The 57,671-nt window shown below is 53.3% G+C and carries 48 protein-coding genes (1 of these 48 running past the window's edge); 16 read left to right on the top strand and 32 right to left on the bottom strand.

Going from position 1 to position 57,671, the window contains the following annotated elements; genetic code table 11:
- From AN477_RS05615 to AN477_RS05580, 8 genes are all read right to left on the bottom strand, one after another.
- A protein-coding gene (locus AN477_RS05615; RefSeq protein WP_157061833.1) for a ubiquinol oxidase subunit II crosses the window boundary here: on the bottom strand, positions 1-122 show its 5' portion. The gene continues 790 nt to the left of window position 1, outside the view; only the first 122 of its 912 coding nucleotides appear in the window; its start codon is at positions 120-122; the stop codon falls past the left edge of the window.
- Positions 123-513: 391 nt separating this feature from the next.
- Positions 514-1,287 (bottom strand): ABC transporter permease, encoded by a 774-nt coding sequence (locus tag AN477_RS05610; protein ID WP_083485994.1) that lies wholly within the window; start codon positions 1,285-1,287, stop codon positions 514-516.
- A 46-nt stretch (positions 1,288-1,333) separates the two neighbouring features.
- Positions 1,334-2,398 (bottom strand): extracellular solute-binding protein, encoded by a 1,065-nt coding sequence (locus AN477_RS05605; protein WP_245631729.1) that lies wholly within the window; start codon positions 2,396-2,398, stop codon positions 1,334-1,336.
- Positions 2,399-2,510: 112 nt separating this feature from the next.
- Positions 2,511-3,629 carry a substrate-binding domain-containing protein gene (locus AN477_RS05600; protein ID WP_054968194.1) on the bottom strand — a complete coding sequence of 373 codons (1,119 nt, stop codon included), beginning with the start codon at positions 3,627-3,629 and terminating at the stop codon, positions 2,511-2,513.
- 149 nt (positions 3,630-3,778) lie between these two features.
- Positions 3,779-4,342, bottom strand: a complete 564-nt coding sequence (locus AN477_RS05595) for a thioredoxin family protein (RefSeq protein ID WP_054968193.1) — start codon at positions 4,340-4,342, stop codon at positions 3,779-3,781.
- 163 nt (positions 4,343-4,505) lie between these two features.
- Positions 4,506-6,488, bottom strand: a complete 1,983-nt coding sequence (gene abc-f / locus AN477_RS05590; RefSeq protein WP_054968192.1) for a ribosomal protection-like ABC-F family protein — start codon at positions 6,486-6,488, stop codon at positions 4,506-4,508.
- Positions 6,489-6,966: 478 nt separating this feature from the next.
- Positions 6,967-7,644, bottom strand: a complete 678-nt coding sequence (locus AN477_RS05585; RefSeq protein WP_054968191.1) for a LysE/ArgO family amino acid transporter — start codon at positions 7,642-7,644, stop codon at positions 6,967-6,969.
- A 136-nt stretch (positions 7,645-7,780) separates the two neighbouring features.
- Positions 7,781-8,839: a GDSL-type esterase/lipase family protein gene (locus AN477_RS05580; protein WP_054968190.1), complete on the bottom strand. Its 1,059-nt coding sequence runs from the start codon at positions 8,837-8,839 to the stop codon at positions 7,781-7,783.
- Between the two features lie 71 nt (positions 8,840-8,910).
- Here AN477_RS05580 and AN477_RS05575 point away from each other — a divergent pair, with 71 nt between their 5' ends.
- From AN477_RS05575 to AN477_RS24305, 4 genes are all read left to right on the top strand, one after another.
- Positions 8,911-9,840, top strand: a complete 930-nt coding sequence (locus AN477_RS05575; RefSeq protein ID WP_054968189.1) for an ABC transporter ATP-binding protein — start codon at positions 8,911-8,913, stop codon at positions 9,838-9,840.
- Positions 9,841-9,958: 118 nt separating this feature from the next.
- Positions 9,959-10,948, top strand: coding sequence for an ABC transporter permease (locus tag AN477_RS05570; protein WP_054968188.1), 990 nt, complete (start codon positions 9,959-9,961; stop codon positions 10,946-10,948).
- Positions 10,949-11,148: 200 nt separating this feature from the next.
- Positions 11,149-12,348 carry an enoyl-ACP reductase FabV gene (gene fabV, locus AN477_RS05565; RefSeq protein WP_054968218.1) on the top strand — a complete coding sequence of 400 codons (1,200 nt, stop codon included), beginning with the start codon at positions 11,149-11,151 and terminating at the stop codon, positions 12,346-12,348.
- Between the two features lie 434 nt (positions 12,349-12,782).
- Entirely contained in the window at positions 12,783-13,214 is a 432-nt protein-coding gene (locus AN477_RS24305) for a hypothetical protein (protein ID WP_157061832.1), read from the top strand.
- 145 nt (positions 13,215-13,359) lie between these two features.
- Here AN477_RS24305 and AN477_RS05555 read toward each other — a convergent pair whose 3' ends face one another.
- Positions 13,360-15,669 (bottom strand): Tex family protein, encoded by a 2,310-nt coding sequence (locus AN477_RS05555; RefSeq protein ID WP_054968186.1) that lies wholly within the window; start codon positions 15,667-15,669, stop codon positions 13,360-13,362.
- 278 nt (positions 15,670-15,947) lie between these two features.
- On the opposite strand from AN477_RS05555, the gene AN477_RS05550 reads away from it, so the two are divergent.
- From AN477_RS05550 to AN477_RS05540, 3 genes are all read left to right on the top strand, one after another.
- Positions 15,948-16,820, top strand: a complete 873-nt coding sequence (locus tag AN477_RS05550) for a proline iminopeptidase-family hydrolase (protein WP_054968185.1) — start codon at positions 15,948-15,950, stop codon at positions 16,818-16,820.
- Between the two features lie 123 nt (positions 16,821-16,943).
- Positions 16,944-17,900, top strand: coding sequence for a D-2-hydroxyacid dehydrogenase (locus AN477_RS05545; protein ID WP_054968184.1), 957 nt, complete (start codon positions 16,944-16,946; stop codon positions 17,898-17,900).
- 72 nt (positions 17,901-17,972) lie between these two features.
- Positions 17,973-18,635 carry a haloacid dehalogenase type II gene (locus AN477_RS05540; protein ID WP_054968183.1) on the top strand — a complete coding sequence of 221 codons (663 nt, stop codon included), beginning with the start codon at positions 17,973-17,975 and terminating at the stop codon, positions 18,633-18,635.
- 170 nt (positions 18,636-18,805) lie between these two features.
- Here AN477_RS05540 and aspD read toward each other — a convergent pair whose 3' ends face one another.
- Together aspD and AN477_RS05530 are read right to left on the bottom strand one after the other, a co-directional pair.
- Complete coding sequence (aspD, locus tag AN477_RS05535) at positions 18,806-20,452, bottom strand: aspartate 4-decarboxylase (protein ID WP_245631728.1); 1,647 nt, start codon at positions 20,450-20,452, stop codon at positions 18,806-18,808.
- A 145-nt stretch (positions 20,453-20,597) separates the two neighbouring features.
- Positions 20,598-21,134 carry a GNAT family N-acetyltransferase gene (locus AN477_RS05530; RefSeq protein ID WP_054968181.1) on the bottom strand — a complete coding sequence of 179 codons (537 nt, stop codon included), beginning with the start codon at positions 21,132-21,134 and terminating at the stop codon, positions 20,598-20,600.
- Positions 21,135-21,466: 332 nt separating this feature from the next.
- On the opposite strand from AN477_RS05530, the gene AN477_RS05525 reads away from it, so the two are divergent.
- The gene (locus tag AN477_RS05525) at positions 21,467-21,697 is read left to right on the top strand and encodes a hypothetical protein (RefSeq protein WP_157061831.1); all 231 of its coding nucleotides are present in this window, start codon (positions 21,467-21,469) and stop codon (positions 21,695-21,697) included.
- A 284-nt stretch (positions 21,698-21,981) separates the two neighbouring features.
- Here the strand turns inward: AN477_RS05525 and AN477_RS05520 are convergent, their stop codons facing one another.
- The 4 genes from AN477_RS05520 to AN477_RS05505 form a co-directional block, all read right to left on the bottom strand.
- Positions 21,982-22,722: a fumarate reductase iron-sulfur subunit gene (locus AN477_RS05520; RefSeq protein WP_054968179.1), complete on the bottom strand. Its 741-nt coding sequence runs from the start codon at positions 22,720-22,722 to the stop codon at positions 21,982-21,984.
- A gap of 23 nt (positions 22,723-22,745) precedes the next feature.
- On the bottom strand, positions 22,746-24,569 hold the full coding sequence (locus tag AN477_RS05515) for a fumarate reductase flavoprotein subunit (RefSeq protein WP_054968178.1): 1,824 nt from the start codon (positions 24,567-24,569) through the stop codon (positions 22,746-22,748).
- Between the two features lie 6 nt (positions 24,570-24,575).
- Positions 24,576-25,208, bottom strand: a complete 633-nt coding sequence (locus tag AN477_RS05510) for a succinate dehydrogenase/fumarate reductase transmembrane subunit (RefSeq protein WP_054968217.1) — start codon at positions 25,206-25,208, stop codon at positions 24,576-24,578.
- A 699-nt stretch (positions 25,209-25,907) separates the two neighbouring features.
- Positions 25,908-26,471 (bottom strand): FAD-dependent oxidoreductase, encoded by a 564-nt coding sequence (locus tag AN477_RS05505; protein ID WP_054968177.1) that lies wholly within the window; start codon positions 26,469-26,471, stop codon positions 25,908-25,910.
- Between the two features lie 230 nt (positions 26,472-26,701).
- Between AN477_RS05505 and uvsE the strand changes: the two genes are divergently transcribed.
- Positions 26,702-27,670: a UV DNA damage repair endonuclease UvsE gene (gene uvsE / locus AN477_RS05500; RefSeq protein WP_054968176.1), complete on the top strand. Its 969-nt coding sequence runs from the start codon at positions 26,702-26,704 to the stop codon at positions 27,668-27,670.
- A 338-nt stretch (positions 27,671-28,008) separates the two neighbouring features.
- Here the strand turns inward: uvsE and AN477_RS05495 are convergent, their stop codons facing one another.
- From AN477_RS05495 to AN477_RS05475, 5 genes are all read right to left on the bottom strand, one after another.
- Complete coding sequence (locus AN477_RS05495; RefSeq protein ID WP_054968175.1) at positions 28,009-28,887, bottom strand: ABC transporter permease; 879 nt, start codon at positions 28,885-28,887, stop codon at positions 28,009-28,011.
- The gene (locus tag AN477_RS05490; protein WP_054968174.1) at positions 28,868-29,644 is read right to left on the bottom strand and encodes an ABC transporter ATP-binding protein; all 777 of its coding nucleotides are present in this window, start codon (positions 29,642-29,644) and stop codon (positions 28,868-28,870) included. Before AN477_RS05490 ends, AN477_RS05495 begins: the two co-directional genes overlap by 20 nt.
- 133 nt (positions 29,645-29,777) lie before the next feature.
- Complete coding sequence (locus tag AN477_RS05485; RefSeq protein WP_054968173.1) at positions 29,778-30,875, bottom strand: ABC transporter substrate-binding protein; 1,098 nt, start codon at positions 30,873-30,875, stop codon at positions 29,778-29,780.
- A 322-nt stretch (positions 30,876-31,197) separates the two neighbouring features.
- Positions 31,198-32,469 (bottom strand): M20/M25/M40 family metallo-hydrolase, encoded by a 1,272-nt coding sequence (locus AN477_RS05480; protein ID WP_054968172.1) that lies wholly within the window; start codon positions 32,467-32,469, stop codon positions 31,198-31,200.
- 110 nt (positions 32,470-32,579) lie between these two features.
- Complete coding sequence (locus tag AN477_RS05475) at positions 32,580-33,683, bottom strand: M24 family metallopeptidase (RefSeq protein WP_054968171.1); 1,104 nt, start codon at positions 33,681-33,683, stop codon at positions 32,580-32,582.
- 1,110 nt (positions 33,684-34,793) lie between these two features.
- Between AN477_RS05475 and AN477_RS05470 the strand changes: the two genes are divergently transcribed.
- Entirely contained in the window at positions 34,794-35,558 is a 765-nt protein-coding gene (locus AN477_RS05470; protein ID WP_054968170.1) for a DUF2087 domain-containing protein, read from the top strand.
- A gap of 253 nt (positions 35,559-35,811) precedes the next feature.
- Positions 35,812-36,150, top strand: a complete 339-nt coding sequence (locus AN477_RS05465) for a hypothetical protein (protein WP_054968169.1) — start codon at positions 35,812-35,814, stop codon at positions 36,148-36,150.
- 163 nt (positions 36,151-36,313) lie between these two features.
- Here the strand turns inward: AN477_RS05465 and AN477_RS05460 are convergent, their stop codons facing one another.
- From AN477_RS05460 to AN477_RS05440, 5 genes are all read right to left on the bottom strand, one after another.
- Positions 36,314-37,003, bottom strand: coding sequence for an alpha/beta hydrolase family protein (locus tag AN477_RS05460; RefSeq protein WP_054968168.1), 690 nt, complete (start codon positions 37,001-37,003; stop codon positions 36,314-36,316).
- Between the two features lie 438 nt (positions 37,004-37,441).
- Positions 37,442-38,347 (bottom strand): slipin family protein, encoded by a 906-nt coding sequence (locus AN477_RS05455; protein WP_054968167.1) that lies wholly within the window; start codon positions 38,345-38,347, stop codon positions 37,442-37,444.
- A 107-nt stretch (positions 38,348-38,454) separates the two neighbouring features.
- Complete coding sequence (locus AN477_RS05450; RefSeq protein WP_054968166.1) at positions 38,455-38,844, bottom strand: GntR family transcriptional regulator; 390 nt, start codon at positions 38,842-38,844, stop codon at positions 38,455-38,457.
- 387 nt (positions 38,845-39,231) lie between these two features.
- Positions 39,232-39,900, bottom strand: a complete 669-nt coding sequence (bshB2, locus tag AN477_RS05445) for a bacillithiol biosynthesis deacetylase BshB2 (RefSeq protein ID WP_054968165.1) — start codon at positions 39,898-39,900, stop codon at positions 39,232-39,234.
- Positions 39,901-40,280: 380 nt separating this feature from the next.
- Positions 40,281-41,921, bottom strand: coding sequence for a M20/M25/M40 family metallo-hydrolase (locus tag AN477_RS05440; RefSeq protein ID WP_054968164.1), 1,641 nt, complete (start codon positions 41,919-41,921; stop codon positions 40,281-40,283).
- A gap of 238 nt (positions 41,922-42,159) precedes the next feature.
- Between AN477_RS05440 and AN477_RS05435 the strand changes: the two genes are divergently transcribed.
- Together AN477_RS05435 and AN477_RS05430 are read left to right on the top strand one after the other, a co-directional pair.
- Positions 42,160-43,326, top strand: coding sequence for a hypothetical protein (locus AN477_RS05435; protein ID WP_054968163.1), 1,167 nt, complete (start codon positions 42,160-42,162; stop codon positions 43,324-43,326).
- A gap of 113 nt (positions 43,327-43,439) precedes the next feature.
- A complete protein-coding gene (locus tag AN477_RS05430) occupies positions 43,440-44,774 on the top strand; it encodes a DUF2515 family protein (protein WP_054968162.1) in 1,335 nt (444 codons plus the stop codon).
- Here the strand turns inward: AN477_RS05430 and AN477_RS05425 are convergent.
- The 7 genes from AN477_RS05425 to AN477_RS05395 form a co-directional block, all read right to left on the bottom strand.
- Entirely contained in the window at positions 44,725-45,504 is a 780-nt protein-coding gene (locus tag AN477_RS05425; RefSeq protein ID WP_054968161.1) for an enoyl-CoA hydratase/isomerase family protein, read from the bottom strand. The genes AN477_RS05430 and AN477_RS05425 overlap by 50 nt on opposite strands.
- A 49-nt stretch (positions 45,505-45,553) precedes the next feature.
- Complete coding sequence (locus AN477_RS05420) at positions 45,554-46,315, bottom strand: 3-hydroxyacyl-CoA dehydrogenase (RefSeq protein ID WP_054968160.1); 762 nt, start codon at positions 46,313-46,315, stop codon at positions 45,554-45,556.
- Positions 46,316-46,434: 119 nt separating this feature from the next.
- Complete coding sequence (locus AN477_RS05415; protein ID WP_054968159.1) at positions 46,435-47,607, bottom strand: thiolase family protein; 1,173 nt, start codon at positions 47,605-47,607, stop codon at positions 46,435-46,437.
- A gap of 115 nt (positions 47,608-47,722) precedes the next feature.
- Positions 47,723-48,844 carry a CaiB/BaiF CoA transferase family protein gene (locus AN477_RS05410; RefSeq protein ID WP_054968158.1) on the bottom strand — a complete coding sequence of 374 codons (1,122 nt, stop codon included), beginning with the start codon at positions 48,842-48,844 and terminating at the stop codon, positions 47,723-47,725.
- A 122-nt stretch (positions 48,845-48,966) separates the two neighbouring features.
- Positions 48,967-50,703 (bottom strand): class I adenylate-forming enzyme family protein, encoded by a 1,737-nt coding sequence (locus AN477_RS05405; protein WP_211265960.1) that lies wholly within the window; start codon positions 50,701-50,703, stop codon positions 48,967-48,969.
- A 3-nt stretch (positions 50,704-50,706) separates the two neighbouring features.
- Complete coding sequence (locus AN477_RS05400; RefSeq protein ID WP_054968157.1) at positions 50,707-51,927, bottom strand: acyl-CoA dehydrogenase family protein; 1,221 nt, start codon at positions 51,925-51,927, stop codon at positions 50,707-50,709.
- 18 nt (positions 51,928-51,945) lie between these two features.
- Entirely contained in the window at positions 51,946-53,136 is a 1,191-nt protein-coding gene (locus AN477_RS05395; RefSeq protein ID WP_054968156.1) for an acyl-CoA dehydrogenase family protein, read from the bottom strand.
- 542 nt (positions 53,137-53,678) lie between these two features.
- Here AN477_RS05395 and AN477_RS05390 point away from each other — a divergent pair.
- From AN477_RS05390 to AN477_RS05380, 3 genes are all read left to right on the top strand, one after another.
- Positions 53,679-54,011 (top strand): hypothetical protein, encoded by a 333-nt coding sequence (locus tag AN477_RS05390; protein ID WP_157061828.1) that lies wholly within the window; start codon positions 53,679-53,681, stop codon positions 54,009-54,011.
- Between the two features lie 141 nt (positions 54,012-54,152).
- Positions 54,153-55,616, top strand: coding sequence for a DHA2 family efflux MFS transporter permease subunit (locus tag AN477_RS05385; RefSeq protein ID WP_054968215.1), 1,464 nt, complete (start codon positions 54,153-54,155; stop codon positions 55,614-55,616).
- A 287-nt stretch (positions 55,617-55,903) separates the two neighbouring features.
- Positions 55,904-56,167 (top strand): hypothetical protein, encoded by a 264-nt coding sequence (locus AN477_RS05380; protein WP_054968154.1) that lies wholly within the window; start codon positions 55,904-55,906, stop codon positions 56,165-56,167.
- Positions 56,168-57,671 lie beyond the last annotated feature (1,504 nt).

Raw genomic sequence — 57,671 nt, 5'->3', positions numbered from 1 at the left:
TGACCTACCGGCCCTGCTGGGTGGAATACAAGCAGTTGGCCACAACCAGAGGTCAGCAACAGTGTCGACACCCCCATCGCGAGGGTCGCCACCAGCTTTCCTTTCGGCGTGATCCGTTTCATGCGTCCAACTCTCCTTTACAGTGGTCTGCACTTTGTACTTACATTTGAAAAGTCAAGACTTGATATCTCCCGACGTATAGTCGGAGATCTGTACGGCTCAATGTTGCAATAACACTCCGCGCACAAGGTAGGCACATGCTTACCATTTATATCTAGTCTGCCCGGACTACACCTCTAGCACCATGGACTAGTAGCAATGGTAAGCATGAATTTTCCATGACAAAAAGAGTGACATTCATGGCTCATCTGCTTGACGAGCCATGAATGTCACTCTCTTTCCGTTTCAGGGATCTTCCTAACTTCGGTTGCTCGACCGGCCTTTCCCCACTTGCCTGCGGTCGTCTGAAGTTCACCGGCATCTTCTTGGTTTGTCCGTCATTTTGGCGAGCGGCTAGTGTTTTCGCTGGCCCAACGACGCAATGATCGCTACACAGACCGCAAAAATCACCACAACCAGAGCAATCGGCACAATCTCCTGCATACCGCCGGCCGTAAATTGAACCCAAATATCAACCGGCAGCGTGTATGGGTGATACGCCATAATCATCGTGGCACCGAACTCGCCAATTGCACGAGCGAACGTCAATAAGGTTCCAGAAATGATGGCAGCTTTCGTCAACGGCAAGCTGACATCCCAAAACCGGTTCCACAAACCGCCGCCCAGCACTTTTGTCGCTTCATGCAATTCTTTCGGGACTTCCTCAAACCCTGCCTGTGCAGCAAGGATCATGAAGGGGCTCGTGATATACGTTTGTGCCAAGATTACACCGATGATCGAGTTGGTGAGGGCAATGCCGTGATTACCAAACCATGATCCGATGGTGGTGTACGGGCCGTACAAATCAAGCTGCCCAATACCGCCGACAACTGGCGGCAGTAACATTGGCAGGAGCAGCAATGCTTCAATCAACCGTTTTCCCGGAAAGTTCCGCAGTGACAACAAAAACGCTGTCGGCAAACCGAATACGAGTGCAGCCATTGTGGTAAAGGACGCCGCGATTACGGACGTCCCCAACGAATGCAGGATTTCCTGATTTGAAAAGCTCTGACTCAAGGTTACCTTGCTCACACCGTTGAACAGATGAAGTAACGGCGCCAAAATGTAGAGAAACGGGAGCACCGCAAAGATCACCAAAAGCGTAGGCAACGCGCGTCTAGACAACATTTGACTCGTTCATCATCCCTTGCTCGTTCGTCATCCCTTAGATGAATTAGTTCATCGTGCCTTGTATGAGGTTTTGAAGTCCACTCGGAACATCGGCTTTATTCCCGCCCAACTTGGTTGGGACAGAGGTAAATCCATCCTTCATGAGGATATCATGACCTTGCCCAGACACAAGGTATTGCACAAATGCCGCTGCATCCTTGGGGTCCTTTGATGTCGTCGGGATGGTTATCGTGAACAGAATCGGTGCCCCGTGTTTCACCTTGCCATTCTCTGTCATGGTCGCTTTGGCGTAGGCTGCTTTGTCGTTGACATTACCCAGATTGATGGCGTCTGGGAGTGTAATGTAGGGCACGCCCCATTCAACGGCTTCATGTTTGTAGGCAACGATGGCATCCACTTGCCCTGTCGTAAGTTGCGAGAGAAGCGATTCCTCCGGGAACACCTGCTTTGGGTTTTCGTTGGAACCAAGAATCTGTTTAAACAGGTTTGGCTGATGATAATACGACTGTGCCAGCTCAAACATGTAAATGGTGCTTTCTCCCTTCGGATCAAGCAAGGGATCCGTTCGACCAAATCGGAAACCGGGTTCCTCCATCACTTGATACCAAGGGACAGTCCCCTTCGCTGCAGCTTCGAGTTGTTTTGCAAACGGACTCTTCGGGTTGTATGCGATGACCAGCTGATCCTGAGCGAGTGCCAAGTACCAATTCACCAGGTTGTGATTGCTGGCACCCATCAACATCTTGTCTGCACTTGGCGATGCACTAATGAATACATCCGGGGTGCGCAGACCGGATTTAATCATCTGTGCCAGTGCCGTCGAGCCTGCTCCCTCTCCTTGATATTTGATGTGTAATCGGCTGTCCGCTTGCGGCCCAATCTTTTGCTCCATGACCTTGGTCATTGAGCCCGCATACAATACGGACAAAGGATGAGCATTTGTCGATGCCGAGGAAGTTTGTGTGCTCTGATTTGCCGTGGTCGCTGAGTTTCCTGAAGCCCCCTGTGTCGTGGTTGGATTGGTGCCTGTGTTCGAGCCTGTCCCGCAGCCAGCCAGTCCCCCAACGGTCGCAAGCATTGCGAGACCAACCCATGCTGTCTTTTTCATCGATATCTCCCTCTCCTGGCATCTCAGTTTACGTAACAGTTCTTTATTTACTGACCAACTCGACTGACCAACTCGACTGACCAGCCCGCTGACGGCTGCTTACGATTATTCTTCAGGCCAAGGTGTTTCCCGTCTGGTTCACATCGTAAGGACCGAGGCACTCCAGTTCTCTTCGAAACGAATCTGTCTGGAGCGTTTCGAGCAAAGCCTGAACACCCGTGTGTTTCAGGTAGCCCTTCGGAATCACCAAGGTGCATCGTTCGCGTTGCACCGGTATAAAGTCAAGGCCAAACAGGGCTGCTGCTCCGGCGTGCCCAAGCCCCACGTCTGCCAGGCCCTGAGCCACCGCCTCAGCAACCGCGACGTGGCCTTTCAGTTCAATGTCATAACCTGTCACCTGCGAAGGACTGACCTGTACTGACCCCAGCAGCTCGTCGAACAGTCTCCGCACCCCTGCACCCTGCGGACGATTCACAACACGAAGGCGGCCACTCTGAAGACTCTCTGGCCCAGCAAACCGCAATCGGTCTCCTTTGCGTACCATCCATCCCACTTCGGCCTCTGCAAACGTGATCTGAAGGTACCGTGACGTGTCTGCGGCATCTATCTCGGAGGTACCGTTTGACCTCGTCATCGGATCGATCCGGTGAATCGCTGCCACGTGGGTGTACCCGAGTTCAAGTTCGCGAAGCGCCGCCGCATTTGGCACCTCAAACCAAACTCCCTCGTGACCCCTAGCTTGCTTCGCCACATGCTCCGCCATCAGTCCGAGTCCGGCATCACATCCCGAAATAAACACAACCCCTTCACTCGAAGAACGGCCCGACAGCCACTCCAGCCGCCCTTTAGACGCCCGCGATGAGATGGGATGCACCACTGCGTGGGCCGGATGCAATGCACTGGAAAGTGATGTGGAATCCACAGGTCTGGCAAGCATACGTCCATCAACCATACCGACAAAACTTCGCAAAGCGTCAGAATCCGCGACTGTTGCGGAACCACTAGGGGGAACCGTGTCTACCAAGGAGTCCTCCGCCGGATCAGCAAATAATTCCTCTACGCTTGTCAGCAAAGCCTTCGCAATCCTCATCGCGACGATAGCACTTGGAGACACCTTGCCCGCTTCAATCAGTCCAATCGCTTGACGTGTGACGCCTGCACTTTGGGCCAAAGCTTCTCTCGAAAGGCCAATCTCTTGACGCACCTTCGCGATCCGATTCGGAAACTTCACCCTTCTCCCCCCAGTCCACACACCTATGTAAACTATTATTTATCAACGTAAATTATATTTACAATTTAACATAACAAATGGGCTGGTCAAGGGAAATGTCTGACCAGCCCTGAAATATCCAATTCATCAGTGTCAATAATTCGGATGTCTTAAAGCGACTCGAATATACCCCTCAACTCTTGGACGATAAGCTCTTGATAGCCGGTTCCCTCACCATAACGTCGCCGGATCTCCGCATACGTCTCTTTTTGCTGCTCTTCATACTCTGGTGCACTCTTGTCCACGTAATGGGTTTTGAAGTAAGCCATCGGTTCCTGCACATAGGCAGGTCTTGGTCCCCACTTGGACAGAACGTTACCTGCTTCATCGAGGATCAACACAACAGGAATAGAGCGCCCGTTGAAGGTTAGAAACTGGTCTATCAGGTCGAGGTTTTGCTCCATGATGAAAAACTCTGTCGGTACTGAAGCCTTCTCCATCACACGCAGTACTACCGGGACGTTGCGGACAACATCTCCGCACCAATCGGCAGCAATGATGGCACACCGAAATCCCTTTCCTGCAAGGGATGAGAAAAATTCCTCGTCCTCTTTTGCTGTCCAAGCAAAGTTGTTATACCAGCCCGAGAATGTGTCCTGATTCCGGGTCATACCATCGATGAATGCAGCAGGAGAAATCCCCTGTCCGAGTTTCGCTGCTAAGTTAATTGGCATACTGTATCCCTCCCTTCCCAAGAATACCCTTCCTTATCTTGCAAGTCCACGATCTTGCAAGTCCACGGAATCTGACCGCCCAATCAATCTGGCAAGCCCACCGAATCGGACAGACCTGCCAAATCTGCAGACCTGCGGAGTTGGACAATCTCCCCGAAATCGGTCACTCAGCTGGTGTATCTTGTGACGCGAGTAGTTGGTCCAGCGCACGTTTTGTATTTCGGATCTCCTCCAAGAGTGTCGCTCGCTGCGACTCCGATTCCGGTTCTTCCTGCCCTACGAGTTGTGCAAGTGTCAATTCCAACTGCCGAATTTGGTTCTCTGTTTCTCGGTTTGTGTACCTCCGGGCTCTTTGTGCTTGCTCGTACTCCTCGTACGTCCCTTCGAACCACCGGGCACATCCGTCTTCAAGAAACAAGAGACGGTTCGCAACCTTTTTAAGCAAATATACATCGTGTGTCACGAGCACCAACGCACCCGGGTAATCGAGCAAAGCCTCTTCGACCCGTTCGCGCGTATCGATATCAAGGTAGTTGGTTGGCTCGTCAAGGACCAGCAAGTTTGCCCCTGACAGGTAAAGATGTACAAATGCCACGCGACATCGTTCACCCATACTGAGTGTGGACAAAGGTTTAAATACATCTTCCCGTCGAAACAAGAATCCTGCGAGAATTGTTCGGGCCCACGACTGAGTCATCCCTGGCAGGTCAAGGAGCGTGTCTAACACGGAGTCGTCAAGATTTTGTCGGCGCAGTTCTTGCACAAAGTAGCCAATTTTCAGTTCCGGATGATGGTAGACTTCGCCCTTGTCAGGCTGCAGTTCACGCGTCAAAGCCCTTAACAAGGTGGTTTTTCCTACCCCGTTCGGTCCAATAATGGCGATCCGATGGTTCCGCTCCACCGCCATCGTGACATTCCTCAACACTTCATGTGGGCCATAACCGATGGTGACTTCTTGCAGTGCAGCAAGGCTGCGTGCCTCAAATTGAGCCGTCTCAAACTCAACTTGAGCCTTCGCTGACTCGCGTGGTCTGTCAACACTGCGATCTTCAAGCCGCGCCAATGCCCGCTCCTTCGCCTTGAAGCGAGTGGCGTTCTTCATAGCACGTTTTTTCAAATAAGGGTTGCGTTCGCCCGCTGCCGCATGTGCCTTTTCATACCACTGCTGGTAACGGTGAATGGCCTCAAGCAAGTCCTGACGCTCGCGCTCTTGTTTTTCATAAAGTGCCGTTTGCGTTTTGATTTCGTGATCGCGGCTCTCCTTGAAGGATTGATATCCACCTTTGTATCGGCGGCATCCTTCCGGCGTGAGTTCAATCACCGCATCAGCAACGTGATCCATCAATGTCCGGTCATGTGTCACAAACAGCACTGTTCCTGCATACTGGCCGAGCCACTCTTCGAGCCATCGAAGCGTGTGTCTGTCTAAATGATTGGTCGGTTCATCCAGGATAAGAGCTCTAGGCTTACGGACCATCAGTCTGGCAAGCTGTGCACGGGTCTTTTGGCCGCCGCTCAGCGCCTGATAGGGGGTGTCCCAAACGCTTTTCGGCAATTGCAGGCGTGTCAATGACACCTCCACTTCCATCTCCCACTCGTAGCCCCCGCCCATCTGATATTGCTCTTGTATCTCTGCATATTGTTCCATCAACCTGTCGATCCGGTGATCCGACACCCCCGCATCCGCTGCCCCTGACATTGGCGCAGTCTCGGTTCCTGAAGCAGTCCCGGTTCCTTGCGTAGTCTCAGAAGAGATCGTCTTGCTCGCCCCTGTCCGTGTATCCTGTGCCACATCTTCAAGCTCTCGTTGGAGTCTGGACAGTTCACTCGCCATTCTTGAGAGTTCGAAGTTGCCGGACCTTACAAAGGAGATGAGGGATACACCCGCATCGACGTGGAGGTCCTGTTCTAACCACCCCCAGTCGTGCAGTGGAATTCCCCGGTGAATCAGACCCCCGTCTAATTCAACCTGGCCCATGATTGCCTTCAGCAGGCTCGTCTTGCCAACGCCATTCTTCCCATATAAAGCTGCCTTTTCTCCATGAAACAATTCGAACGTCACGCCCCTAAAGAGCGGTCTTCCATTCCATTCTTTACAGGCGTCTTCAACGCGCAGCGTCTGAGTCATCGACTTTTGTGCCAACATATTCGTCCATCACATCCCATCCGTACTGAAATCCCAAAGGCTTGTGGGACAACAAAAAATCGCAGGTGGCTGCCTGCGATCACGGACGTGACTGGGTTTGTTACCGGGATATTAAACTCCCCGCTCGAGGCTTCTCAGTATTGCCGGGTCCTCCCCGAAGACGCACACATGGCCGCAACGCCCGTGTCGTACACGCAGCCCTCAAACGCTGACAGCCGCGTCGCAATACCATATGAGCCACTAAGCATCCCAACTCCACTTTGGTTTCCTGTCCGCTCGCCACAGCAGCCCACACCGAACCATCTGTCTGCCCGAAAGGGCAAAGCAACACAGGTGGTCGAGCCTGCAGTGGATTCAATTCATTCGGCGGCGTAACAGGAATTGTACATGGTGTAGAGTTAGATACCTCCGTTCAATTTCATGTAACCCCAGTATATGTGAGATTGAAACCGATACGCAATCCCCTTTTGAAGGTCCTTCAGCCAAGATGCCAAAGAACAACAGCGAGATAAATGGCCGATCCCCACATCATCACAGCCGATCCACGATTCAACCAGACCTTCGCCTGTCCTCGCAATAGCCGCGTCCCTGCCAGATGCCCTGTCAGTGCCAGGGCGAAAAACCAGAGCCAGCTCACTAGAACGCACGCTACTCCGAACGAAAAACGGAGCCGCCAGTTCGTGTACAAAACAGCGCTGCCCCCGATAATCGCCAAGGTGTCCATCCAAGCGTGCGGGTTCAAAAGTGAGGTCGACGCGGCCGTCCAAATTTGCCTCTTTCGGCTCCAAGCCCTGCCACTGGGGTCCAAAGTGCCTTCATCCTCACCATTTACGCGACTGTCACTCGTTTGACCGGGGTTGTCGTCTGAACCTGCATCGGATCGAAAAGTGGACCATCCCATAAACAATAAGAAACCGCATCCGACCACCCCCATCACCAGACGGACAATTGGTGACGTAAAGGACAGTGTCGTGACGCCAAAAATGCTGACCGCTATCAACAGAGTGTCACATAGAGAAGCGGTGATGATTGTCGGCAGCACATTGGAGAACCGCTGATGAACACTGCCTTGAGTAATGACAAAACCGTTTTGAACGCCAATCGGCAGAATTAACCCTAAGGCAAGTAAAAACCCGTGAACAAAAGCGTTACCCAACCTAGTTCCTCCCCAAGTGACCCCTTGCATCTCGAACATGCACTGGGTCCAAGCAACCCCGACGAAAGATTTCCTACAGGCCTTTCATGCGATGGATATCCCCAAGCCGGCGCACCACCGCTTATCAAATGATGGCTTATCCCCCAATTACGGACTGGACGTCCTGCCATACCCGTGTGGCAATCCGCTGATACCCGGCCTGGTTCGGATGAAAGTGATCGATGTAGAGGTATCTCGTCGGGTTGAGCTGAAATAGATCGTAGGTCTGAACCATGAGCACTCCATTGTACTTTGAGACTAAGGCCTGCTCATCTGCGTTCCAAGTCTCAACTATACTGTCTGTCTGTAGCCTTGCACCGGCAATATTCCCATACGGGTTATACAGCCCAATTACCAGCACTGTGGCATTCTTATTGACCGATCGGATGGTGGATAAGACCGCGTTCAGGTTGCTCAGGAACTGGGTTCTGGCCTTGGCAATCCGAGCAGTATGAATGGCGGGAAGCCCTGCTGCATCGTTCAGATCATTTCCCCCGATCGAAATCAACACAAGGTTAGCCGACTGGAGCAGCTGTGTGACCTCTGGCTTGACAACTTCGGTGCGCAACCCTTGCGACGTCAACCCATCGATCCCTAAATTTGCTTGGATCACCGAGTACCCTGCCTGCTTGAGATTTGCCGCAACATCTCCCACGTAGCCCTCTCCCGAGGCGTCACCAAGACCATGTGTCAGGGAATCGCCGAGTGCCACGAGATGGATGGTTTTCGAATTTAACTGAGGCTGTCCAGTCTGCTGAGGTGTACTCCCCTGACTCGCGTTCCCGCCGGTGGATCCTCCGACGGTCCCCCCATTGACGCCCCCGCTTGCGCCTCCCGTGCCGCTGCCGGTGGTCCCACTGCCGCCCCCGGTGCCGCTGCCGGTGGTCCCACTGGTACCTCCGCCTCCGCCGCTGGCCACACTGGTGCCGTTGGTGCCACTCGTTCCGCCTGTCGCACCGAGGATATGCCCTACTGTGCCTCCGAATGCCGCGTAACTGGCGAAGAGAAACCCGCCGATGAGCACGACGGCTGCTGTGATGGCAAGTCCCGAAGCAGACTGAATCACCCTGTCGGACGACTTACGTCGGGGTGGTTTGGGCTGGTTGATGGGTGAATCATGCTTACCTTGAGGGCTGCCTGGCTTGTCCTGTTCCATACCGATTTCCTCCCTGTTCAATGACAGTGTACTATACAGGTAGAACTTTCCGGAATCTGAGGTGGAACACGATGGCCCAACCGGTATTATCGGTTCGCTCCCTCGAAAAGCGGGTGCGCAATCGCACGCTCGTTAAGGATGTCTCATTCGACGTCTATCCTGGACAGGTCTTCGGTTTTCTCGGTCCGAACGGGGCTGGAAAGACCACCACCATCCGGATGATCGTTGGCCTGATTCGACCGACCGCAGGTGAGATTACCATTGGCGGATACAAGGTCCGCACTGACCCTCTGCGCGCCATGCAGGAGGTCGGCTGCATCGTTGAAAATCCAGACATGTACCCGTATCTGAGTGGACGTGAGAATCTCCTCCAACTTGCCAGGATGCAGGGGGTGGAGGCGGTGCATCGGATCGACGAGGTGGCAAAACTAGTCCATCTCGAGGACCGACTTGACGACAAGGTTCGGACCTATTCGCTCGGGATGAGACAGCGGCTCGGCATTGCACAGGCACTCTTGAACAATCCCAAGCTTCTCATTCTCGACGAACCCACGAATGGCCTCGATCCGGCGGGTATCCGCGAACTTCGCACCTTCCTGCAGGCACTCGCGAAGGATGGCTTGGCAGTATTCATCAGCAGCCATCTGCTGTCAGAGATAGAACTCCTGTGCGATCACGTTGCCATCATCCGCGACGGCTCGGTCATCAAGACGGGAGCCATTGACACCCTCCTCGCCGGAACGGCTGATGATGTGTCTTGGCGTGTGGACAAGCCGGATGCAGCACGGCGGGTGCTGGAAGATGTGCTGCGTTCCCATGGCATTGTCGCGGAAGTCACCGAATCAACCAAGGGCAGTCTGATTTGCAGAATGACAGACGACTTGGTAGCCGAAGCGGTTTCCAATCTGGAAGCCCACGGCTGTAAGGTATTTGAAGCAGCACGGCGACGCATCTCGCTCGAGGACTTCTTCCTTCAAACAACCAGCGGGGCTGCAGTTTGAGACACGTCCGCAGGCAGCGATAGTTCCAATGCTGCTTCCGGGGACGGTTCCAGTAGTGCGTCCAGTAGTGCTTCCAGCGATAGTTCGATGACGGATTTTCGAGCAAGGCGGTGAGTGGATGTTTTGGCAACTGGTGTCCAACGAGATCGTCAAAATGCTGCGCAAACGCCGCTTCCAGGTGGTCATGGCCATCCTTTTGGTGCTCATGGCTGTGTTCTCCTACGCAGAGCACGAGGCTATCCTTGTCATGGTTCGCCAACTGGGAACCACAGACTGGCACGTTCGCTTGCAGCAAGAAATCACGCATGATCTGAATCGCTTGCACAACCCGTTTGCATCGGCGGCTGAAAAAGCGGGCATCCAGGCTACGCTTGCCGAGGCACAGTACGAGTTGTCACACAACATCAATCCCTACGCACCGGGCGCACCGAGCTTCATGCACACGTTTATGGATGAAGGCATCACACTGCTGATCCCCCTCTTTGTCATCGTCATTGCATCCGATATGGTGTCATCTGAAATGAGCGGCGGCACGATTAAGATGCTGCTCACCCGTGGTGTCTCCCGCACAAGAATCCTGGCGAGCAAATTGGTGGCGCTGTTTCTGCTCGTGGCGATGCTCTTTGCGGCGATCGCGATCACCTCCTACGTGGTATCTGGTGCGTTTTTTGGTTACGGCGGGTTTGGACTGCCGGTCATCATGGGCTTCCAGACCAGTGCGAATGGCACCGTAGACATCAGTCATGTTTACACCCTGCCGCAGTGGGAATACCTGTTGATGACGTTTGGGCTCGGATTCTTCGCTTGCCTGGCTGTCGCTTCGCTCGCGTTTATGGTGTCGACGCTGGTCAGATCGACAGCCTCGAGTATGGGTATCATGATGGCGGGCCTCATCGCAGGAACGCTTTTGACGGCTCTCGCAAGCAACTGGACCTTGGCGAAGTACCTGCCAGTCGTGAACCTGCAGCTAATGAACTATCTCAACGGCACTCCGCCGCCGGTGGCAGGGATGACATTCGCATTCTCGCTCGGAGTCCTCGTGATCTGGTCGGCAGCAGCACTTGTCATCAGCTTTCAGGTTTTCGCTCGCAAGGACATCATGGGTTAATTCCAGTCAAGCAGGAATCATGCGTTTTCATGTATAATTTGCGGTAACACGCCAAAAAAACAATTGACTGCGAGTCGAGTCTGAAATCTCGGGACCCGCTTCGGCCGTACATGGGGTTTGGCTTCAGAGATGAGGTTTCTGTGTTGGGACCAAAGCGTACGTACGGCATCGGATCGACTCAACCAGAAAGGATAATGGAAATGGTTATCAAGCCAAAAATTCGAGGGTTTATCTGCACAACGGCACACCCAGTGGGATGCGCCAAACACGTAGAAGAACAAGTGGAATATGTAAAAAGTCAGCCCAAGTTTGAGGGACCGAAGAAGGTACTGGTCATCGGCAGCTCAACAGGATACGGTTTGGCATCCCGAATTGCCGCAGCCTTTGGGGGCGGTGCGGATACGATTGGCGTGTGCTTTGAGAAGCCAGCCAGCGACAACCGCACAGCAACCGCAGGTTGGTACAACACCGTTGCCTTTGAGGAGATGGCACGTGACGCAGGCCTGTTTGCTGCGACTGTAAATGGCGACGCGTTTTCGGATGCGATTAAGGCGGAGGTCATCGACCTGATTAAAGAACACTTTGGACAAGTCGATCTCGTTGTCTACAGCCTCGCTTCCCCTCGCCGTACACATCCCAAAACGGGTGAGAGCTTCTCTTCCGTGATTAAGCCGGTGGGACAGGCTTTCACAAGCAAAACTGTCGACGTTCACTCAGGCAAGGTTTCGGAAGTAACCATCGAACCTGCGACAGAAGACGAAGTGAAGAATACCATTGCTGTCATGGGCGGAGAAGATTGGGAAATGTGGATCAACGCGCTCGACGAAGCGGGTCTCCTGGCGGACAACGCGACGACGGTTGCGTACTCATACATAGGTCCTGAGCTCACCTACGCGATTTATCGTGAAGGAACGATTGGCCGTGCCAAGGACGATCTGGAAGCCACCGCCAAGCGGATGAACGCCAAGCTCAGCGGCCGCGGCGGAAGGGCGCTGGTGTCGGTCAACAAGGCTGTCGTGACACAGTCGAGTTCTGCGATTCCAGTTGTACCGCTCTATATCTCCATCCTGTTTAAGCTGATGAAAGAACAAGGTCTGCACGAGGGATGCATCGAGCAGATGTATCGTATGTACAAGGACCGCCTGTACGTGGGTGCACCTGCCCCGACGGATGATGCGGGACGCGTACGTTTGGACGATTGGGAGATGCGTCCCGAGATCCAGGCTGCAGTAATGAAAGCGTGGAGCGAGATCGACGCGGAGAATCTGATGCAGTTGTCCGACCTCGAAGGCTACCGCGCGGACTTCTTGCGCCTGTTTGGGTTTGGCATCGAAGGCGTGGACTATGAGGCGGACGTGAACCCTGACCTGCAGTTGCAGGCGCCAGGCAGCGCGAAGTAAGAAGGCGAAATAGGCGGCCGAAGTCAGAAGGCGCTGTAAGATGAGGCTGTAAGTAGAGGCTGTAACTAAGAGGCTGTAAGTAGAGGCTGTAAGTAGAGGCTGTAACTAAGAGGCGGAGTAAGAAACCATACTATGAAGGCACAGTAAGAGGGCGTAGTAAGGGGCGAAGTAGCCGTCGCCTCAGACGGGACGACCGAACTTACGCTAGACGACAAACTGCTTTGGGCCGCGCAGGTTTCCTGCGGGGCCCTTTCAGTACAAGGGATGTAGAGAAATTATAGAGATTATAGAGATTGTAGGGATATGCGGTATGAGCCCCTAGGGGGCTCATGAAACGTGTTTTGAAGGCCTAGTCTTTGGAACTTCATTCAACAACGGACAAAATGTCCGTTGTTACCACATTTTCCTGCTTCGCCGAGTAAACAGCGAACCTCTTGTTCGCTCCGGGCTCATTTGGGCCGGATCTCGCCTCAGCAGAGGAACTCAGTTCCGCTAAATCCGACGGTCACGCTCATCTCGCCTCAGCAGAGGAACTCAGTTCCGCTAAATCCGACGGTCACGCTCACCTCGCCTCAGCAGAGGAACTCAGTTCCGCTAAATCTGCACGCCACGCTCATCTCGCCTCCACAGAGGAACTCAGTTCCGCTAAATCCGACGGTCACGCTCACCTCGCCTCCACAGAGGAACTCAGTTCCGCTAAATCCGGCGGTCACGCTCATCTCGCCTCCACAGAGGAACTCAGTTCCGCTAAATCTGCACGCCACGCTCACCTCGCCTCCACAGAGGAACTCAGTTCCGCTAAATCCGGCGGTCACGCTCACCTCGCCTCAGCAGAGGAACTCGGTTCCCTTCCGCTGCCACCCTGACCACGGGGGCCTCCTGCTAGCGGAAGAAAGTTCCCTTATGCGGCCTGAGTGCTTGCCGCCGTGCACGCCTGCCCACGCCTGCCCACGCATGCCCACGCTGCCCACGCTGCCCACGCTGCCCACGCTGCCCACGCATGCCTCTGCCCTACCCGTTGATCCCCTTCATAGACAGCGACAGCCGCTGCTTTTGGACGTCCACCTGGATGACGCGCACCTGCACGATGTCACCGACAGCAACCACATCCATCGGGCGCCGGACGAACCTGTCTGCCAATTGTGAGATGTGCACCAGGCCGTCGTTTTTCAGCCCGACGTCCACAAACGCGCCAAAGTCAACCACATTCCGGACGGTGCCTGTCAACACCGTGCCTACCTCAAGGTCCTCCAACTTCAGCACATCCGTGCGCAGGATCGGAGGCGGAACGTCCTCACGCGGATCACGCCCTGGCCGCTCCAACGCCTCAAGAATATCCCGCAGCGTAGGCAAGCCCACCTCGAGTTCCTGACTTAACGCCTCGAGCGAGTCTGTCCGAACCCTGTTCAGCCACTCCGCCCGTTGCTCAGCCACCAGCAGGTCTGAGGCTGGCGTCCCCGTGCGATCCAACAGGCGATGCACCACCGCGTAGGACTCCGGATGAATCGGCGTGCTGTCGAGCACCTCGTCCCCATCGAGGATACGGAGGAAGCCAACGCACTGCTCCAACGTCTTTGGTCCAAGCCGCGGAACCTTCGCCAGCTGTTTGCGCGTCTTAAACCGCCCATTCTCATCCCGGAATGCCACGATATTTTTGGCAACCGTCTTGTTCAGTCCAGCCACGTACGACAGAAGGCTTGGTGATGCCGTGTTCACATCCGCGCCGACTTGGTTGACGGCCGTCTCGACCACACCCGTCAAGGCCTCATCGAGCAACTTTTGAGAGACATCATGCTGATATTGTCCGACGCCAACCGACTTCGGATCGATTTTGACCAGTTCCGCAAGCGGGTCCTGCACACGCCTCGCAATCGAGATGGCGCTGCGTTCTGAGACATCGAGATCGGGAAACTCTTCCTTCGCCAAGACAGAAGCCGAGTACACGCTAGCCCCCGCTTCTGACACAATCAAATAGGGCACGGTCGATCCGGTGCGCTCCATGTACTCTCTCGAGCACTCGGCGATGAAGTCCTCCGTCTCCCGCGACGCCGTCCCATTTCCGATAGCCATCAAGCTGATGCCGTACTTCTCGATGAGCCCGTGAACTACGCGCTTCGCTTCCTCCACTTTGCTTAGCGGCGGTGTTGGATAGATGACCTTCACCTCGAGCAATTTGCCGGTGTCATCGACCACGGCCAGTTTGCAGCCGGTGCGGTACGCCGGATCGACACCCAGCACCACTCGCCCATGCATCGGCCGCTGCATCAGCAGGTTTCTCAGGTTCTCACCGAAGACAGCCACGGCTTGGGCCTCCGCGCGCTCCGTGAATTCAGCGCGGATCTCCCGCTCGATGGCAGGCGCAATCAGGCGCTTGTAGGCATCGACCACCGCCTCGTACTGCAGCTGCTGTGCGTACGACAATTCGGCTGCATCGGGTAGGTTACGGCCCACGCGCGATCCGATCCGGTTCCCGACAGCGGATCCTGCATTAGCCCGGTCCAACACGTGTTGTTGGAGCAGGTGACCGTGAATCTGGTCTTCCGGTGCCTTGATGGTGACTTTGAGAAAGCCGTCGCGTTCACCTCGGTTCATGGCGAGCACCCGGTGCGGAGGCAGTTTGCCCAATGCCTCCTCGTAGTCGTAGTACATCTCGTACACGCTCTCTTGCGATGCATCTGTCGCCACACTGCGGGCCGTACCGCTTTGAATCGTGGTCCGGCGAATCCACTTACGCGTATCTGCATCGTCGGCGACGATTTCTGCGAAAATGTCCATCGCACCTTGCAGTGCTGCATCCGGCGTTTCAACCCCCGCCTCTGCATTCACATACGCCTTAGCCTCCGCCAGGACCTGGTCCTGGCCGAACCGGGCATTTGAAGGCGCGAGCAACCAATTGGTCAGCCCCTCGAGTCCCCGTTCCTTGGCGATCATCGCCCGCGTTCTGCGCTTCGGCCGGTATGGCCGGTAAATATCGTCCACCTCAGCGAGCGTCGCGGCACTGAGCACAGCACTGACCAATTCCTTCGCCTGCTTCTCGTCCGTAAACGCACCGTGCTCCTCAAGCAGTCTGACAACATCCGCTTTGCGCTGGTAGAGGTTTTGCTCCTGCTCATAGAGGCTGCTAATCTGGCGCAGTTGGTCTTCGTCGAGTTCCCCCGTCATCTCTTTTCTGTAACGAGCAATGAATGGAATGGTGTTGCCTTCGGAGAGCAGTTTGATGGCGGCCTTGACCTGCGTGGTCTTCAACTTCAGCGTCGTAGCGATACTCCGGTCATAGTCAGGGGTCTGCAGTTCTGGTACTTTCCAATCGGTCAACTGTATGTACTCCTTTGCAAAAGGGATGAATCAAACGTGATGACATGAACGACTTCAAAAGCGGGTAACACCAATCTGGTGCGTGCCTGTGTATTCGTTTGGTCCGTCGCCCATTATACAACATCCGTATCGGTGCACTCGTGCAACGACGTGCAAACCCCAGCCCACCCCAGCCACCCCAGCCAACCCCCGCTCAAACCCGCCCCAGCCCAGGCAGGGATTCACCATCCAATCAGCGAAAATTACAGCGATGCAAGCGACGCATTTGAAAGGGGCTAAACTCAATGGGATTGGAAGGATATATCACTGTTGAAGGCGGTCGTGTCTGGTATGACCGAGTCAGCAGTGAGAACCATAATAAAACACCGTTGCTCGTCCTGCACGGCGGGCCAGGCAGCGCTCATCTTGGCATGCGCCCACTGGAAACCCTCGCTGATGAACGAGAGGTCATTTTCTACGATCAACTCGGCTGCGGACACTCTGATCGCCCAACAGATAAATCACTCTGGACCACCGAACGATACGTCGAAGAACTCGCCACGTTGCGAAAAGAATTAAATCTCTCCGATGTACACATCCTTGGTCACTCCTGGGGTACGATGTTGCTGTGCGATTACCTGCTCACCAAACCAACAGGTGTGCGAAGTGCGATTTTCTCGAGCCCATGTCTATCCGCCCCCCGCTGGGTCGAGGACGCGAACCGCTACCGTGAAGACCTCCCCGCAGAGATTCAAACCGTCTTGACCCGATGCGAGGAAAACGGCACCACAGACTCGGAAGAATACGAGAAAGCTGCAGAGGTCTACATGAAGCGGCACGTCTGCCGCGTTGAAGTACCAAAAGAGGCTCGAGAGGCTCGAAAATGGGCTTTTGGGGAAGAAGTTTACCAGACCATGTGGGGACCCTCGGAATTTCATGCAACCGGTGTATTAAAGACCTATGACCGCACAAATCGGCTGCACGAAATCAAGGAACGTTCACTGTTTGTTTGCGGCGAGTATGATGAGGCAAGTCCTGATTCGACAAACTACTACCACTCGCTCGTCGCGGGCTCAGAGTTCCGGGTGATGACCGGATGCTCCCACTCGCCGTTGCGGGAAGACCCTGACGCGTATCTGGCACTGATCCGTGCCTTCTTAAACCGCATGGACGCTTAACGACAGACGCACCGCACGCTAACAGCATCACAGGCCAACAGCAGCACGCAGCTTGAGATTGATTTTAAGCTCGCACGTGAGCATAGCCAACCAAACTCACTGTAAAGCAAAGGAGGTCACCTGATGAAGAAGATCGTGTTTACACTCCAACTGACTCAACCACAACTCAAACGCGTGCAGGACATCGCCCAAGGATGGGAGATTGTCAGTGGAAAAGATAAGACTGAGTGGCAGCATCACCTGAAAGATGCGCTCGTGATTGCCGGATGGAACGGCACCGTGCAGGAAGCTTTTCTTGCCGATCCCGATTTTGCCGTCAACTGGGTGCACAACTGGGGGGCTGGAGTGGACAGACTCCCCTTAGAGGCCTTTCAAGAACGCGGGGTGACACTGACCAACTCGAGCGGTGTGCACGCCTATCCTATTTCCGAAACCATCCTCGCTTTCATGTTGGGGATGACCCGGAAAATTCACGCATACGTTCGCAACCAACAACAACATATCTGGCACCACGCAAATCTGTCTGCCGAAATGCACGGAAAGACAGTCGGCATTTTGGGTGTCGGTGCAATCGGTCTCGAAACCGCTCGTGTTTGCAAGGCGTTTGGCATGGACGTACTTGGCGTTCGGCGATCCGGTGCACCGTCCGAGTTTGTCGACAAGATGTACACAATGGATGACCTATCCACGGTGCTTGCTCTGTCCGACTATGTCGTGAACACGCTGCCGCATACCAAAGAGACCAATCACATGATGGGTCAGTCCGAGTTTACAGCCATGAAGCCGTCTGCCTTCTACATCAACATTGGCCGGGGTGGTACCACTGACGAGACCGCACTCATTAACGCCCTCCAAAGCGGACAAATTGCAGGTGCGGGACTCGATGTGTTTGAGACGGAGCCGCTTCCCGTTGAGAGCCCCTTATGGGACATGGAGAATGCGATTCTGACGCCGCATACATCGGGATCGACGGAACACTATAATGATCGCGCGCTGGATATCTTCACAGAAAATCTGGCGCAGTTCGTTGTCGACCGAACCGTCTCGAGAAATGTTGTGAATCTCGAACTCGAGTATTAAGCTGTCAATCCGCCTCGTAGGTATAATCGGAGTGATATTTCATCTTCCAAGCAGTAAAGGAGGAGTGCGAAGGTGGTGCAAGCTGTTGTTTTTGACGCGTACGGTACCCTGTTTAACGTGCAAAGCGTAGCCATCGCGTGTGACAAAGAGTACCCCGGCAACGGAGAAATCATCAGCCGCATTTGGCGCCAAAAACAGCTGGAGTACACATGGCTGCGCCCCTTGATGAATCGCTATGTCGGCTTTGACAGAGTCAATCGGGACGGCTTGCGGTTCGCCCTCCGACAGCTCCGCCTCAGTTTTGATGAAGCCCTGGTTGAAGAACTCGCGAACACCTATCTGACACTCCCGCCGCACCACGAGGTTCCGAAAGGACTTCGGCGCATGACCCAGCTCCGCCGCTTTATCCTTTCCAACGGTACAGAAGAAATGTTGACGAAATTGGTCCAGAACAATCATCTTGAGGGAGACTTTGAAGGGATCCTGAGTGCGGATGGCGTGTTGACGTATAAGCCCGATCCGGCGGTGTACACGCTCGCCGTTTCAGCCGCCAAGCTGCCCAAAGAAGACATTCTCTTCGTCTCCTCGAACGGCTGGGATGTGGCTGGGGCAAAGTCGTATGGATTCACCGTTGCCTGGGTCAACCGCAAAGGCAGTGCCCCTGAGGAACTTGACGTAGTGCCGGATTACGAGGTTCGCGATCTCGTTGAGTTGACGAACATCATCAACAGTTGACGTGAAGCAGACACCAGAAGCCTGTTAGGCCGGCCAGACGTTGCTCTGGCCGACCTTTTCTTCGCGGCTGTGCTGCCCCTCATAAGCTGCCCCTCATAAGCTGCCTTATAAGCTGCCCCAGACTGCATGAGGATTGCTGCATGATTACTTTACTGAGTGCACCCGTGAGGTTAATGGCTCGCTGATTTCCATTCCTCCACATACTCTTCCAACACGCTGTGCAGTTCTTTACCGATTCGGCTGTAGGCCTCGTCAGCCAGGTTTGCCAAAGATACGCGGATAGACCAGGTCGGTCCGCGAAATCCGCCGCCGTTTAAAAGCACGATGGAACAGTTCTCTGCCAGTCGAAACAGAATGTCGACAGGCTCATAGTTGTCTTGCAGATAATCGACAAACGCTTGACTGTAGTGTTCCGCCGCCCACCAAGCGAGATCAAACTCAGTGTAATAGTATGCGCCGTATTCTGGCTCCGGCATCTTCAGGTCAAGACCGTCATACAGCAGTTTCATTCGGCGCCGACAGATATCCTTCGTCAGTTTTTGATAGCGATTCTCAGTATCAAGGACATCGAATGCTGCAAACAAAGCCATCTGTACCTGTTGCGGCGTGGACAGGCCTGCAGTGTGGTTCAGCGCCACCTGCCTGCTGTCTGCAACCAGTCTATCCACGAAGGACAGTTTTTCCGGGTGCTGTGTCAGTGAAGCGTATCGGCGATTCAGTTCCTCTTTTTGTTCCTCTGGCAGTCGGCTGAGCAACGTATCGAACACGTTCTCCTTGCTGACCGCGATGACACCGAGTCGCCAACCCGTCACGCCAAAATACTTGCTCAGTGAATACACACCGATTGTGTTCTCAGGCAGCCCTACCATGAGTGAGCGATATCCATCCACAAAAGTTCCGTACACGTCATCAGAGATGATCATCAAATCTGGATTGTCGCGCTTCACGATGTCCTGCAGGTACTCAATGGATGTTGGATCCATGGCGACAGACGGGGGATTGCTCGGATTGACCATAAATAAAGCGCGGACCGAACGGTCTTTCAGTTTATCGAGCTCAGATGATGGATACTGCCACGAATGCATCCCGCTGTCCGTTCTTCCCGTTGCCCGGATGTCTACTACGTCGAAGTTGTACCGATCCAGCTGCGGAATCTCAAGATAGGGCGGAAAAATGGGTACCATGACCGCAATTCTGTCGCCGGGAGACAACAGATGGTTAGCCAAAAATGAATCGAACAGATAACACATTGCGGCTGTTGCACCTTCCACAGCGAATAAGTCAAATGTCTTCATTTTGGTGTCGGCGCCGTGTTCCTCCATCGGATACAGCCGCTTGACCAGAAACTGGTGCACCACCTTTTCCATATGAACGAGCATCCTGTCCGGCTCTGGGTAGTTGTCTCCAATCAGCCCATCGGCCAGTTCATGCACCCAGTTATCGGGATCGAACCCAAGCTCGAAAATGCCCCAATCAACAATCTGAACGAGCAAAGACATTCCAGGCCTGTCACTGTGCTCATTGGCATAAGTCGTAAACCTTTTTGCGATCCCGATCGGATCCGGCATGCCCGCCAGGTTGCCCTCATCCCACACACGTCGGCTCTCTGAAAGTGCAAACTCCCCAAGAGCAAAAAAAGCTTCGCGAGGTGCAGCTGCAATCCAGTTGGGGTTTCCACGGCCAGCGTTCAGCATGGTACGCATGGGTTTTTTCTCGTGCTCTTTGGCAAGCCGGATTAGCTCGTCTTTGAATTCGAAGGGACTGATGGTCTCATAAGAACGCTCCATTTCACGGCGCTTGCGGGTATCTACATTCAAAAAAACCTCTCCTTTATGTCGGTCGTTCATGATGTCCGTCGTTCATGATGTCGGTCGTTCATGATGTCGGTCGTTCAATTTATGCCGGTCCTGTGGTCGTTTCAATGATGCGGGTGCTGTGGGTCATTTCGCTGACGTATATCGTTCAATGGAGCCAACTGAGCACCTCGTCTGGCTCGGCAATCAGACGGCCGTAGTACTTCAGCGCACGAAAGTTGTGGATCTCACGACAAACCGTCGCCATTTGTTTCAGGATAGACTTTTCGCCGTCTTCGTTTGGTGTCCAGTAATAGATGTCCATCGTGTACGGCGTTCCGTCGTCATCGGAGCGAGTGTACTCAATGTGCTCAGCTTTTTGGAACCCGTTTTTCTCATAAAAGCGGATCCGGCCGACAGTATCCGAATCATCCCCGTCCGGAGGCTCCACCTCGAGAATGATGTTCTTGTGTCGGCGTTTGAAGGTGTCGAGTACTTTCGTACCAGTGCCCTTTCCGCGCGTTTTGGGACTCACGAGCAGATAATCAATAAAGATGAAATCTGGAAACTCTGCGTACGTCACGACGAAATCCTCTTCTTCGTGAACTTTGTAAGCCTCGTGATGATCAATCAGGTCATTTAACTGACCCTCGTGTTTCATTTCATGCTCAGGAAAGTAATTGGACAGCCGATCGTAAAAACTCATCAGAATCCCCACCTCGTTTATCTGCCCCTTAATATGATGAGTTCACCTCAGAACCATACTTAGAACAGTCCTTGGCTCCGGCTCGTGTCGTGCTTGAACTTTGAATTTGCAAAAACACAAAAGATCGACGGCTGCATCACACGCTCTCAACAATTCCGGCTTACAATGAACTTGACCAATTCTTCAATGTAACCTCCCGAGCAGAAGCTGTCCGACTGTGAGGGAGGGACTTTTTCTTTCGTTCTAAGGATTTGAGGAAGCAGGAATACCCTTTTGGGATAAGCCATACTTTTAGGATGAACATCAAGGGCAAGCAAGGAGAGCGAATGAACATGACCAAGGAGCAGTGGACTGTTTCGAGTGTCTTGAAAGCCGTCTTTCTAAGTATGAGCGGCCTAGGGAGCAGTACGAGTGTCATGTCTAGAGCGGATTTTGACAACGCCCAATTGTCGGATCGTCATAAGACCCTGACGAGAAGGTCAACTTCAGTCCCTGGCGGTCTACTGAAGCAATCAGGGAAAGTGGGAGAAGAGACTAACGAACAGCGTATTTTGCCTCACTAAACGGATCGCGAAAAACCATTCATTGTAAAATCGGTATAAGTGTGGTATCCTTTTTATGTTGAGCAGGTTTACGTGTATTGCCGAGACAAATTTGGGTGTCTACATTCCCCGTGCACTACCAGTGGTTTAGATTCATCAGGCGCGGTCTTCGGAGCCGCATGGTCGCTCGAGAGGTTGGGCTTGCGACGTTTCTCAACTGTAATGAAAACCTGACAAAAACCCAAAGGCGGACACCACAAGGTGCCCGCCTTTTCTATATCATGAATGATTCCCTGCACTTGCACTTACCGACCGACCTTCATCTTCCAACCTGCACTGGCCATCTTGCGCCGGACGTAAGCGATCTGCCCACGCAGCGGTACCCCAACGGGGCAGTTGTCGTCACAGGCCATCAGGCCGATGCATCCAAACACACCGTCCTCACTGCCCACGACTTCAAAATACTCCTGCTCAGTCCGCTTGTCCCGCGGGTCAACCATGAATCGAGCGACGCGGTTAATACCAGCAGCTCCGATAAACCCCGGACGGATGTTGGCCGTAGCGCAGCCTCCAATGCAGCAGCCACACTCGATGCAACGCTCTGCCTCGTAAATCTTTAGAGCCTCTTCGTTATCCATGCGTTCCTCTTGCTTGGTCGGATCAAACTCGGAATCATCATGAACCCAGGATTCGGTTCGGATAGACATTTCACGGAACCAGGTTCCGGTGTCTACAGACAAATCACCGAGCAGCTTAAACACTGGCAGAGGGAGCAGCGTCGTTACATCAGGCAGGTCCTTCGTCAGCGTTCGGCATGCCAGAGTCGGTCTACCGTTGACGAGCATGCCGCACGATCCACAAATCGATGCCCGACACACAAAGTCAAAACGCAGACTTGAATCCTGTTCTTCACGAATTTTGTTCAATACCACAAACAGGGTCATGCCGGGCTCTTCAAAAAGCTTAAAGTCCTGTAAGTGTGGTTTGACTTCGGGCGTTTCGGGGTTGTATCTCATAATCCGAAACGTCAGTTCACGTCCAGCCATTCTTGTGTCCTCCCATCCACCTCTTATTGCTTGACCAGAGGTTTCGCTCCTGCTGTGGCTTCGCCATATCCGCGGTCTCCCGGGGGTGACTCGGTGATCTTCACCGGTTCATACTCCAGTTCCGGCCCTTTCGCACCTTCTCGCCAGTAAGCCAGCGTGCGTTTCAACCAGTTCTCGTCATCACGCTTCGGATAGTCTTCGCGGAAGTGGCTGCCTCGGCTCTCAGTCCTCGCGAGTGCACCCGTAGCAATGGTAAGGGCCAGGCGAATCATGCCAGGCAGTCGCAGCGCGAATGCAAGTTCAGGGTCTGCACCCTTACCCTCACCGCGGAGTTTGATGTACTTCGCCCGTTCATTGAGTTCCTGGAGTTCATGAACGGCTTCTAACAGGTGCTCTTCGGTGCGGAACACGTGAACGTTGGTGTTGAGCGTGTGTTCCATCCGATTACGTAGGTCGTAGACGTTCTCTGTCCCTTTTCGCTCGCGCAGCTGTTCGATCCGCTTCTGCTGAATCAAGAGATGGTCTTCCACAAGCGAAGTAGAAACTTTAAGCGACACATCTTTGGTGTATTCTGCGATTTTCTCGCCGATAATCTTGCCCGCGACGACGGTCTCTGCAAGCGAGTTTCCGCCAAGCCGGTTGAATCCGTGCAAGTCCCAGCATGCGGCTTCGCCAAGCGCCCAAAGATTTTTCAAGCCGTAGGCCTGTCCGTCGATATTGGTCCGGATGCCGCCCATGCTGTAATGCTGTGTCGGGCGCACCGGGATGAGTTCGTGCACCGGATCGATCCCGTTAAACTGACGGCAGATGGTCGCAATCTCACGCAAGTTTGTATTGATGTGTTTTGCCCCAAGGTGCCTGATGTCGAGCCACAGGTGTTGACCATAAGGGCTGTCTACACCGTACCCGGCCCGAATGTGTTGAATCATGCGCCTTGACACAACGTCACGAGATGCAAGTTCTTTCTTGTTTGGCTCGTAATCTGGCATGAAGCGGTAACCGTTTTTGTCAAGTAAGTATCCGCCATCGCCGCGAGCGCCTTCGGTAATCAGGATCCAGGACGGAACAATTCCGGTTGGATGGAACTGAACAGCTTCCATATTGCCAAGCGGAACAACGCCTGTATCATAGGCAATCGACATACCGGTTCCTTCGTTAATTACAGCATTCGTAGAGGCGCCGTATAACCTGCCATAGCCGCCTGTCGCAATGACCGTCGACTTGGCGGTGTAGACGCGCAGCTGACCAGTCCGGAGGTCTCTGACAATCGCGCCGTAACAGGTCTCCCCATCATGGATCAAGCTAAGGGCCTCTACCCTGTCGTGAACGGTAATCCCGTATTTCTGAACAATACTGTCCATGGTATAAAGAACCGTATGTCCAGTGCCATCCGATGTATAACAGGTGCGCCACTTAGCTGTACCGCCAAAGTTACGGGCTGAAATCAAGCCAACCTTCTCGGGGTCTTCATGGATCTCTTTGCCGTCATAAACGCGCTTTTCAAGTGTGACGCGGTTCCATGGCACACCCCAGTGAGCCATCTCACGCATGACAATCGGAGCGGTATCCGCAAAAATGCGGGCTACATCCTGTTCGCACCCCCAGTCCGAACCCTTGACCGTATCCATAAAGTGGACATCCGGACTGTCCCCTTTTCCCATGGCTGTGTTTCCAAGTGACGCCTGCATACCGCCTTGAGCGGCCGAACTGTGTGAACGTCTTGGCGGTACCAGACTCAGCAGCGTTACATTTAACCCGTTGCGCGCGGATTCAATGGCGGCACGTTCTCCAGCCAATCCGGCTCCGATGACCAGCACATCAGTAACAAACATCTCGTATTGCCCCATCTATCCTTACGCCCCCAAACTGTACAGGATCCACAGAGACACACCGCCAACGACGATAAACAGGACGCTGACGACGTTGAGTACTCGCTTCATGCTGTAGCGATTGACAAATCCCCACTTTACAAGGATGCGGTACAATCCCACGCTGGCGTGGTACTCAGAGAGCAGCAACAGAACAATGTAGAATACAAGAAATCCAGGGTTCGCTACGCGCAGGGAGCTGAGGTGCACGTTGATACCTGCGAACGATACAATTGCAATATGAACGACGGCGAGTACGATAATGGCGGATCCGGTGATGGACTGAAACACCCATGACCATGTGTCCCCGTGGTGAATCAATTTCGCATGTTTCCAAACGACCCTCTGTTCCGCGTACTGCCGCGGCATGCGTCGAAGGACGGCTCCGACGTGAGTACCAAAGACCAGTACCAGAAAGACAATGGTAAGTGGTAACAGTCCATAACGATCCATAAAGCCCGCTAACGCATTAAAAGAGCCTTGCCCAAGCCAGATTGAAGCCACAAACAACATGTGCGCCCACAAAAAGAGAACCAAAAGCAGTCCGCTCACCATCTGGGCTGTCTCAACCAGGAAGTCTCCCCGCGGGTTGTACGACATTGCCTTTTGCAGTTGCATCAGACGCATTCCCTCCTTGGTATCTGTCTTCGATGATGACGGCTCCGCAGACTGAACAGATTCTGAATGGAACTCTGAGTTCGTAATCATCATCGGTGAAATTCGGCAAATCCGGTCTGACTTCGACAACAATGGGAGCGCCACAACAACGGGACTGTTCCATCTACCTCTCCCCCATGAAGGCAAGTCTTTGAACAAGAACGTGCTGCAAGCAGAGCCGAGGTTTTGACTGTCCGAATCCCCACCCTCTTTTGCCTCGAAGTCCCCGGCGAATGATCCTGTGGAACAAAGCTGAAAGCGATTGCAATTGCAGTTCGCGCGCCTGCTTCGGCTTTGACAGGGGAACGCGCACCCCTCATGCCATCTCCAGCAGAATCAACATCCATTCCCAGTTGTGTGACCGCCGCCGCGGCGGAGTCAGACCTGACTGCTCAGAGCCAGGAAATTGTTGGGCGTTCAAACAACCGCAGACTCTGGATTCAATCAAATCTTAGAGCAATCCGAAAAGGGCAAGGAGGGCAATGTGAACTATTTTGAATAGTCCAGCAGACTTGGATAAAATCATCGGAAAAACTCTCGAAATAAAAAATAAAGCCGTATAGACTTGTAACATTAGGTAAGAAACAAAAAAGTGGCGTGCGCATTGCCGAAGCAACCCACACACCACTTTTTTCGTACCGTTTAAGAGGTCTGACCTCTTTACTTTTTCAACACGTCGTGGTCAACATAGCGCTCGCCGTTCATTTCGCTGATGATATTGATGGCGACCTTGGCACCGTCACCTGACGTGATAATCGTATGCATGCTGACGCCCGCAATTGTTCCGGCAGCCCAGATACCATTGATGCTGGTCTTCCCCTCGGGATCGACATCGACAATTGTCTTCACCCGTGGCTCAGTCCCAGGCTTCGTGGCTACCCCAATCTTCTCAGCGAGGCCTGTGTACATACCCGTGGCAATAATCACATGCTTGGCCTCATACGACCCCTTGTCTGTCACAACCTGCAATCCGTCGCCCTGTTTGACGACGTCCGTCACTTCAGCAATCACAATTTCCGCACCGTGTTGCTCGGCCTGTTTTTTGCCTGCATCAACCAGGTCCGGTCCGGAAATGTTTGGTGCTCCATAGTGATTCTCAATCCAAGCTCGTCTCGTGACACTCTGCTCATTATCAAAAACAACGGTCTTCTTTCCTGCCTTCGCAGTAAAGATGGCTGCACTTGCGCCCGCGGGCCCGGCACCAATAATCGCTACATCGTACATACTCGTCGTCCTCCTCCTTACCAGTTCTCTGTTGTTTATGCGCAGGCGTATCTATGAACGGACAGTAGATCCGCGATGGGGACTTCGAGTCACCCTATTACGAAGATACCACTCTTAAATTACAAACCCAAATCTGCCGTCACATACGTAATCTCTGGCATACCACCGTCTTTGTCGGACACGCTATGGCTGTTATAAGCGTTTATCTTTCCAGAGAAGGGTGCCCGTTCATGAGAGTCCGGTTTGGTTTTGTCGCAATGGCCTTGTCACTGACGAATGCATCTCCGTCGAAAACCATGACGTACAAAACGTTTCAAAGCATCGCCGATCGCGAAGCGGCACTCCAAAAGGCCACCAACATCGCGCAGCAGAATCTTGTCAATACGCTCCGCATTCTTCGGCACGCCAGGGCATCCGGGGTCTATCTGTATCGGTTTTCATCCAAGCTCATTCCGCTCTTTGGCCACCCAGAGACGCGGGACTTCGATTTTATCGGCCGATTGCAAAGCCACTTTCTCGACATTGGGAGGTTTGTTGCAGATCACAGGATGCGTGTCAGTTTCCACCCGGACCACTTCACCCTCCTGAACACACCGAAAGAAGACGTCCTCGCGCAGTCCATTCACGATCTCTCGAACCATGTCAGAATGCTCGAGGCCATGGGCCTTCCTGAATCACCAAGCCTCGTCTTGCATGTTGGCGGAGCGTACAATGACAAAGCGAGTGCGATGCAGAGGTTTGTAGATAATTGGGCTCGCGTACCTGTGGCGGTACAAGAACGGATCATGCTCGAAAATGACGATAAAACCTACACGGCCCACGAAACACAAGAGCTCTGCGGGAAGGTCGGTGTACCGCACGTACTCGACATCCATCACCACGCCTGCAACCATGAAGACGGAGTTTCGCTGTCCGATGTCATCCCGACGTTTCTGCAGTCTTGGGCAGATACAGGGCTGCCACCGAAATCCCACGTCTCTTCCCCTAAAAGCGAGAAGGATTTCCGGGCGCATGCAGACTTTCTCAACCCTCACGATTTACTTCCATTTCTCGATCTCGTTCGGGAATTCAATGTCGATCTCGATGTGATGCTCGAAGCGAAGATGAAAGATGAGGCCTTATTTGCACTCAGCAAAGCGTTGGAAAAGGAGGACTATATCCACGTTTTGGAGGCAGGAGTGATTGAGTACCGACCATAGACACTGGAATCCAGAAACAGCTGTTGTCCGCGGTCCGCGGCGCCGATTGCGATGTAACAGACGCATCTACCGGCGGTACCGGACCGGGCACAACAGCTGGGTTGTTCGTCGTTCCTGACTTGTTCGTCGTTCCTGGGTTGTTCGTCGTTCCTGACTTGTTCGTCGTTCCTGATCTGTTTGTGATTTAATCAGGATCCTGGATGTTTCAAACTCAAATCATGAACCCAAACACATGCAGCGCAAGCAGCCAATTTCAACTGTGTACTCGATCCCATTCTTGGACCGACCAAGTCGAGTCATCGAGTTGAAACTAGCGCGAGCCACGCGGATTCGGAAGCTTAGTCGAAATGGTACTTCTTCGTTAACCATCGGCCAAAATAACTGACCAACCCGTACATGATGAGCGAGAGGACAACGAGCATCATAATACTCGTCATAACGAGTCCCATCTGGAAAACCTGCCCGCCGTAAGTGATCTCGAATCCAAGTCCCGCTTTTGCAGACAAAAACTCGCCCATAATGACACCGACCAGGGTGAGGCCGACGTTCACCTTCATGGTGGATACAAAGTTCGGGACGCTTGCAGGAAGTACCACCTTCGTCAGCACCTGCCACTTCGAAGCGCCGAACGACTCCATCAGCTTTAACTTGCCCTTGTCAATTTCGTGAAAGCCCGATGCCAGCATCATGATGGTGACAACCACCGAAATGGCGATAGCCATACCGTAGATGGATTTCTGGTCCCCAAGCCAGATATAGAAAATAGGACCGAGAGCCACTTTTGGCAATGCATTCAGTACCACAAGGTACGGATCGAGCACATTCGACACGTACGAAGACCACCACAGAACAATCGCGATCGCGATGCCAATCACCATCGATGCGACAAAACCAATAACAGTCTCCTTGGCCGTAATGAGGGTGTCTGTAAATATCTTTCCTTGGTGAAGCAGTTGACCAAACAGGGACACGATAGCCGAAGGACTGCTCGTCAGCATGGGGTTGACCCATTGTAAGCTGGCTGCCAGTTGCCAAATGGCCAAAATCACAATCAACACCACGACTTGTGACAGTCGAATGGATACAACTCTTCGGCGCCTGGCACGGAGAAACCTGTTATATTCTGAGCTCTGAGTCGGTGTAGTCCCTCCACCATTCGAAGCAGAGCGTTCCGACTCAAAGTTGCGTTTAAGATTGCTACTCTGAGATTCGTACATGCTCTTCCAACTCTCCCCAGATCGCCTGGAAATACTCATTGTACTCCGGCCGTTGTCTTGCCAATAAAGGTGAGGGTCTACCGTCCGAGAATTCGATCCGATGCTCAGTCTTCACCGAACTTGGGCGATTAGACATCACGATAACCCTGTCGGCCATCGTAATCGCTTCAGAGATATCATGAGTCACGAGGATTACCGTTCGATGTTGTTCCCTTAGAATCGTCCCAATCTCATCAGACAGTGCGAGCCGAGTTTGAAAATCAAGCGCAGAAAATGGCTCGTCGAGCAGCAACACGTCTGGCTCTACAACTAAGGTTCGAATGAGGGCAACACGTTGTCGCATGCCCCCGGACAGTTGTTTCGGATTGTGCGTTGCGAATCCTCCAAGTCCATACCGCTCTAACAGACTCAGTGCACGTTCCTTTGCAAGCCGCATGTTCATGCTCCTGACCTCTGCCCCAATCAGAATGTTGTTGAGTACATCCCGCCATTCGAACAGATAATCATGTTGCAGCATATATCCAACACGTTTAGAAGGTTCCGTCACACGGTTCCCGTAGAGAGTGACCTGACCGGAGGTGGGTTGCAGCATTCCGGAAATCAATGAGAGCAGCGTGCTCTTCCCACACCCGCTCGGACCTACAATCGCCACGAACTCACCTTCTTCAATGGCAAGATTGACGCCGCGAAGGGCCTCGGTCTCCTCTTTGAGCGTGAAGTAGCGGAGTGATACATCTTTGAGCTCAATTTGTGACATGCGACAGACCTCCTTTCCTGATGTACGCTTGGTGATGAACGTAACCTGATGTACGCGTGGTGATCTACGTTTCGTGATGTACGCAGCCTGATGTACGCTTGGTGATGCACATAACCTGATGTACGCGTGGTGATTACTTTGTGATGTTCTGAGCGAAGCTCGGGTCGATGACCGCAGAGTAGTTGACCTTTTGACTGGCTTTCTCAGTTCCATTCATGATCAATACCTTTTGCAACGTGGCAAACGCTGACGGACTCAAAATCGGTGTCTTCCATGCGTTAAGTGCTTGATATCTCTGGATGGAACTCGCTAACAGGCTGTTTGAGGTACCACTGAAGTAGGGTGCGATGGCTGCAGCGACTTGGTTCGCACTATGGCTGTCAATCCACTGCGTAGCCTTGTAAATGGCATTGGTCCAATCCTGGATGACCTGCGGGTGGCCCTGAATGTACGAACTGGTCGCCTCGAATGCAGTTTCCGGATAGCTTCCAATCGCCTTCCCTACTGATGCAGCGTAGTAGGCTTGCCCTGACTGAATCAGTTGAGATGCAACCGGCTCATAAACCTGGATGAAGTTTGCTTTCCCGCTCTCAAACGCACCTACCATAGCAGCCGGACCGATGTTTGTAATGACGTTGGCGTTAACGCCCTTCTGCTTGAGATCGTAGTTCAGGACCATTTGCGGAGAACTCCCTGGACGCCAACTGATGATGGACTGTCCTTGCAGGTCCTGCCATGTGAAATTGTTGATCTTCTTCTTCGACAAAATGAACGAGCCATCGGTGTTCGTCAGTTGGTCAAATACCTTTAAGGTCTGACTTCCATGCTGGTTATAGATGTACACCGATGTCTCTGGGCCGACCAATGCCACGTCTGCACTGCCAGACAAGAGTGCTGCTGCCCCCGTATTGGAACCTTCAGACGTCACCATCTGAACGTTGAGGCCTTCTTGTTTAAAGAAGCCCTCCTGCATGGCGACATAGGCTGGTGCGTAGAAAACAGAGCGGATAACCTCTGAGTACCGCACCGTAATGGGGGCACTGCTCGTGCCGGAGCCAGACGTACTGTTGCCGCTTGCGGAGTTGCTGCTGGTACTTGTGCCAGTCGCGCCTGTGTTGGTGCCTGTTGTATTCGATCCCGAATTGGAGGTAGCCGCTCCACACCCAGCCAACGCCAGCATCATCAACGCAGAGACGGCGATAGTACCTCTTTTCGCCATTTTGTTTTGCATAACATGCATCCCCCTATTACCCCCAGTGGGCGTTTGCCTTGGGTCATTTCAAACACAACCTATGCGTGGATGGATAAATTGGTTCAAAGCGAGCCCAATTTTGTGAGGGAACCGGGAGTGGCAGATAACCATGGACGCAAAAGGGCCAGAGCGACGTCTCGCTCTGGCCCTTCTATACTTCAGCTGGCTCGTGCATCAGGGACAACTGCGGATAAAGGATACTGCAACAGCACTCTGCTGCGCGATGATCAACCTGTACTCAGAAGCGATAATCAACTTTTACGCAGGAGTGATAGTCAATCTTTGCGCTGTCGTGCGATGGTCAATCGTGACTCAGGAGCGGCTCCGTCAGTCCTGAAACACCGACTAAACCAAGCAGAGCCAAGAAGGTCCGTTGGACGCCAAGATGTGCGTCCACCGGATCGAACGACTCTTGCAAGGTATGCATTCCTGCGGGAATACCGCCGCCACCTAGGGTTACGGCCGGTATGCCAAGGCTAATGGGCACGTTTGAGTCTGTGCTCATGGCACCATCCAGTTCAGGAGACATGCCCATGGACCGAGTGGCAGCCATGGCGGCCTGCACGATCCGCGCATCGGAGGCCTGTGCCCCAGCGGGCCGATCGCCCACCAACTTCATCTCCACTGAGATGGCGTTGCTGCCCCAGCGGACGTTCTCAGCATCGACAGCTTCCTGAATGCGGGACAAGATTTCTGCCTCCAGATTGGCCAATTCGTCCATCGAGTTCGAACGCATGTCAAGCATCAGTGAGGCCTCGGCTGCTATGGTGTTCACCGAAGTACCGCCACGGATCTCGCCAACGGTAAACGTAGTCTTTGGCTCACTCGGCACTTGCACATCGGCTATCAATGAAACGGCGCGACCGAGTGCGTGAATGGCGCTCGGTGTCCCAAAAGCGCCAAAGCTGTGGCCGCCAGGACCCGCAAAGGTGACCTTGTACCGTCTGCTTCCGGTGGCAAGGTAGGTGGTTCGCGTCGGATCGCCTGGTTCAATGGAGATAAAGCCGTCGACATCATCGTGATCGCGAAAGAAGGCCTTTACACCGCGCAGGTCTCCAAGCCCTTCCTCGCCCACTGTAGCCCCGAAAATCACGTCACCGACGGTTGAAATGCCACTCTCCTGGAGTGCTCGGAGAACTCCGAGCACCGTCGCGAGTCCGCGTCCATCGTCCGAAATCCCAGGTGCATAGTACACACCTTCCTTTTCGCGGACTTTGGTGTCTGTCCCCGCAGGAAAAACCGTGTCCAAGTGTGCACAGATAAACACGGTCGGCCGACTGCCACTGCCACTGCCACGCCATGTGCCGAACACGTTTCCTTCGGCGTCGGTCTGGATGTCAGCCAGTCCAAACGTTTGAAGCAGTTCCCGGAAATACTCTCCGCGTGTGCTTTCCTGAAATGACGGTGCGGGAATCTCTGTGAGGGTTATCTGATCTCGCAAAGTCTGTTCCGCATCCTGCTCAATAAATGCGAGCGCTGCCTGCACACGCTCATCTCCATAAATCCTTTGAGCGGTCTCCATCACCTCGTCCGACAGTTCAACCTGTCTATTTTCACCCGTTTGCAGATCCATAGACACTCTCCTCTTCAGTTCGTTCAACCAGACAGATCATAGGTTTACAAGCTTCCCAAGATGCGCAAGCCAGATTCGCAAGCCACATGCGCAAACCAGATTCGCAAGCCTTACAAGCTCATCGAAGCACGGTTCAGACTTTCGGCTCCTGTTTTGCGGACAACCACGTTATCTTCTAATCGAATGCCTACACCGTTTGTATAAATACCCGGTTCGATCGCCAACACCATTCCTTCTTCGAGCGGTGTGAATTGCTGAAACGACAATAACGGCGTCTCATGTGACTGAACGCCGACACCATGTCCAACACCGTGGAAAAAGGCTTCTCCGTAACCAGCAGCGGCAATGACATCGTATGCTGCTTGATGGACATCACGCGCGAAGGCCCCAGGCTTGGCCGCTGCGATTGCGGCGTGAAACGCACGGCTCACAATATCATGCAACTCAAGTGCAAATGAGCTTGGCTTTCCAACCGCATATGTGCGGCAAATGTCAGTTTCGTAGCCGCCAAACCCGACGCCGAAGTCTATGACAACGAGATCGCCGGACTTCATGGTTTCAGAACTGGGCATCAAATGAGGCATCGTCGCCCTGGCACCGGTGAGGACAAGCGGGATCTGCGGCATGTCACATCCACGCTTCATGGCCTCGTAAACCATGGCGCCGGAAAGTCCCCGTTCCGTCAGGCCCTCCCTGACGAGTGCCCGGGCAGCCTCTGCGACTGCGTCTGTGTGCCTCGACGCCTCGCGGAGAACTTCGATCTCTGCTTCTGATTTCTTGGCGCGAAGCGCCATCACGATATCATCCGCTGGCTGGAGATCGCGACCGACAGACCCTCGTAGAGCATCTGCTACGATCACGTTCAGCGCAACGGCATCCACACCTATCTCGCCACCAGGCCAACTCTGCACCAGTTTCCCCGCAACGAGCACACCCTCGTTATAGGCGACGGGAATAAAATCAACGTCTAACCCCCGTGCCCGTTCCTGGTCGATATCGCTCACAATGTAGACCGGTTCGCCGGACGCCGGCAGGCACAGTGCAACAAACCGAGTCAGTGATCCCCCATCAGGACCAAAACCGGTCAAGTAAAGCCTGTTTGCCTTCCCCATCACAATCATGCCACCGAGACCTTTGTCCCGGAGACGAGCCTGCAAGCGCTGACGCCTGTCCTCATATACTTCGTCACCAAACACACGGGTACTGTCGATCACACGTTTCCCCCTCACCCAGGATGACATCGTCCACTGTTTCCATATTAGCACTGATCCTCTCACGCGGACTGACTCTTGGGGCAAATTCGAAGAGTAGGTATTTTTCCGTGTGGGGGTGGGGATGGGGGTGGGGCTTAGTCGGTGTCAGCGACTTAGTCAGCCCGAATAGCCCCGAACCGGCGATGCTTAGTCGGCCTCACCGACTTAAGTCGCAAAATATGAGGTGTTAAGTCGCTCGGAGCGACTTAACGGATCGACTGTTCCCCGTCTTAGTCGGTCTCAGCGACTTAAACGGCCCCGATGGCGCCGAACCGGCGAACCGACTTAAGTAGCGAAATATGAGGTGTTAAGTCGCTGGGAGCGACTTAACTAATCGACTGACTCCCGTCTTAGTCGGTGTCAGCGACTTAGTCAGCCCGAATAGCCCCGAACCGGCGATGCTTAGTCGGCCTCACCGACTTAAGTCGCGAAATATGAGGTGTTAAGTCGCTGGGAGCGACTTAACTAATCGACTGACTCCCGTCTTAGTCGGTGTCAGCGACTTAGTCAGCCCGAATAGCCCCGAACCGGCGATGCTTAGTCGGCCTCACCGACTTAGGTCACGAAATATGAGGTGTTAAGTCGCTGGGAGCGACTTAACTAATCGACTGACTCCCGTCTTAGTCGGTCTCAGCGACTTAAGTAGCCCGACTAGCGCCGAACCGGCGATGCTTAGTCGGCCTCACCGACTTAGGTCACGAAATATGAGGTGTTAAGTCGCTCGGAGCGACTTAACTAATCGACTGAGCCCCGTCTTAGTCGGTGTCAGCGACTTAAACGGCCCCGATGGCGCCGAACCGGCGATGCTTAGTCGGCCTCACCGACTTAGGTCACGAAATATGAGGTGTTAAGTCGCTCGGAGCGACTTAACTAATCGACTGAGCCCCGCCTTAGTCGGTCTCACCGACTTAAACAGCCCCGAGGCCGAATGCCGTGCATCACGGTCGTTACGAGGCGGGCACCCGCTTTAACCCTTCCACGCGTCTCGGGCGCCCCATCTTCCCTCTTGAAAATACGCGAACAAAATTGTAATGTGTTTATACATTCAACGAACGTAATGTAGATGAGTTTATAAACAACCTAACAAAGCTATTTTGGGATGCACCGTTAGCAGACCTCAAAAGAGGCTACACATTCGAACAAAAAACAGAGGAGTATGTCTGCCTGGTATGCGGTGAGTCGTTCACGAAGGGCCAAATATACACGTTTGGTGAGACGCTGTATGAAGCAGAGAAATATGCCCAGATCCACATCGCCCATCAACACGGTTCGATGATGACGTGCCTGCTCAGTCTCGATAAAAAATCCATCGGGTTGACAGATCATCAAAAAGATCTTGTACGAAGTTTCTATGAGGGCAAATCCGATGCGCAAATCGCGGGAGAGATCGGGAGCAGTTCAGCAACTGTAAGAACACACCGCTTTTCCTTACGTGAAAAGGCCAGGCAAGCAAAGTTGCTGCTGGCGGTGGCGGAGTTGATGGAGGAAGCGGGTGAAACCAAGCCGGCGTTCCTCGACGTTCACCGAACAGCCAGAATCGTGGATGAACGATACATGATGACAGAAGAAGAGAACCAACGCATCTTAAAGACCTATTTCCCTGAGGGCACTGATGGGCCTTTGACGGAGTTCCCGAGGAAGGAAAAACGAAAGTTGGTTATCCTGAGACAGATCATTGCGAGGTTCAGTCGCGATCGGCAATACACGGAGAAAGAGGTCAACGAAATCCTCAAGGCTGTCTATTCCGATTTTGTGACGATACGTCGTTACCTGATCGAATATGGTTTTCTGGACAGACAACCAGATGGGAGCAGCTACTGGGTCAAGGACAAGTAACTGGAAACCAACAGGCAGACGCTGGACGCTGCACCGGGAGATACACTCGACCTACGCTAGATCCTCGGGACACCCACGGGGATCCTCGAGAGAACGCGAGATCCACTGGGGATCCTCGGGAGATCCTCGGCGGATCCTCGGGACTCAGCCCGCCCCTCCCTAGTCCCCCACTGGCGTAAAATGGTGGTTTAAGGAACTGGATCCGTGGGATGCTATTCCCATTCAATCATCCCAACGGGCAAGGAGGATACCCATGGATCAGATCCCTTCAATGGACCACCATAATCCAGAAGCACTGCTCGATAACTTTGTCCATGTAGAATTCAAGAGGTTTCTCGATGCCGATCACGATGGCAACGAACGCCCCCAGGGCGAGGTTCGAAATGGGTATCTCATCTATAACGCTCACCGGCAGGATTTTGGCTTTGGCTCATTTCGGACGTCGGACGATTACACGATCGACGCGGACGTTCTAGACTTCGTCGAGGAGCGACACCCAGATTTTATTCCGTACATCGCTGCGACAAGCGGACTCTACATTGATGGTGAATGGCACGTCGTGAACGCTGACGGTACTCAGATCCAGCACTAATCAGCAAATGGTCTGTGCAGGGATTCCAAGACAGACGTATCCTTTCACGTATTCTTTCCATATGGAATCCCTTTTCAGGCCACGCACTAGTTTTGACCTCACCATGACTGTCGTTTGGTATGGCTTGACAGCCATCCACCTCCCTGCCGGACCCAGGCCAACACTAGTTTTCTGCCGTACCGTACTCCCCGTAAAGCCGATACCACGCTCTGATATCGGCGTTTACTTTGCTTTGGTTCTCCCCGTGCAGGCCGTGGTGACCTCCCGGAAACAAGATCAGCTTGGCCTTGTTGTCATACGGCTTCAGGTCATTGTAAAACATTTGAACCGTCTGCCACGCTACGTGGTGGTCTGCGGTACCTTGCAGCAGTAACACAGGCACCTTGATTTTCTTGTAATCAACCGAGTCTTGACTGAGTAATGGACTGTTTGGATTCGCTGTCCCATACGTTAACATGTCGCCGTAAAAGTTGAACGCCAGGTCGCTGTTATTCTTGTTTTTCACCGCCCACTGTCCAACTACCTGCATCCCGACAAATGGACTGAGAGCAATAACCGACCGGACGTCATGCCGCTGCTCCGCCAGTTGCAGCACCACTCCGCCGCCCATCGAGGCCCCTTCTAAGTATACATGTCCTTGCTCAACTGAATATCTGCTCATCACAGCCTGAATCGCGTTATTCGTATCAAGGGTATCCCCGTGCAGCCCTTGAACGGTTCCCCCGCTACCGGCATACCCTCCGTATTCTGGAATAAGTGTGATAAACTGCGGGCCGGCATATTCCCAGGTTGTTTTGATCCATTGGACTTTGATAATGCGTTGTGTAACTCGAAGCGAGGACAAGTCCCCCATGACAGCTCACCACCAGAGGATAGGTGCCGCTCTGCTGGGGGACCGCTAGAAACGCCTCGGCTTGTACGTTATCACTCCAGTACATCATCTTGTACGTATTTAGACCCGTAGTGTGCGGTACTGGAATCCTCGTGAGTGAGATGATTGCTCCGTCACGGTGAACCGGTTTGTTTGAGGAAACCGAACCACCTGTCACGTTCGACGCCGCGTTCCCCTGTGCTCCGGCCCCCTGTGCTCCGGCCCCCTGTGCTCCGGCCCCCTGTGCTCCGGCCACCTGCGATCCGTTCCCCGTAGCCTGGTTTTTGGTTGCATTAACTGCACTTGGGCCGGTCCCCGCACGGGGGACCGTGTTGCAACCAGTGACAGTTGCAGCAATCGCGATCGCAAGGCCGAAAGATAACGAAACCATCGTCCCTGTTTGCACCCAGCCACCCCGCTTTAGTCAGCTGTGTTTTCCGAAGGGATGTGAATCAACTTCTCTGCTGCGACGGTGCCAAGTAAACTGCCCAGATTTGCGGCATCAGCGAGCGAACTAGGTACCACAATCATGGACGCTTTCTCTTTCAATCCTTCGTATAAAATGTTGAGGGCACGCAGTTGCAATGCCGCAGGGTGCTTCGCATACAATTCTGCCGCTGTCACAAAGGAATCGGCGATCTGCTGCTCGGCCTGACCAAGGATAGCACGTGCGTTTCGTTCTCTTTCAGCCTGGGCCGCCCTGGACATGGCATCCTCCAAACTCCGAGGAATACTGATATCCCGAATTTGAACATTCTGAATCGTTATCCCCCAAGGTTCCGTACGCTCATCCATCATCTGCTTCAATTGATTGTCAATGTCTTCTCTTGAACTCAGGAGGTCTTCCAGCATTGTCCGCCCAATCAGGTCTCGAAGTGCTGTCTGTGCAGCCCAGGACACTGAGCTCTCGTAATCCACCACTTCAAGTGCTGCTTTTTCAGCATCCCATACCATCCAGAACAACACTGCATCTACATTGACGGGAACCGTATCTTTCGTCAGTGTCTGTTCAGCCACGAACTTCGTTGTGATGATCCGCTGATCGATCCAGGTTGGCACTGTATCGACAAAAGGGATGATCGTAAATACTCCGGGTCCTGCCAAGGCTTTAAATTTCCCAAGCCGGAGAACAACCGCTTTTTCCCACTGATCGGCAACGTGGACAGCCGAAGCCATCAACCAACCAAGGACAATTAAGATGATACCGCCAGTGACCCCGATCGCAATCTGATGAAGACCAAGCCAAAATAACGCTCCAAGTCCCACGCCTACAATTACAAAAACCCAAAAAATCAGCTTTTGAATCCCAGCTCTTGGCCGTTTCATAAATCACGCCACACCTTTCCAACCGTCTGTTTGTTGTGGAAAGCCTCTTTCGAGTAGGCCATTTCGCAGAAAGGCTCTTGCCAGGAGGCATTCTCGCAGAAAGCCCCTTACGATGGACGCTCTTTATTTCGCATGTCTGTCAGTACTTCCATCAGTTCACCGAGGGAGATGCCTTGTGCGTCCGCCATTTCCTTAACCAATTTGGCAAACTGTTGCAGTTCTTCACCACGCCCTTGAGCGCTTTGACGCCATGACAATTCACTGCGTACGAAGGTTCCCTTCCCTTTTTGCGTGACAATGAATCCCTCTTGTTCGACCTGACTGTAAACCTTACTCACCGTATTCACATTGATTCGCACATCCACGGCGAGCTGTCTAACGGTTGGCAATTGGAAGCCTGGAGGCCACTCACCAGTGATAATTCGCGAGATAATCTGCTGCCTTAGCTGTACATAGAGTGGTACCCCGCTGCTCCCGTCAAGGCTCCAATCACTCACCCACCTCACTCCCTACATCAAGTTATATTGTAATAGTACACTATGACAATGGAGCTGTAAAGTTTTACACATATTAAGATATCACGCTGCAATGTCCAAGGCCGAGCTACTGGCGAACTGCCGGGGAACTGCCGGGGAACTACCGACGAACTGCCGAGGAACTGCCGGCAAGATGAGAAGTGCCTGCCACAGACTTCGTGACAGGCACTTTGTTGAGACGGATTCCCCACAGGGAAACATAGCAAGCAAGACATGGCTTACACACACACTGTACTTCCAGAGATACCGTGCTCCCACAGACACTGTACTTCCACAGACATCGTGGTTCCACGGACCCGCGGCCCTATGTCAAGCCAAGGACACTCAGAACTCAGAACTCAGAAAGAATCAGACTTGAAATGTGTACAACTCTTCCTTGCTCAGACTCTCGATAATCCGTTCCCGCTCCTCAGGATCTCCGGAGAGTCCAGCTTCAATCTCGGCAACACGCGGGGCTGTTTGCGTCTTGTGGGCCTTGATAGCAAGATACTTCTTCTCCCACACCGCGCTGTTGTCCATGATGACGTCCTTTTCTCCGAGTGCTTCCTGATGTCCGCGCGCGAACGCCACGCATTGCAGTTTCGGACGCTTGTCCGCTGGGATTCGGCGCAGGGCCTCTATGGTGCAGCGGGCAATCGCCTCGTGATCCGGATGAACGCAGTAGTTCGGGTAATAGGTGATAATGAGCGAAGGATTCAGCTCGTCAATGAGTCCCGTGATGATGGAGATGATGATCTCGGGATCCTCAAATTCAAGCGTTTTGTCGCGAAATCCAAGCATCCGAAGATCCTGGATGCCAAGCGCTTCTGCTGCATCTTTCAGTTCCTTCTGGCGAATCACCGGCAACGATTCACGCGTGGCGAAAAAAGGCTTTCCCATATTCCGGCCCATTTGGCCAAGCGTAAAGCATCCGTATGTCACAGGAGAACCTGCCTGTGCGTGATGCGCAACCGTACCGCCTACGGCCAGAGTTTCATCATCTGGATGAGGAAATAGAACTAATACATGACGTTCCAAGGCAAACCCTCCCGTATCTCTTTTGAGCTATGAATGTTTGTGTCATCTCATGTATGTGCGGCGCAAAATTCCTTAAATCTCTCTGCAACGACTCGCACATAGTTAAAACGCTAGGTTTAACACTCTAACATTAAACGTCACAGCTCCGTAAAGCAAATTCACAACCACCAAGAAATTCACAGCTTCACAAAAAGCAAACGCCCAGAGCCACAAGGCAAACTCACAGCTCCGTAAAGCAAATTCACATTGCCGCCAAGTACATTCACAGCTTCACAAAAAACAAAACCTTGGTACATGCACAGCACCAGCAAGCACACTGTCACCCTGACACCCCAAATCAGCGGGCTGCAGCGCGTCAAACGCGCTATGTATGCAACGCGTCAAACGCATTGTGTATGCAACTCGTCAAACGCGTTATGGATGCAGCGGGTCAACAGCTTGTGCAAGGTATCAAGGCTAAAGTCGACTTCAAGTCGTTCCGTCCACTTGTGCGCATCGCGCCCAATCGGCCCCAAATTAAGCACTGGAACATCAAACTGTCTCATGTCTTCAAGAGGAAGGACATAGCGATCGGGCCACAAGGGAGTATTGTTCGTAAACGGGGCCAATGTCTCCACCGGGTGGGCTAGTCCCACAAAACTCAAATCAGAGATGCCGCCGAAGTAGTGCTGATGGTTGAGTTTCAAACCGTAATCCTGTTTTGCATGGGCTGTTACATCAGTCACAAGCTTTGACACCAACTTGCTTTCGGCTGTGTCAACAGCTGGGTAAAACGGCGGCGCGAAAAACAGCACAATCATCGGAGCGAGCTCACGACACAGCGTTGCCAGGTGATTCACAAGTTGGATGGTCATATCGCGCTCATCGCGGACGTCGTAATGATACAAGGCATTCTGTAAGGTTCGAGCGACTTCATCTGGACCATACGTGGTAACCGCATACTGATATAGTTCCTCGTACGTAAATACCTGTACGGTAACGTCCTCCTTGTCGATCCCGTAAAAATGTGCGAAATTGGCGGCCTTTACGCGGCATTCTGCTTCGATCTTCGCGGCAACCCTGCGGGTTGATTGAAGCAGCAGATCGACGACTTCCTGCATGGACCGCTTGTACAGAAACATGTTAAACAAGGTCACCGCACGATAAGGAATCTGCGCGGAGTAGTCGTCTTTAAGACCCTTTTGAATTAAGTTCGTTGGCGGCGGTGTGAGTTCTGTATCCACCTGTTCGCACAGATCCCAGTTCAGCTCGAGTTCACTTGTGACCATCGATGCCATGTAGTTCCCGTTTAAACCAGACCACGGCTCCCCAACGTGGGTCTCTTTCCCATAGCAGAGGAATCCGGGCAGTACTTTGCCAATCGATCCGGTGTAAATATAGTTCTCCTTATCCCCAGGATACCTGCCAAACATCGGCTCTGAGTTGAGCAGCAATTTGTAATCGAGGTTTTGCTCACGTGCCAGTTCACGCAGACACGGCACGGCGGTCCGCATCCCGATGGAGTTTACTTCTTCATCCGGCACCGCTAACAGTAAGATATTCCCGTCAAACTCAGTATTGCAGGCTTGCTCGAGGATGGACATGTGCAAGACCAAGCCGCATTTCATGTCCATCGTCCCCCTGCCAAACACCCAGGTTCCAGTGGTAATCTCAGACTTGACATCGTCAGGAAGCAAGTCCGGGTCTGCCAAAAAGAGGGCGGTTAAGGCATCGGATCGAAATGCGTCGTCCCTAAGGCTTCCATAATCCTGCACGTCGACCACGTCAAAGTGACTGACGAGGATAACTGTATTCCGGGTCTCTGGAGACCTCTTGACCAAAGCAGTAAGCACATGGCGGCCATCTCCAACCGGGTGCAGTTGCAGATGCTCGGGAAAGCTCTGAAAATAACTCAGCTGATTCAGCCGTTCAAGTACAGCATATGGAAAGTCGAATTCCGCTTGTGAATTCGTCACACTTGGTATCGCAACAAGCTCAGTCAACAGTTGAAGACGCTGTTCCTTGGTGTCCCACAGCCCCATCCAAAGTCCTCACTTTCAGCTCTTGATTCTGGTCATTTCGTCACATCGTCCTCATCGTACGCGCAGCGCTCAGACAGAGCAATACAAACCTTCAAACAAATGCGCCAACAAATGCCCAAAAAAACTGCGGACAGAAACCAAGTCTCAAGCCTCGAATGGTATATGATACACATAGATACAGATTCAATCTTCCCTATGCCAATCCGAACTATTTAAAAAATGTTGTGAGGTGCTGATTATGAGAACGGTCAAAGGTCAAGAGGCAATTGCAATCGCAGAGACCTGGGGCGTACCTCTCTACGACGCATTCTATCGTCATGAAGTCTCCGTGGCACAGGCGAAGCAGTTCATTGACAGCAGACGCGATCCCCAATCCTTTATCCTGGAAAACTGGCCCGATTCCGATGACGAAGCCGAACAGGTCTTGTTACATCGATTCCATACAGCACTTGCTAAGGGACATCTTCGAGAAGCCAGAATTATGGACGTCATCGCACACCCAAATGGCGGCGTGCGCATTCATCCGTTTGCTGCCAGATTGGCAGCGGATCGACTCGTTGATCAAGGCAGGATAGAAATTACAGGTGAACAGGACAGCGAGCCTTACTACCACATGGTGAAGAACGCTCACCTCTCGGATCACTTCTTTGATGGACTGGATTCTCTGGTCTGCGAAGACTGTGCAAAACTCGACTTTCGACGTCCCTTCCATCAGACTTGCCTAACACTCATCCTCGAACATATGCGGGAGAAAACAGGCAATCTCGATGGGATTATTGAGATCGAACAAGACGGCGAGGTGGACGGGGGCGGCTTGTCCAGGTTCATCCGTGTAAACAGTCAGTTGTTGTCTCGGGGTTTGGACGAAGCGCGATCGCGATTCCAATCGGTCGTTAAGGCAAGGCTGTCCCGCGATCAAAAAACGATGCCGGGACAAGTCGATTTGGACCCCACGTACACTGTAAAATCCACAAGGGATATGGACCGTGCAGAGGTCGCGAAAAACCAGGCAGAGCAGCCTGGTGTCAGCAACACGCATCAGGGTATGGGGCTTCGACAGAACTACGAGGATGGCGTCGGTGTGGCGTCAAGCTTGCAAGACCCGAGCGGATCAGGACTCAAAACGAAAATCAGTAAGCAGGATCTCATCAACTACTTACGAGATGTTGAGATTGTCGATGAAACCGGTGAAATACGAGAACTGCGGGACGACCACAAGCGTTTGACGGATGAGCTTGTACGCCGTGACGAAACGATTCATCAGTTGGAGAAGCAGCGAACGAATTACGAAAAACAATTCGATGAAATGAAGCGCGACATGGATACACTGCTGGCAGCCATGCAAATCGCCAAGAAACGGCGCCCCATGAGCGACAACATTATCGACGTCCCCATGGGTGAGTAGTCAAACGCAAATCCTCCACGAAACAGGGAACTCTATCCTCGATAAGGAATCGTTGGTGCGGTAACGTACGCCTTTGAGCTTGTGTCGGCGCACCAGGATTGTGGAGGATGCCCGTGTGGAATTTATGGAACCTGGCGAGGCTTGAGTGGACGATGCGCGTTGGCGAGCAGCGTTCGGATGTATCGGCGGTGGTCAAGCGACTCCGAGATGCGTTGCATGACGAACATCCCACCTTGCCTCAAGAGTCAGGAGATAGAGATGCTGTTCACGTCTTAATTGACACTATCAGCGACAAGACGGCGAAAGCGAACCGAAACAACATCACACGTACAGATGCCTACATTGAATTTTTTCAGCAGCATCCAGAGATCCACTGGGCTCTGCTCGCGCACTGTGTGTCCCGAAACGGCGGTTGGTCGATGACGGACATCAAGGGTGAATGGTGTATTCGACTCGACTTCGAGGCACAAAGCAGTCCCTTCTTTCACTTCCTCGAACGTGCCAATTGGCTCATTTTTCAGGACGCATACCCTCAGTTGCTGCTGTACCAAGAAGGTAAGCAACGCCATCAAAACCTGAGCCATCTGCTCCCGTATTTTCACGTTTCTTCGTTTATGAAGGCGATGTGGGATTTGTTTTGGGAACAAGGTGACAAGCAACTGCTCACACGAGCCCTGATTATCAACGAACAGAACCACATTGAATCGCGGGTTGTTCAAAAACCCGCGTACTTACATTCCGTCGAATCATCTATCCAATTTCGATTGGAATCCTTGCTGAACATGAACCAGGTGCTCATGCCGTATCGTCGCAATGGCAAGACCTTTCTCGCTGGAACCACAATGCGGCACTTCCAGTCGGTTGAAGACCGTATCGAGACGGGTTTACGACTTTATCAAATCCTCTACCAGGACGGCCAGGTTCACGATGCTGTGGTACGGTTTATGACCGAGGTTCCTCACAGCGGATCACGCGAGGACTACTGGCCGCATATCTTCACTTCGACGTTAGATGGGTCTGCCTTCAGCCAACCTTACGAACCGAGGTTTACGGCCGAAGACAGCACCCGGATTGCGAAGAGGATAAAAACGGGCCGCGCTCTTGCGAATGCATTGGCGGAAGCTAAAGCTTCGGGAACGGGTTCTACCACCACGACGTTTCGCGACGGTAAGCTGCGCAGGATCTACAGTCCTTCGCTTCACGACGTGTGGAGGGATGTACAGCACGCGGCGGCGGAATCTGGAGACTGGTTTACCGACTTACGACATGTTATCTACCTGTTTCTTCGGACCAAGAGGCAGCCGCTTGATATCACCCCCGGCTACGTCAACAGTATGCAAATCATTGAGCGCAGTCTTGCGCTGAAGAAACGGGCGGCTGCCTTACTCGGCATGCGGACTACACCTGAGCGCCAAAATTCGGTTTGCGTTTCGCGAAAAAGGCGCTGATGCCCTCCTTGGCTTCCCTGGAACTGAGAGCGGCCGCGAACGCATCGCTTTCCTGCTCGAGTCCGGCTTCCATCGAGCCAAACGCAGCCCGAATGCATCTCTTCGCCAAACCCATTGCGCCAACAGCGCCCTCGGACAGGGTGGTGGCGAAAGCCATCGCCTCGTCCATGAGGTGTTCCGGATGTACTACCTTGTGGACGAGACCCATACGCTGTGCTTCCTGTGGCCCGAGCCGCTTGGCAAGGAAAATCAGTTCCGTAGCTCTCGCAACTCCAAGCAATCGTGTCATCCTTTGTGTTCCGCCCGCACCAGGAATGAGCCCCAGTGAGACCTCCGTCAACCCGATGGTTCCGCCGGACATGATGCGAAAGTCGCATGCCATCGCGAACTCACACCCGCCGCCAAGCGCATGCCCGCTGATGGCGGCAATGGTAGGCTGCGGCAACGCTTCAATCTCATCGAGCACCCGTTGCAGTCTTTGGCTGCCTTCTTTTGGACTCGCCGTTTGACCCTGAGACATACCTTGCAGGTCTGCGCCAGCAAGGAATATCTTCGGGTGATCCGATTTGAAAACAACCACCCTCCTGCTCTTGTTCTGACGCGTTTCTTCTGTAAATTGGTGCAGGTCGTCTCGCAGGACCTCTCCCATGGCGTTCACAGGAGGATTTGATAGTGTGACGATGACAATCCCTTGTTCCCGTTCCTCAATCTGCAGTGTTCGATACTCCATGCGGCTCACTCCTTCGGATGCTGGCCTGTGTTTAAGCACTTGTACGCGTTTACCGCGGCGACATTCGAATCGCACCATCGAGACGAATCGTTTCTCCATTCAACATGGGGTTCAGAATGATCTGCTTCGCCAGTAACGCGTACTCGTCCGGCTTTCCGAGTCTTTGCGGGAACGGAACCTGCTGTCCAAGTGCGGTCCGCGCAGCATCCGGCAGTTTACCAAGCAACGGTGTATCAAAAATCCCCGGTGCAATCGTGCAGACGCGGATGCCGTAGGAAGCGAGATCGCGCGCAATGGGCAATGTCATCCCCACAATGCCGCCCTTCGAGGCGGAGTATGCCGCTTGGCCAATCTGACCTTCAAATGCCGCCACCGATGCGGTGTTCACGATGACACCCCGCTCACCGTCTTCATTTGGCTCCATCTCTGCGATGGCTGCAGCCCCGAGCCTGATGACGTTGAATGTCCCAATCAGGTTGACTTGGATGACGCGCTGAAACATCTCAAGCGGGAACGGGCCGTGTTTGCCAATCACCCTTGCGGCCGATCCGATACCCGCACAATTGACCACCCCATGGAGTCCGCCGAACCGCTCGACGGCAGTCTGAACAGCGGTCTGCACATCCGCTTCACTGCTCACATCTGCGCGGACGAAGACACCCGAGACCTCTTCTGCAACACTGCTGCCGGCCTCTTCGTTGACATCCACGACAACAATCTTTGCTCCGTTTTTCGCGAGCAGCCGGGCTGTTGCTGCACCAAGCCCGGAACCGCCGCCTGTAATCAGAAATACCTTGTCTGTGATCTGCATGTCGTCTCCATCCCTTCTTTGTCCAATTCTTCTTCGCTCACTGCGATGAACATAAACCCGGCCCCAGAGCACACTTCGACACCCCGGAGCACATTTAGACCCCGGGGACCGTTTCAGACTTACTCCGATAGCCGTTCGATAATTGTGGCGTTTGCAGTACCGCCGCCTTCGCAGATGGCGACCAACCCGTAGCGTCCCTGCCGGCGTTCCAGTTCCCCGAGAAGTGTGGACACAATCCGGGTACCGGTAGCCCCGAGCGGATGACCGAGCGCGATGGCTCCGCCGTTGACGTTGACCTTGTCCCACGGGGCGCCTATCTCGTGCTGCCAAGCGAGTACAACCGGAGCAAACGCTTCGTTGACTTCAAACAAATCGATATCATCGACCGTCAGCCCCGCACGGGCCAAGGCCTTCTTGGTCGCCGGAATCGGGCCCGTGAGCATCTTGACCGGATCGTCCCCCACAACGGAGAAGGAGACAAAACGCGCTCGCGGACGAAGTCCATACTTCTCGGCTGCTTCGCGGCTCATGACGAGCACAGCGCTGGCTCCGTCAGAGATCTGGCTCGAGTTGCCTGCCGTAATCAGATCCAGGCCTTCAAACGCAGGCTGCAGGGCAGACAACTTTTCCAACGACGTCGTTGGGCGGATCCCCTCGTCTGCCTTGAACACCTGTGGATTACCCTCAGTATCTGTGACGTTCACAGGGACAATCTGGCTTTCATAGGCACCCTCGAGTGAAGCCTGATAGGCCAATTGATGACTTCGAAGACTGAACGCATCGAGTTGCTCGCGGGAGAACCCCCACTGTTTGGCAATCATTTCAGCGCCGACGGCTTGGCTGAACCAACGTTCACCAAGGTTATACCGATCCCGCAGGGCTGCCGTGCTTGGCGATCCCAGCCCGCGCACGGTCGCGCCCATCGGCACCCTCGTCATCGACTCAACCCCAGCCGCAATCGCCACGTCGTAAGCGCCCGACATCACACCCTGGGCTGCGAAGTGCAGGGCTTGAAGGCTCGATCCGCATTGGCGATCAACCGTGGTTGCCGGCACTGACTCGGGCAACCCCGCGGACAACCAGGCATTCCTGCCAATGTTGAGCGCCTGTTCACCCGCTTGCATGACACAGCCGACGATGACATCGTCCACCACTTCCGGAGGGATCCCGTTCCTGGCTATCACTTTTTCCAAGAGACCTGCAAGCAAATCGACAGGGTGCGTACCAGCCAATGTCCCCTTGCGGCGGCCAATTGGGGTTCTTGCAACGTCTACAATCACGGCTTCATACATGTGTGTCTCCTCCTTATTTGGTGCTGCGTGTCTCCATTTTGAGTACTGTATGTCGCTTGAGTCCGCCCGAAATGACGGATACTCAAGACGGATGTATACATGTCGCCCCCTCGCCCTAGGGGCGAGAAGGTTCTGCACGGTTCGTCCGTTGCCAATCTCCAAGCTTCGGCGGCGGATTTTGGGGCGGTCCTTCACCGGCAAACCCTCCAGCGTGCGTATGCACTTGTACGAGCGGCCCCCAGTCAGCAGAGTCCAGCGTGAACACCGCCTTGTGGCGGTTCGCAAGGTCGCTGGACAAGGCTTCCGCAACGTGGAATACGGGGGCAATGCATCCATCGAGGGCATCACAGATGTCAACCCACTCCACAAATTCCCGGCTTGCAAACAGGGACTGCAGTTCCTCAAACACAGCATTCCCATCCTTTGCGGGTGACATCTGCAGCGGGATCCAGTCCTCGCGATGAAAGTAAGTGCAAAATGCTTTCCAGAACTTTGGCTCGAGTGCCGCGACACTGATGCTTCTGCCGTCTTTGGTGCGGTACAAGCGATAACAGACGACCTGACCAGTGAGGACACGAAGCCCATCTTCCTGCCCCTTGCCATGCAGCAGTGCATGATTGGTCAACAGCCCCATGAGGGCATGGGTCATCGAAATGTCTAGGTAAGCGCCGCGCCCAGTCCGGTCACGAGTGACCAAAGCAGCGAGGATGGCCTCCGAAGCTGCAATTCCGCCGATGAAATCAGCAAACTGCATTGACGGTATCACCGGTTGGCCCTCGCTGTCCGTCAGTTGGCTCAGGAGACCGCTGCGGGCCATATAATTCAGGTCATGACCGCCAAGTTGTGACAGCGGTCCCGACTGTCCGTAGCCCGTCAACGAGCAGTAAACGATGTCCGCTCTGACCTGTCGCAATGTTTCATATCCAATCCCAAGGCTGTCAGCCACTCCCGGTCGGAAGGATTCAATAACCACATCTGCCGTACTCGCGAGAGCTCGTGCCTTATCCCGTCCCTCTTGTGTCTTCAAGTCCAGTACAATGCTGCGCTTGTTGCGGTTATTCGCGAGAAAGACCGGGCCTGCGCTGGGCTGTGCCGTGTCGCTCCCGGCGTACCGGGCTGGGTCTCCACTTGGTTCCTCAATTTTCATCACCTTGGCACCGAGGTCCGCCAAGCGCAGCGTGGCGTAGGGCCCTGGCAATAAACGCGTAAAATCAATCACACGGATATGTGAGAGCACTCACCTTCCCCCTTTGATGTAAAATCTCTCACTGTCTGTTCCCTGCCGCGCAGGGCGCGTGCTCATTACAGTCAACCGTATCCATTCAATAACATGCCGAGTGGTGAGCTGTACTGCCTGCATTACCGGTCATTTTGCTGTCGCTCTCGAAGCACCCGTTTCAGAACCTTCCCTGCGGCGCTAACCGGGATTTCGTCGAGAAACTCGACCATGCGCACCTTCTTGTACGGCGCAACCTGTGTGTTCACAAAATCCATCAGTTCTTCCTCAGTCACTTCAGCGTCTGCTTTCTTCACGACAAAGGCTTTCGGGATCTCGCCCACTTCCAGCACGGGACGCCCAACGACTGCGACATTCGCCACGGCTGGGTGGCGAAAGAGAATCTCTTCAAGCTCCCTTGGATAGACGTTGTATCCTTTGTAAATGAGCAAGTCCTTCTTCCGATCCACGATGGAAAGGTATCCATCCTCATCAAGAACCCCGATATCCCCCGTGTAGAGCCATCCATCCCGCAGTACACTGTTCGTCACTTCCGGCTGGTTCAGGTAACCCATCATCACCTGCGGCCCGCGGATACAAACTTCGCCTTCCTCCCCTGACGGCAATGGCACATCTGAACTGCCGTCCGCTGCAACAATTTTGACCTCCGTATCAAAGACAGGGACTCCGACGGTGCCCGGTTTCCTCGTTCCGGATCGAAAGCCCGGATTGGACACTGCGCCCATCGTCACCTCAGTCAACCCGTACGCTTCCGTGATGATCGCGTTCGGAAACCGTGCCTCAAGTTGGCGTATCACCTCGACGGGGAGGGGAGCCGCGCCCGATCCGAGTCCGCGCACAGAATCCAGATTCCGACGATGGAAATCTGGGTGCCTCATGAGGGCCACAAACACCGGCGGTGCGCCGCCAATCGAGGTAACCCGGTAGTGTTCTGCGTCTTCGAGATAACGACCGGGATCGAAACGGACGTGCAGGATGCTCGTGGTCCCAGCCAGAACAGGATTGTTCAGGTAGCCGATGGTCCCCATCGCGTGAAACCAGGGTGTCAGGTTGATAGCAGCAGCCTCTCCAATTCCCACCGGATACTCACGCCGGCCACCCGTTTGAGATTCCGGCAACGGCTCAAGCTGCAGTCCACCGTTGACAACACGGGGCAGGCATCCTGTCTGCCAGCAAGCGAATTGCAATACATTTGAGATGACGTTTTGGTGCGTAATGATGACCCCTTTGGAACGGCCTGTGGTGCCGCCCGTGTAGGCAAGATGTGCCACGGTCCGCACCGGATCGAGTCTGGAAATATCACGGCGCTCCACAGGATGACCTGCGTCAATGAGACTCTTAAAACTGACCCAATCCGGGTGATAACCTTGTGCGTCAACAAGGTCTCCATCAGGCCGGCACTCCGACTCACTGGTCATCATGACCAGTTCCAATCGGGTCCTCGGCAACACCTCTTGAATGGACGCCGCAAACAAATCCTGCGTCAGGATTGCCTTAGCGCTGCTGTCGTTTAATTGATACTCCAAATCCTTTACGGGGATGAGCGGATTCACTGGGGTAAATGTGGCACCAGTCATAAGAATTCCGTAGTAGGCAATCACATATTGGGGACAGTTCAGCATATGAATCGCGACAACATCGCCAAACCCAATGCCGCGTGCAGACAAGGAATCTGCAAAGCGGAGCGCTGACTCGTAGATGTCTTGAAAAGAGTATTCGGCCTCATGGTAAATGTATGCCGTTTTTGTGCCGAACCGCTCTGCACTCCCTTTTAAAATGGCCTGTACGGGTACCCGTGGATAGTTCAGGTGCCGCGGCATCCCGTGTGGCCATGACATCGTTTTGATGGTGTCCGTCATTGTCTACCACCCCAGGGCAGAAGCTGTCTGTTCCTCGAAGTCTTGCACACTGCCAAGATAGTTTTCTAAAGCGCGTGCCCGTTTCAGGTACAAGTGACAATCCATCTCCCACGTGAATCCAATTCCGCCGTGCAACTGAATGTTGTCACTCGCGGCACGAATAAACGCTTCGGTCGCATATGAGCGAGCACTGTACACCGCTGCTGTTTTGTCTGAAGATCCGCTCGCCACAGCCCAGTTGGCGTAATAGACGAGCGACTTGGCGGTTTCAAGTTCCAGTCTGCGATCCACAATCCGATGCTTCACCGCCTGAAAGCGCCCGATTGGCTGACCGAACTGTACCCGCGTCTTCGCGTACTCTGTCACAGAATCAAGCACATGCTCCATGGCCCCAATCATCTCTGCAGACACCGCAGCGTGGAGATCCTGCACACAGTCCTCGCACATCTCCAGACCGTTTCCCCACTTACCAATGACATGCTGCTCGTCAAGCTGAACACTCGAAAACGTCACCTTCGCGAGGCCAAGAGTGGCGTCAAAACTTTGCAACGGCTCAACGGTCACACCATCGTGATCGCGCTCCACCCATAACCAGGTGATGCCCTCATGGTCGCCATTTGAACTACCGCCCTTTGAACTATCGTCATTTGAACTATCGCCATTTGAACTATCGCCATTTAAACTATCGCCATCTGAACTGGCGTCATCTGAGCGAACGGGTACGAGGAAGGCTGTCGCGTCCATACCACCGTGGACGACGGTTTTCACCGCATCAAGATGAATCACATCCCCCTGTCTCCTTGCTGTTCCCTCGATATCTCCAAGTTGATAACTGCCATTTGTCTCCACGACAGCGAGTGCAAACGTCATCTGACCGTTGGCGATGCCGGAGAGCAGTTCTTCCTTTTGCTCAGCGCTCCCGTAACGAGCAATCAGTGGCGTCGCAAACGCAACCGTCTCCCGAAGTGTTCCCGGCAGTAAAACGCGGCCTGTTTCCTCAAACACAGGAACCAAGTCAATATTCGACAGTCCGACTCCACCGTAAGCCTCCGGGATATTCACGCTCGTCACACCGAGCTGTACGAGCTCACCATACGTCTTTTTCAGGCGTTGCGGTTCGCCGTCCATATAACTCCGAGCGATCTCGATACCCCCTTGGTTCTGCAAGCACTTTTGCACAGATTGGCGAAGCATCTCCTGCTCTTTGCTGAGTGAGAAATCCATCTTCATCTTCCCTCCCCTCTAGTGTTTGATATCTTTCGGCAGCCCCAGTACCCGCTCGGCTACAACGTTCTTTTGTATCTCGGTGGTGCCGCCGGCAATAGTGAGTCCAAGCGACTCCAAGTAGCCATCTTGCCAACTTGAGTTCACGTATGCGTCTTCATGCCATAGTGGACTGTGTGCACCCTGGAGTGATACCGCATAACCAAGCATGTCTTTGCCAAGTTCACTGCAGAGGAGTTTATCCATAGAGCCTTCAACCCCGGGGTGACCGGTCTTCATTGTTTGCGTCAGGTGCCGGTAGTAAGTGAGCAAAGCGCCACGAGAACGCGCGTAATAGTCGACCAACCTCTTTTTGACCACAGGGTTCTCAACCAATCGGACGCCTTGACGTGTAAGCGTTTTCGAGAAGCCCACAAGATCGTTGAAGTCCCTCTGCAAGGAAAACACCTGTCTGGCAACACCAACACGCTCATGCATGAGGAGGGTCACGGCGACCTTCCACCCTTCACCGACCTCGCCAACTATGTCCTCCTCATACGCAACAGCGTCTGTAAAGAAAATTTCATTGAAGTCATAGTGATCGCTCATCTGATGGATAGGTCTTGTCTCTACACCAGGTTGATGCATGTCAATCAAAAAAGCAGTCATCCCATCATGTTTCGCACCTGAGCGGTCTGTCCTCGCTAGCAGGAAACACCTGTCCGCAATGTGTGCGTAACTGGTCCATACCTTCTGACCATTGATAATCCACTTGTCACCTTGTTTGACTGCATGTGTCTGAATGGCAGCCAAATCAGAGCCCGCCCCGGGTTCGGAGTATCCTTGACACCAGATTTCTTCGCCACTCAGGATCTTGTGGACGTACCGCCGTTTTTGCGCCTCCGTGCCAATCTGAATCAGGGTTGGACCGATCATTCCAATTCCAATGATATTGATCACCGGCGGCGCTTTTACTCGGACCATTTCTTCTTGGTAGATGACCTCTTCCAACAAGGTTGCTCCGCGTCCGCCGTACTCCTTTGGCCATGCAACACCAGCCCAACCGCCATCGTACAAACGACGCTGCCAATCGCGCAGGAACTGCGTTCGTTCCGGATCGGTCTTTGGCAGTGACCGACTTCCCTTCCAACCAGCCGGAAGGTTTTGCTCAAGCCAGTCCCGCAACGCATGCTGAAACTCTCTTTCAGCCGATGTAAGCGAAAAATCCATCTATACTCCTCCTTTCAGTCTAGGAGAGTCAATACAGAAGAATCGATACAGGACATCCAATACAGGAGATTCGATACGGTTGAGTCTCTACAGGAGAAGTCGACATGGTAGGATCGATACAGGTGAGTCTATCCAGGAGAGTCCCACATGGTAAAAATCGCTGCGGCTGAATCCACCCAGGAGAATCCGACATGGTAAGTCGCCTGCGGCTGAATTTACCAGGGGAATCCGACATGGTAAGTCGGTGCGGCTGAATTTACCAGGGGAATCCGACATGGTAAGTCGGTGCGGCTGAATTTACCAGGGGAATCCGACATGGTAGTCTCTGAAACCGCGAAATGACTCCCTTCGTTCGTTACCCTTATGATAACAATTCTGTTTAAATATTTGTATTATTTCGTCCGACAGTTATACAAAAAAGTTTTATATTTATCTTCTTACAAAATGGAAGTTAATTTCTTTGCGTTTGGACGCTATTTCGGATACACTCTTGAAGAGAGATAGTTCATTGCAAAATGGAACATTGGAACAGCAACAAAAGCATGGCAAACCATGGTACAGTTGTTGTAGTTACTTCAAAGCGGTTCCTCGCCGGGATCATGCGACACCTCAAAGACTGCGGTTTCTCGCGGTCACAGCAGAATCTTGCTCAGTCCTCGAAGTACATTTCTGAACGTCTCATGACACTAAACTCTCATCAAAGATGGATCGCCGAAGAGATTGATCACCGACGTAAATCATGCATGCACGTTGCTTCGCTGTGGCGTACGATGCATCCATTTGTGTTTGCTGTGGCGCTCATTGTGCTTGCTGTGGCGCTCAGTGTGTTTGCTGTGGGGCCGACACGTCCATCAGGATATGTCCGTCTTCCATAACGAACCAATTCAGACAGCGTAAAAATAAGAGGAGTGAAGAGAGAATTGAGCAGTCGATCAAATCATGCACCAGATGTGATATCGAATACGATATCCTTGGAGCCGAAACGAGAGATCAAAACGGGTCCCGTGTTCGGCGTCATGCTGGCAGGGGCACTTGTAGCATTTCTAAATCAAACGTTGATTAATGTGGCCTTGCCACAGATTATGGATAAATTGCACGTCTCCGCCACAACGGGAGACTGGCTGACCACAATTTTCATGCTCGTCAATGGAATTGTCATCCCCGTGACCGCCTTTCTTATGGACAGGTTCACAACGAGGCAACTCTACATCACATCGATGGGATTGTTCACGCTCGGCACACTGATTTGTGCGATTGCGCCAGGGTTCTCCGTTTTATTGGTCGGGCGCGTGGTTCAGGCGGCTGGTGCAGGTGTATTGTTCCCTGTTATTATGAACGTCATCTTCACACTGTTCCCAGCTGAACGCCGGGGGTTTGCAATGGGTATTTTGGGCGTTGCGATGAACTTTGCTCCCGCAGTCGGACCCACTCTGTCGGGGTGGATCGTGCAAAGCTACTCGTGGCGGGTGCTGTTCTTCATCATTTTACCCATCGCGTTGTTAGACGTTATTGTTGCAGTGTTTCTCGTGAAAAATGTGTCAGAGACCAGTCATCCCAAGTTGGATGTGCTCGGTGTCATTTTGTCAACGATTGGGTTTGGGGGCATCCTTTACGGCTTTTCCATGATCGGCATTGAAAGCTGGACGAGCCCTGATGTTCTCACTTTCTTTATCTTGGGCAGCTTGAGCCTCATCGGTTTTATCTGGCGACAGTTGATGGTTGGACACCCAATTTTAGAGTTTCGCATATTTCGGTATCCGATGTTTACCCTCACTACGGTTGTTAATGTGCTCGTGACCATGGCCATGTATTCCGGGATGATTCTCATGCCGCTGTACATGCAAAATGTGCGCAACTTTTCTCCCATCATGTCGGGTCTATTGCTGTTGCCAGGCGGAATTGTTATGGGGATCATGTCCCCCATTACAGGTCGCCTATTCGACCGGTTTGGAGCCCGCTGGTTGGCGGTAACGGGGCTCGCGATAACCATTGTGACCACGTACGCACTCGCACGGCTCCAATTGAATACCACTTTCTTATACATGATTGTCGTGTACACTTTGCGGATGTTCGGAATGTCGATTCTGATGATGCCTATCTTTACCGCAGGGTTGAATGAACTCGCCCTGTCACTCAACAAGTACGGCACAGCAATGGTGAATACACTGCGTATGGTCGCAGGCGCAGTGGGCATGGCCTTCTTCGTTTCCATCATGACGAACCGAGGTGCTTCACACGCCAAGGCGATTATGTTGCAGCAACACATCCTGCCGACAAACAAGGCAGCGGTCGCTCATGCTGTCAACCAGGGCGCTGTGATGGGCATCAATGACGCCTTCTGGCTTGCAACTGCGCTTACTGTGGTGGCGTTCCTCCTGTCCTTCTTCGTGCGAAAGACCACCCCGCAGGAAGATACCATTACAAATCGCAAACGTGACGCAGAGGAGACTGAATTTTTGCCTCTCGCTGTCGACGAGTAAGGAATCCTTCACACCTGCTTGGGTTGTCCTCAGTGGGCTTTGGCGAACCTCAGTCGGCTCGGGGTGATCTTAGCCGGGTTTAGTGAACTGCTGCCGGCTTAGGGTTGATCACGGTCCGGTTTGGCGAACCCCACTCGGCTTAGGTCCATCAGTCGGCAAGTGCCCCGCAGATATGCGGGGCTTTTTGTGTACTAAGGGCTCACATGCGCCGGATCGAAATACGCACACACCGAGTACAGTGATAGCGTGATCCTTCAGCCAGCTTGAACGCGTAACGAGGTGATGACATGCGGAGAACGCGACCCAAGCAGAGGAGCACATCCCAGGCTAAAGTTGCGCCGTCTGCAAGGGTAGATGAACAGTTGGTCGCTGTAAACGTAGTCGCCTTCCTCGCTATCTACGCCATGGTCCATTGGATTACCGATGACGATTTTAACAAGCGATACGAAATACTTGTCGTGGTCTTCGCGATCTTGCGTATCTTAGTCGGCTTTGAAATCATTATCCCTGATAAGGAACAAACACTGCGTTCAAGGATGCGGTCTCGCTAACATCGCACGCAGACTATAAGATGACGCTCAAATTTGTCGTTGCTCTCGGGCCAGCGCACAAAAGCGCTGCATCGCGCAGATGAGAACGAACGAATCTTCCTCTCTGGCTCCCTTTGCACATGGTGGCTGACATTTAGCGCACAGGACTTCCCTTATTGCCTCCGTTCGCCTACTTTTCAGGCCGGCGAACCCCAAAAGGGAATTTTTGTTCGTCTCTTCGTCCCGTTTCGCCGATAATCAGGCATCAACGAACATTCTTGCCCTTATCTCTCGCAGTCTAAGTAACCCCCTGCAATGCCAATTATCTTCCGGTTACAACGGGCAGGCTGCTGGCCTGCCTTCCACATCCTCTTTTCAAAGTATCGAACAAAAGAATAGAAGGTGCGCGCCTTCGCGCGCGAATCAGTCAGGACAGTGCGCACCGAGCGAGGTCGCCGGCCCGGCGCAGCCCGGCACGGCACGGCGGTACAAACGAATCTTCCTCTGTATGGTCCATAACGAACAAAAGTGCCGCATCGCCCACGCGGGAACGAACAAATCTTCCTCTCTGGCTCCCTTTGCACATGGTGGCTGACATTTAGCGTACAGGACTTCCCCTGTTGCCTCGGTTCACCTACTTTTGAGGGCTGCGACCCCCTACAAGGGAAGTTGTGTTCGTTGTTTCGTCCGTATCCCCCAGGAATCAGCCATCAACGAACATTCTTTCCCTTATCTGCCTAGCCTGGGGAACCCCTGCAACGCCAATTAGCTCATGCGTGCAGCGGGCAGGCCGCAGGGCTGCCTTCCACATCCTCTTTTCAAAGCATCGAACCAAAGAATAGAAGGTGCGCGCCTTCGCGCGCGAATCAGTCAGGACAGTGCGCACCGAGCGAGGTCGCCGGCCCGGCGCAGCCCGGCCCGTCGGTACAAACGAATCTTCCTCTGTATGGTCCATAACGAACAAAAGTGCCGCATCGCCCACGCGGGAACGAACAAATCTTCCTCTCTTGCCCCGTTGTTGCATGGTGGCTGACATTTTAGCGTACAGGACTTCCCCTGTTGCCTCGATTCACCTACTTTTGAGGCCGGCGAACCCCTACAAGGGAAGTTGTGTTCGTTGTTTCGTCCGTATCCCCCAGGAATCAGCCATCAACGAACATTCTTTCCCTTATCTGCCTAGCCTGGGGAACCCCTGCAACGTCACTTAATCCGTGAGTGCATTGGGCAGGCCGCTGGCCTGCCTTCCACATCCTCTTTTTGCTTTGCGTTACTTCCCTGCCTCTCATTCTCTGTTGTCCTTTGCCTCACATTTTCGATGACATCACAGCTTTCAAATCCAAAGTAAAATGCAAAAGACAGTGCGTAGAAGGTGCGCGCCTTCGCGCGCGAATCAATCAAGACACAACACAAAAAGAGCCCAGCATCTCTGCTGAGCCCTCTGTGTTACTCACTTGCCTGGCAACGTCCTACCTTCCCAGGAACTCGCGCTCCAAGTATTATCGGCGCTGGAGGTCTTAACGGTCGT

It is taken from the genome of Paenalicyclobacillus ferrooxydans (genome assembly GCF_001399675.1).
Classification (GTDB): Bacteria; Bacillota; Bacilli; order Alicyclobacillales; family Alicyclobacillaceae; genus Alicyclobacillus_B; species Alicyclobacillus_B ferrooxydans.
The sequence above is the reverse complement of the archived record's forward strand: the minus strand, read 5'-3'. Positions and strand labels throughout refer to the sequence as shown.

Bases quoted from the DNA above. Each gene is read 5' to 3' on its own strand.
- abc-f (WP_054968192.1), bottom strand. From the start codon at position 6,488: ATGTTGGCACAAAAGTCGATGACTCAGACGCTGCGCGTTGAAGACGCC.
- AN477_RS05530 (WP_054968181.1), bottom strand. From the start codon at position 21,134: ATGAGTTTTTACGATCGGCTGTCCAATTACTTTCCTGAGCATGAAATG.
- AN477_RS05570 (WP_054968188.1), top strand. From the start codon at position 9,959: ATGTTTTGGCAACTGGTGTCCAACGAGATCGTCAAAATGCTGCGCAAA.
- AN477_RS05425 (WP_054968161.1), bottom strand. From the start codon at position 45,504: ATGGAGTATCGAACACTGCAGATTGAGGAACGGGAACAAGGGATTGTC.
- AN477_RS05575 (WP_054968189.1), top strand. From the start codon at position 8,911: ATGGCCCAACCGGTATTATCGGTTCGCTCCCTCGAAAAGCGGGTGCGC.
- AN477_RS05465 (WP_054968169.1), top strand. From the start codon at position 35,812: ATGGATCAGATCCCTTCAATGGACCACCATAATCCAGAAGCACTGCTC.
- AN477_RS05510 (WP_054968217.1), bottom strand. From the start codon at position 25,208: ATGCAACTGCAAAAGGCAATGTCGTACAACCCGCGGGGAGACTTCCTG.
- AN477_RS05545 (WP_054968184.1), top strand. From the start codon at position 16,944: ATGAAGAAGATCGTGTTTACACTCCAACTGACTCAACCACAACTCAAA.
- AN477_RS05595 (WP_054968193.1), bottom strand. From the start codon at position 4,342: ATGCCAATTAACTTAGCAGCGAAACTCGGACAGGGGATTTCTCCTGCT.
- AN477_RS05400 (WP_054968157.1), bottom strand. From the start codon at position 51,927: ATGGATTTCTCACTCAGCAAAGAGCAGGAGATGCTTCGCCAATCTGTG.
- AN477_RS05480 (WP_054968172.1), bottom strand. From the start codon at position 32,469: ATGGATCTGCAAACGGGTGAAAATAGACAGGTTGAACTGTCGGACGAG.
- uvsE (WP_054968176.1), top strand. From the start codon at position 26,702: ATGAGAGTCCGGTTTGGTTTTGTCGCAATGGCCTTGTCACTGACGAAT.
- AN477_RS05380 (WP_054968154.1), top strand. From the start codon at position 55,904: ATGCGGAGAACGCGACCCAAGCAGAGGAGCACATCCCAGGCTAAAGTT.
- AN477_RS05440 (WP_054968164.1), bottom strand. From the start codon at position 41,921: ATGGGGCTGTGGGACACCAAGGAACAGCGTCTTCAACTGTTGACTGAG.
- AN477_RS05395 (WP_054968156.1), bottom strand. From the start codon at position 53,136: ATGGATTTTTCGCTTACATCGGCTGAAAGAGAGTTTCAGCATGCGTTG.
- AN477_RS05490 (WP_054968174.1), bottom strand. From the start codon at position 29,644: ATGTCACAAATTGAGCTCAAAGATGTATCACTCCGCTACTTCACGCTC.
- AN477_RS05420 (WP_054968160.1), bottom strand. From the start codon at position 46,315: ATGCAGATCACAGACAAGGTATTTCTGATTACAGGCGGCGGTTCCGGG.
- AN477_RS05405 (WP_211265960.1), bottom strand. From the start codon at position 50,703: ATGACGGACACCATCAAAACGATGTCATGGCCACACGGGATGCCGCGG.
- AN477_RS05460 (WP_054968168.1), bottom strand. From the start codon at position 37,003: ATGGGGGACTTGTCCTCGCTTCGAGTTACACAACGCATTATCAAAGTC.
- AN477_RS05390 (WP_157061828.1), top strand. From the start codon at position 53,679: ATGGCAAACCATGGTACAGTTGTTGTAGTTACTTCAAAGCGGTTCCTC.
- AN477_RS05610 (WP_083485994.1), bottom strand. From the start codon at position 1,287: ATGTTGTCTAGACGCGCGTTGCCTACGCTTTTGGTGATCTTTGCGGTG.
- AN477_RS05580 (WP_054968190.1), bottom strand. From the start codon at position 8,839: ATGGAACAGGACAAGCCAGGCAGCCCTCAAGGTAAGCATGATTCACCC.
- AN477_RS05505 (WP_054968177.1), bottom strand. From the start codon at position 26,471: ATGTACGATGTAGCGATTATTGGTGCCGGGCCCGCGGGCGCAAGTGCA.
- AN477_RS05515 (WP_054968178.1), bottom strand. From the start codon at position 24,569: ATGGGGCAATACGAGATGTTTGTTACTGATGTGCTGGTCATCGGAGCC.
- AN477_RS05435 (WP_054968163.1), top strand. From the start codon at position 42,160: ATGAGAACGGTCAAAGGTCAAGAGGCAATTGCAATCGCAGAGACCTGG.
- AN477_RS05485 (WP_054968173.1), bottom strand. From the start codon at position 30,875: ATGCAAAACAAAATGGCGAAAAGAGGTACTATCGCCGTCTCTGCGTTG.
- AN477_RS05385 (WP_054968215.1), top strand. From the start codon at position 54,153: ATGCTGGCAGGGGCACTTGTAGCATTTCTAAATCAAACGTTGATTAAT.
- AN477_RS05455 (WP_054968167.1), bottom strand. From the start codon at position 38,347: ATGAAACGGCCAAGAGCTGGGATTCAAAAGCTGATTTTTTGGGTTTTT.
- fabV (WP_054968218.1), top strand. From the start codon at position 11,149: ATGGTTATCAAGCCAAAAATTCGAGGGTTTATCTGCACAACGGCACAC.
- AN477_RS05520 (WP_054968179.1), bottom strand. From the start codon at position 22,722: ATGGCTGGACGTGAACTGACGTTTCGGATTATGAGATACAACCCCGAA.
- AN477_RS05550 (WP_054968185.1), top strand. From the start codon at position 15,948: ATGGGATTGGAAGGATATATCACTGTTGAAGGCGGTCGTGTCTGGTAT.
- AN477_RS05525 (WP_157061831.1), top strand. From the start codon at position 21,467: ATGACCAAGGAGCAGTGGACTGTTTCGAGTGTCTTGAAAGCCGTCTTT.
- AN477_RS05495 (WP_054968175.1), bottom strand. From the start codon at position 28,887: ATGTACGAATCTCAGAGTAGCAATCTTAAACGCAACTTTGAGTCGGAA.
- AN477_RS05605 (WP_245631729.1), bottom strand. From the start codon at position 2,398: ATGAAAAAGACAGCATGGGTTGGTCTCGCAATGCTTGCGACCGTTGGG.
- AN477_RS05415 (WP_054968159.1), bottom strand. From the start codon at position 47,607: ATGTATGAAGCCGTGATTGTAGACGTTGCAAGAACCCCAATTGGCCGC.